Annotated in this window: 50 protein-coding genes and 2 pseudogenes (1 of these 52 only partly in view); 19 read left to right on the top strand and 33 right to left on the bottom strand. The window is 59.2% G+C overall.

Annotated features, from left to right (window positions below; translation table 11 throughout):
- From IPM54_04655 to IPM54_04635, 5 genes are all read right to left on the bottom strand, one after another.
- On the bottom strand, positions 1-2146 hold the 5' portion of the coding sequence (locus IPM54_04655) for a cadherin-like beta sandwich domain-containing protein (GenBank protein MBK9259105.1). 119 nt of this gene lie to the left of the window's left edge; 2146 of the gene's 2265 nt are visible here — the first part of the coding sequence; its start codon is at positions 2144-2146; its stop codon lies off the left edge, out of view.
- On the bottom strand, positions 2143-2799 hold the full coding sequence (locus tag IPM54_04650) for a sulfoxide reductase heme-binding subunit YedZ (GenBank protein ID MBK9259104.1): 657 nt from the start codon (positions 2797-2799) through the stop codon (positions 2143-2145). The genes IPM54_04655 and IPM54_04650 overlap by 4 nt, the downstream gene beginning before the upstream one ends.
- A 5-nt stretch (positions 2800-2804) precedes the next feature.
- Positions 2805-3833 (bottom strand): protein-methionine-sulfoxide reductase catalytic subunit MsrP, encoded by a 1029-nt coding sequence (msrP, locus tag IPM54_04645; GenBank protein MBK9259103.1) that lies wholly within the window; start codon positions 3831-3833, stop codon positions 2805-2807.
- Between the two features lie 185 nt (positions 3834-4018).
- Positions 4019-5194, bottom strand: coding sequence for a hypothetical protein (locus tag IPM54_04640; GenBank protein MBK9259102.1), 1176 nt, complete (start codon positions 5192-5194; stop codon positions 4019-4021).
- Positions 5195-5198: 4 nt separating this feature from the next.
- Positions 5199-5951, bottom strand: a complete 753-nt coding sequence (locus tag IPM54_04635) for a hypothetical protein (protein ID MBK9259101.1) — start codon at positions 5949-5951, stop codon at positions 5199-5201.
- Between the two features lie 196 nt (positions 5952-6147).
- Here IPM54_04635 and IPM54_04630 point away from each other — a divergent pair, with 196 nt between their 5' ends.
- The gene (locus tag IPM54_04630; GenBank protein ID MBK9259100.1) at positions 6148-6384 is read left to right on the top strand and encodes a hypothetical protein; all 237 of its coding nucleotides are present in this window, start codon (positions 6148-6150) and stop codon (positions 6382-6384) included.
- Positions 6385-6471: 87 nt separating this feature from the next.
- Here the strand turns inward: IPM54_04630 and IPM54_04625 are convergent.
- Positions 6472-6570 (bottom strand): annotated as a pseudogene (locus tag IPM54_04625) (short-chain dehydrogenase).
- 191 nt (positions 6571-6761) lie between these two features.
- On the opposite strand from IPM54_04625, the gene IPM54_04620 reads away from it, so the two are divergent.
- Both IPM54_04620 and IPM54_04615 read left to right on the top strand, forming a co-directional pair.
- Positions 6762-8069: an aminotransferase class V-fold PLP-dependent enzyme gene (locus IPM54_04620; protein ID MBK9259099.1), complete on the top strand. Its 1308-nt coding sequence runs from the start codon at positions 6762-6764 to the stop codon at positions 8067-8069.
- Between the two features lie 70 nt (positions 8070-8139).
- On the top strand, positions 8140-8358 hold the full coding sequence (locus IPM54_04615) for an EF-hand domain-containing protein (protein ID MBK9259098.1): 219 nt from the start codon (positions 8140-8142) through the stop codon (positions 8356-8358).
- Between the two features lie 61 nt (positions 8359-8419).
- On the opposite strand, the gene IPM54_04610 is transcribed toward IPM54_04615, so the two are convergent.
- Positions 8420-10090: an AAA family ATPase gene (locus tag IPM54_04610; protein MBK9259097.1), complete on the bottom strand. Its 1671-nt coding sequence runs from the start codon at positions 10088-10090 to the stop codon at positions 8420-8422.
- A gap of 248 nt (positions 10091-10338) precedes the next feature.
- On the opposite strand from IPM54_04610, the gene IPM54_04605 reads away from it, so the two are divergent.
- The 6 genes from IPM54_04605 to IPM54_04580 all read left to right on the top strand — a co-directional run bounded on the left by IPM54_04605 (position 10339) and on the right by IPM54_04580 (position 15523).
- Entirely contained in the window at positions 10339-10905 is a 567-nt protein-coding gene (locus IPM54_04605; GenBank protein MBK9259096.1) for a hypothetical protein, read from the top strand.
- Positions 10902-12599, top strand: coding sequence for an OmpA family protein (locus IPM54_04600; GenBank protein ID MBK9259095.1), 1698 nt, complete (start codon positions 10902-10904; stop codon positions 12597-12599). Before IPM54_04605 ends, IPM54_04600 begins: the two co-directional genes overlap by 4 nt.
- A 5-nt stretch (positions 12600-12604) precedes the next feature.
- Positions 12605-13111 carry a GTP-binding protein gene (locus IPM54_04595; GenBank protein ID MBK9259094.1) on the top strand — a complete coding sequence of 169 codons (507 nt, stop codon included), beginning with the start codon at positions 12605-12607 and terminating at the stop codon, positions 13109-13111.
- A 3-nt stretch (positions 13112-13114) separates the two neighbouring features.
- Positions 13115-14227, top strand: a complete 1113-nt coding sequence (locus IPM54_04590; GenBank protein MBK9259093.1) for a HAMP domain-containing histidine kinase — start codon at positions 13115-13117, stop codon at positions 14225-14227.
- Positions 14224-14982: a response regulator gene (locus tag IPM54_04585; GenBank protein MBK9259092.1), complete on the top strand. Its 759-nt coding sequence runs from the start codon at positions 14224-14226 to the stop codon at positions 14980-14982. The genes IPM54_04590 and IPM54_04585 overlap by 4 nt, the downstream gene beginning before the upstream one ends.
- 94 nt (positions 14983-15076) lie before the next feature.
- Positions 15077-15523 carry a hypothetical protein gene (locus tag IPM54_04580; protein MBK9259091.1) on the top strand — a complete coding sequence of 149 codons (447 nt, stop codon included), beginning with the start codon at positions 15077-15079 and terminating at the stop codon, positions 15521-15523.
- A gap of 93 nt (positions 15524-15616) precedes the next feature.
- Here IPM54_04580 and IPM54_04575 read toward each other — a convergent pair whose 3' ends face one another.
- The 4 genes from IPM54_04575 to IPM54_04560 form a co-directional block, all read right to left on the bottom strand.
- On the bottom strand, positions 15617-15922 hold the full coding sequence (locus tag IPM54_04575) for a hypothetical protein (GenBank protein MBK9259090.1): 306 nt from the start codon (positions 15920-15922) through the stop codon (positions 15617-15619).
- 169 nt (positions 15923-16091) lie between these two features.
- A complete protein-coding gene (locus IPM54_04570; protein MBK9259089.1) occupies positions 16092-19604 on the bottom strand; it encodes a caspase family protein in 3513 nt (1170 codons plus the stop codon).
- A 41-nt stretch (positions 19605-19645) separates the two neighbouring features.
- A complete protein-coding gene (locus tag IPM54_04565) occupies positions 19646-19786 on the bottom strand; it encodes a heavy-metal-associated domain-containing protein (GenBank protein MBK9259088.1) in 141 nt (46 codons plus the stop codon).
- Positions 19787-19903: 117 nt separating this feature from the next.
- Complete coding sequence (locus tag IPM54_04560; protein MBK9259087.1) at positions 19904-20347, bottom strand: hypothetical protein; 444 nt, start codon at positions 20345-20347, stop codon at positions 19904-19906.
- A 20-nt stretch (positions 20348-20367) separates the two neighbouring features.
- Between IPM54_04560 and IPM54_04555 the strand changes: the two are divergent.
- Positions 20368-20676: pseudogene (locus IPM54_04555) on the top strand (RNA polymerase subunit sigma-70).
- A 56-nt stretch (positions 20677-20732) separates the two neighbouring features.
- On the opposite strand, the gene IPM54_04550 reads toward IPM54_04555, so the two are convergent.
- Both IPM54_04550 and IPM54_04545 read right to left on the bottom strand, forming a co-directional pair.
- Positions 20733-21650, bottom strand: coding sequence for an STAS domain-containing protein (locus IPM54_04550; protein MBK9259086.1), 918 nt, complete (start codon positions 21648-21650; stop codon positions 20733-20735).
- Positions 21651-21674: 24 nt separating this feature from the next.
- A complete protein-coding gene (locus IPM54_04545; GenBank protein ID MBK9259085.1) occupies positions 21675-22187 on the bottom strand; it encodes a hypothetical protein in 513 nt (170 codons plus the stop codon).
- A 203-nt stretch (positions 22188-22390) separates the two neighbouring features.
- On the opposite strand from IPM54_04545, the gene IPM54_04540 reads away from it, so the two are divergent.
- Complete coding sequence (locus IPM54_04540) at positions 22391-23539, top strand: DUF3089 domain-containing protein (GenBank protein MBK9259084.1); 1149 nt, start codon at positions 22391-22393, stop codon at positions 23537-23539.
- A 21-nt stretch (positions 23540-23560) separates the two neighbouring features.
- On the opposite strand, the gene IPM54_04535 is transcribed toward IPM54_04540, so the two are convergent.
- From IPM54_04535 to htpG, 10 genes are all read right to left on the bottom strand, one after another.
- Positions 23561-24655, bottom strand: coding sequence for a response regulator (locus tag IPM54_04535; protein MBK9259083.1), 1095 nt, complete (start codon positions 24653-24655; stop codon positions 23561-23563).
- Complete coding sequence (locus IPM54_04530) at positions 24652-26724, bottom strand: response regulator (GenBank protein MBK9259082.1); 2073 nt, start codon at positions 26722-26724, stop codon at positions 24652-24654. Before IPM54_04530 ends, IPM54_04535 begins: the two co-directional genes overlap by 4 nt.
- Before the next feature lie 34 nt (positions 26725-26758).
- Positions 26759-27325: a chemotaxis protein CheW gene (locus IPM54_04525; GenBank protein MBK9259081.1), complete on the bottom strand. Its 567-nt coding sequence runs from the start codon at positions 27323-27325 to the stop codon at positions 26759-26761.
- Positions 27326-27343: 18 nt separating this feature from the next.
- The gene (locus IPM54_04520) at positions 27344-28813 is read right to left on the bottom strand and encodes a methyl-accepting chemotaxis protein (GenBank protein MBK9259080.1); all 1470 of its coding nucleotides are present in this window, start codon (positions 28811-28813) and stop codon (positions 27344-27346) included.
- Positions 28814-28864: 51 nt separating this feature from the next.
- Positions 28865-30346 (bottom strand): methyltransferase domain-containing protein, encoded by a 1482-nt coding sequence (locus IPM54_04515; protein MBK9259079.1) that lies wholly within the window; start codon positions 30344-30346, stop codon positions 28865-28867.
- Positions 30343-30822 carry a chemotaxis protein CheW gene (locus IPM54_04510; protein ID MBK9259078.1) on the bottom strand — a complete coding sequence of 160 codons (480 nt, stop codon included), beginning with the start codon at positions 30820-30822 and terminating at the stop codon, positions 30343-30345. The genes IPM54_04515 and IPM54_04510 overlap by 4 nt, the downstream gene beginning before the upstream one ends.
- A gap of 181 nt (positions 30823-31003) precedes the next feature.
- Complete coding sequence (locus tag IPM54_04505; protein ID MBK9259077.1) at positions 31004-32185, bottom strand: response regulator; 1182 nt, start codon at positions 32183-32185, stop codon at positions 31004-31006.
- Between the two features lie 470 nt (positions 32186-32655).
- Positions 32656-34350, bottom strand: coding sequence for an NAD(P)H-hydrate dehydratase (locus IPM54_04500; protein ID MBK9259076.1), 1695 nt, complete (start codon positions 34348-34350; stop codon positions 32656-32658).
- Positions 34351-34365: 15 nt separating this feature from the next.
- Positions 34366-35103 (bottom strand): pyridoxine 5'-phosphate synthase, encoded by a 738-nt coding sequence (locus tag IPM54_04495; protein MBK9259075.1) that lies wholly within the window; start codon positions 35101-35103, stop codon positions 34366-34368.
- A 74-nt stretch (positions 35104-35177) separates the two neighbouring features.
- Complete coding sequence (htpG, locus tag IPM54_04490) at positions 35178-37124, bottom strand: molecular chaperone HtpG (protein MBK9259074.1); 1947 nt, start codon at positions 37122-37124, stop codon at positions 35178-35180.
- 165 nt (positions 37125-37289) lie between these two features.
- Between htpG and hemB the strand changes: the two genes are divergently transcribed.
- Positions 37290-38285, top strand: coding sequence for a porphobilinogen synthase (gene hemB, locus IPM54_04485; protein ID MBK9259073.1), 996 nt, complete (start codon positions 37290-37292; stop codon positions 38283-38285).
- On the top strand, positions 38273-38761 hold the full coding sequence (locus tag IPM54_04480) for a hypothetical protein (protein ID MBK9259072.1): 489 nt from the start codon (positions 38273-38275) through the stop codon (positions 38759-38761). Before hemB ends, IPM54_04480 begins: the two co-directional genes overlap by 13 nt.
- 61 nt (positions 38762-38822) lie before the next feature.
- Here IPM54_04480 and IPM54_04475 read toward each other — a convergent pair whose 3' ends face one another.
- Positions 38823-39128: a hypothetical protein gene (locus IPM54_04475; protein MBK9259071.1), complete on the bottom strand. Its 306-nt coding sequence runs from the start codon at positions 39126-39128 to the stop codon at positions 38823-38825.
- Positions 39129-39258: 130 nt separating this feature from the next.
- Between IPM54_04475 and IPM54_04470 the strand changes: the two genes are divergently transcribed.
- Both IPM54_04470 and IPM54_04465 read left to right on the top strand, forming a co-directional pair.
- A complete protein-coding gene (locus IPM54_04470) occupies positions 39259-41058 on the top strand; it encodes a DUF4215 domain-containing protein (GenBank protein MBK9259070.1) in 1800 nt (599 codons plus the stop codon).
- A 125-nt stretch (positions 41059-41183) separates the two neighbouring features.
- The gene (locus IPM54_04465) at positions 41184-41567 is read left to right on the top strand and encodes a hypothetical protein (protein MBK9259069.1); all 384 of its coding nucleotides are present in this window, start codon (positions 41184-41186) and stop codon (positions 41565-41567) included.
- Between the two features lie 6 nt (positions 41568-41573).
- On the opposite strand, the gene IPM54_04460 is transcribed toward IPM54_04465, so the two are convergent.
- From IPM54_04460 to IPM54_04450, 3 genes are all read right to left on the bottom strand, one after another.
- Positions 41574-42500: a serine/threonine protein kinase gene (locus tag IPM54_04460; GenBank protein MBK9259068.1), complete on the bottom strand. Its 927-nt coding sequence runs from the start codon at positions 42498-42500 to the stop codon at positions 41574-41576.
- 91 nt (positions 42501-42591) lie between these two features.
- Positions 42592-43002, bottom strand: a complete 411-nt coding sequence (locus IPM54_04455; GenBank protein MBK9259067.1) for a hypothetical protein — start codon at positions 43000-43002, stop codon at positions 42592-42594.
- Entirely contained in the window at positions 42999-43817 is an 819-nt protein-coding gene (locus IPM54_04450; protein MBK9259066.1) for a hypothetical protein, read from the bottom strand. The genes IPM54_04455 and IPM54_04450 overlap by 4 nt, the downstream gene beginning before the upstream one ends.
- A gap of 115 nt (positions 43818-43932) precedes the next feature.
- On the opposite strand from IPM54_04450, the gene IPM54_04445 reads away from it, so the two are divergent.
- From IPM54_04445 to IPM54_04435, 3 genes are all read left to right on the top strand, one after another.
- The gene (locus IPM54_04445; GenBank protein ID MBK9259065.1) at positions 43933-44322 is read left to right on the top strand and encodes a BlaI/MecI/CopY family transcriptional regulator; all 390 of its coding nucleotides are present in this window, start codon (positions 43933-43935) and stop codon (positions 44320-44322) included.
- Positions 44319-46280 carry a peptidoglycan DD-metalloendopeptidase family protein gene (locus IPM54_04440; GenBank protein MBK9259064.1) on the top strand — a complete coding sequence of 654 codons (1962 nt, stop codon included), beginning with the start codon at positions 44319-44321 and terminating at the stop codon, positions 46278-46280. The genes IPM54_04445 and IPM54_04440 overlap by 4 nt, the downstream gene beginning before the upstream one ends.
- Before the next feature lie 134 nt (positions 46281-46414).
- On the top strand, positions 46415-47083 hold the full coding sequence (locus IPM54_04435; GenBank protein ID MBK9259063.1) for a hypothetical protein: 669 nt from the start codon (positions 46415-46417) through the stop codon (positions 47081-47083).
- Between the two features lie 4 nt (positions 47084-47087).
- On the opposite strand, the gene IPM54_04430 is transcribed toward IPM54_04435, so the two are convergent.
- Genes IPM54_04430 through IPM54_04420 form a run of 3 tightly spaced genes read right to left on the bottom strand, consistent with a single transcriptional unit; the run spans position 47088 to position 52146 of the window.
- Positions 47088-48947, bottom strand: coding sequence for an ABC transporter ATP-binding protein (locus IPM54_04430; protein MBK9259062.1), 1860 nt, complete (start codon positions 48945-48947; stop codon positions 47088-47090).
- Complete coding sequence (locus tag IPM54_04425; protein ID MBK9259061.1) at positions 48944-50749, bottom strand: ABC transporter ATP-binding protein; 1806 nt, start codon at positions 50747-50749, stop codon at positions 48944-48946. The genes IPM54_04430 and IPM54_04425 overlap by 4 nt, the downstream gene beginning before the upstream one ends.
- Positions 50749-52146 carry a KOW motif-containing protein gene (locus tag IPM54_04420; protein ID MBK9259060.1) on the bottom strand — a complete coding sequence of 466 codons (1398 nt, stop codon included), beginning with the start codon at positions 52144-52146 and terminating at the stop codon, positions 50749-50751. The genes IPM54_04425 and IPM54_04420 overlap by 1 nt, the downstream gene beginning before the upstream one ends.
- A gap of 326 nt (positions 52147-52472) precedes the next feature.
- Here IPM54_04420 and IPM54_04415 point away from each other — a divergent pair, with 326 nt between their 5' ends.
- A complete protein-coding gene (locus tag IPM54_04415) occupies positions 52473-53168 on the top strand; it encodes a zinc-ribbon domain containing protein (GenBank protein MBK9259059.1) in 696 nt (231 codons plus the stop codon).
- A gap of 61 nt (positions 53169-53229) precedes the next feature.
- On the opposite strand, the gene IPM54_04410 is transcribed toward IPM54_04415, so the two are convergent.
- The 3 genes from IPM54_04410 to IPM54_04400 all read right to left on the bottom strand — a co-directional run bounded on the left by IPM54_04410 (position 53230) and on the right by IPM54_04400 (position 57457).
- On the bottom strand, positions 53230-55137 hold the full coding sequence (locus IPM54_04410) for a serine/threonine protein kinase (protein MBK9259058.1): 1908 nt from the start codon (positions 55135-55137) through the stop codon (positions 53230-53232).
- 224 nt (positions 55138-55361) lie between these two features.
- Positions 55362-56189, bottom strand: a complete 828-nt coding sequence (locus tag IPM54_04405; protein MBK9259057.1) for an HAD-IIB family hydrolase — start codon at positions 56187-56189, stop codon at positions 55362-55364.
- Complete coding sequence (locus tag IPM54_04400; protein ID MBK9259056.1) at positions 56186-57457, bottom strand: class I SAM-dependent rRNA methyltransferase; 1272 nt, start codon at positions 57455-57457, stop codon at positions 56186-56188. Before IPM54_04400 ends, IPM54_04405 begins: the two co-directional genes overlap by 4 nt.
- Positions 57458-57671: the final 214 nt, after the last annotated feature.

Here is a 57671-nt window from a genome sequence, read left to right as displayed (position 1 = left end):
AGGCAATGGTTTTGCCGAATTCATCGTAAGCATCCGTGTTCAGCGCTTTGAGGTACGTCAATTGCGACCACGTTGCGTTCTCGCGGGCAAACAGGTACACCGCGCCCGAGTCGGCATCGGTGTTGCTTTGTTGCGAGCCGTTCATGCCCACGGCATTGCTATCTTCTGCGAATGCACCCACGGCGAGCACATCGCCCGAAATGGCCACGCTCGAGCCAAACGCATCGGCATTGCCGGGATTCGACGCTTTGATGTAGGATTGTTGCATCCACATGCCGCCGGTCCGGCCGAAAACGTAGACGGCGCCGGAATCGTTGGCATTATTGTCACTTTGGTTGCCGTCGACACCCGCGGCGCTGCTATCCTCGCCTCGTGCGCCCACGACGAGCATATCGTCTCCGAGCGCGACGCTCGAGCCGAATCGGTCGCCGCCTGCGGTATTCGATGCTTTCATGAACGCTTGTTGCGCCCACGTGCCGACTACCGAACGAACGAACACGTAAACCGCCCCGGCCTCGAAAGCGCTTTCATTCGATGCTGGGTTGATTCCCGTGGTATTGCTGTCTTCGTCCGTCGCGCCCACGGCGAGTGTGTCGCCCAAAAGCGCAATGCTCGCGCCGAATTGATCCAAGTTATCGGTGTTCGACGCCTTGATGTACGCCTGCTGCTCCCACATGGTGCCGGTTCGCAAAAAGACGTAGACGGCGCCACTTTCGTTTGCCGAATTGCTCGTTTGATCATTGCCGACACCCGTCGCGCTGCTGTCTTCATCCGGAGCGCCTACGGCAATGGTATCGCCGGAAATGGCTACCGCTGCACCGAATCGATCGTAAGCACCGGTATTCGACGCCTTGATGTACGCCTGTTGCGACCACATCCCTGCCGCATCGCGAACGAATACGTACACGGCGCCGCTGTTCGTCGCCCCCTCGTCATTTTGAGTGCCGTCAATGCCGGTGCTCTTGCTGTCTTCGCCTGGGGCTCCCACGACGAGCGTATTTCCCTCGAGCGCAATGCTCGTGCCAAATGCATCGTTGGTGTCCGTATTGGAAGGTTTGATATAGGCTTCTTGCTTCCACGTGCCGCCTTCGCGCACGTAAACATAGACGGCGCCGCTGGCACTTCGATCGTTGTTTGCACCGTCGCCATTGACTCCGGTTGCGCTGGAATCTTCGCCCGTTGCTCCCACGGCCATGAGATTGCCCGAAATGGCCACGGGATACCCAAAATAGTCCAAGGCGCTCGGATTCGATGCCTTGACGTACGTCGTATCGAGCTTCTCTTCGCGCGACACGATGACCGCGTATTCGCGATCCGCGCCGCTCGGAGCCTGCACGCTGACGTTGATGATGTTGCTTCCAAATTCGAGACGAATGGGAGACGACTCCATTCCGGATACGACGACTTCCCCATTCACCATGATGATGGCGTCCAAATTCGAGGCCGTGGGAATGACCGTAATCGAAGGAACGAGCAGACCGACGCTGGCAAGGTAAATCGACGTATCCGTTGCGAATACGGGACTGAGCGTGCCTTCGGACAGGGCGAGGTCGATGAGGCCCGTATCATCGGCGACGCACGTGACGTCGACGTTCGTCACGTCCGCCCCCATGACGACGCCTACGTCATTGAGAATCGTACACGCTTGATTCAAAGGAGCTTGTTCCACATCGACAGCGTACGGCTTGCCATCCTGGAGCATGACGGAAAATGAATATTCACCATCCGCGGACACCGTGACGGTATCGGTACCATTTCGCAAAATGAGCGGCCCCGACGAACCTTTGACCGTGCCACCGATACGGTACAACTTTTGCTCGGAGCAGGTCACTTCAATGTCGATGATATCGACCGGACCCACGACACCTTTGCCATTTTCGACGATGCAATCTTGATCTGCGGGTTCTTCGACCACCACCACGTCATAAAGCGTGCCCACGGCAAACGGCGAGGGAAAAAAGAATGGCCCGGGTTCCGTCAATGTGATGACCGAACCACTGGCAAAGAGCGTAAGTCTGCCCGAGAGTCCGATCACGGTACCGCCAATTTGTTGCGGCTCGGGCGCCGTGCCCGAAGTATCGAGACATCCGACCAAAAACATCGAGAGAAACGCGAAGAACCAAATGAAGCGGTTCGAACGATTCATGGGCGATTCACCTGTCCTATTGCCTTCTTCTGCGCTCGTTCAATGAAAAAATCTACGATTCGTACGACAAAGAGCCCACCGAGCACGCTTGCATAAATCAAAGGTTCGGCGGTGACTTTCTTGACGCGCATGATATAATGAACAATGCCCAAAACCCCGACGACATACGCCAACCGATGGAGCCGTTTCCAACGAACGAATCCCATCGTCTTCAGCGCTTTTGCGGTCGATGTCATCGCCATCGGAATAAGCAATACGAATCCAAGAAACCCAACCAAAATAAATGGGCGTTTGGCAATGTCTTCTACAATCGGCCCGAGCGCGAGAGATTGATCGACGACGGCATAGAGCAGAAAATGCAAGCAGACATAGAAGAAGCCGAGCAATCCGAGTGATTTGCGAATGCGGATCGGCCACTTCCAATGCGTCACGACCTGAAGCGGCGTCGCGGCAAGCGACAAGAGCAAGAGAAGCAGCCCGAGCAGGCCGAGCTGATTGAGTGCCTCGGCAATGGGATTGGCCCCCAAATCCCGCCGGAGGTAACGCGCGACGAGAACGACGAGAGGCAATAGCCCGCCTGTCGTAATGGCAGGCACGAGCCAACCGAGTTTCCCCTTGGCCCCACGTTTTGCGGGCGTTTCAACGATTGCCATGGCCATCAGTAATACATCCGAAGATCCATGCCCTCGTACAAAGAAGCGACCTCTTGCTCGTAACCATTGAACATGAGGGTGGGCCTTTTTTCCGTGTCCCCAATTCGCAGCTCCATGGCTTGACTCCACCGCGGATGGTCGACGTTTGGATTGACGTTCGCGTAAAACCCATATTCTCGCGGCGCCGCCTTGTTCCACGACGTGGGCGGTTCCTTTTCCACGAGCGCGATGCGCACGATCGATTTAATCGACTTGAATCCGTATTTCCACGGCACGACGAGCCGAATTGGCGCTCCATTCTGGCCAGGAAGCGCCTTGCCATAAAGCCCCACCGCCAAAAACGAAAGCGGATGCATGGCTTCGTCGATACGAAGACCTTCGACGTAAGGCCATTCGAGCACGTCCGTGAGCTGAAAAGGGAGCTGCTCGGCATCGAGAAGCGTCGTGAATGCGACGTACTTGGCGCGTGAGGTGGGCTCGAGCTTTTCGATGAGTTTTTTGAGCGGAAAACCGAGCCACGGAATGACCATCGACCAGCGCTCGACACACCGCAATCGATACACTCGTTCTTCGATGTCGAACCATTTCAGGATCGTATCGATGTCGACCTTTTGCGGCTTTTTTTTGATTTCTCCTTCGAAGCTCACGCTCCACGGTCGATGTTTCAATGACTTTGCATTTTTCGCTGGGGCTTCCTTTTCGAGTCCCAGCTCATAAAAATTGTTGTATGTGGTCACGTCCTCGTAGGGCGTTTTTGCTTCGTCCGTCTTGAATGATTTTTCCATGGCGACGGGCGATGCGGATGCAGCCGCCGAGGGCGCGGCGGTAGGAACGGGCACAGGCAAGTCGGGTGCCTGGGCAGGCGTCGTCACGGGGGCGCGTTTGCCCGTGCCCGTGAGGCCCACGAGGCTCGCGCCGAAAAGGGCGGAAGTTCCTACGTAGAGGCCCGCGCTCTGCAGCCACTCGCGGCGGCGTAGATAAAGCGTTTCCGGCGTGATTTCCGACGAAGGAATTTTCTTCGACGACCGGGCCATGAGGCCATGATACCAGAACGGATCGCCTCGAAGTCAATGAGATCCTAGCACTGAACAGAAACCCCGGTAGGAGCCTGATTTTTCCGGCACTTGCGGTTCCCCCGAACTCGCCCGCTGCGCGGGCTCAAACAGCGGGACCCACCACGAGCGCCGTCAAAAATCGAACCTCTACCTCATAAACCATATCAAAAAATACCAAAACTCAAGCCACCTTGAGCGGCAAAACCCACGCCCTCGACCGCTCGCAGAAAGACGGGGCCCGCGTGTGCAAATAACCCCACTTTCGCGCTGTTTCGAGGCCACCCGAAACGCACGGCATGACCGGCAGAAAATTGCAGCTCGACGCCCCAGCGCGCTCCATGCCCCGCATTGAATCCCAAGTATCCCACGAGCGGATAATATCCGTAGCCAAAAAATGGAACAATCGACAAAAATCGCGCCGGTTCGAAGCGATAACGCATTTCTGCACCCCACGCGCCCGCGCCGAACGTTCCGAATCCCCCGAAAGCAAACCGTCCGATTTGCCGCCCCATGAAGATCTCGAGTCCTCCGAGCCCGGCCGTCAAAGGCGCCCGCCGAATGGCACCTCCACCCACGCGCCCTACGAAAATCCAGTCTGCATCACCAGGAGCTCGATAACCCAAATGCGGCATTCCCGGACGAACGAGCGGCAATGGATCCATGGTCCCGCGCGGCAAACCGAGTGCTTCGTCGAGCACCAAAGCATATTGTTTGCCATCATCGATGGGGACCGCGGGCAAATGAATACGATACGTGCCGCTTTCGCCCGGATCGAGGTTCTTTTCGCCTTCCAAAATGGCCGCATCGATGACGGCAAATACGGCGAGCGGGAGCATCACGAGCGCCGCACCAGCAATGCCGACGCCCGCACCAACTACCCCGCCACCCATTCCTCCGGAGCCCGCGACCTTGCCGATCGAGCTGCCCATTCGAGCACCTGCAATGGCGCCATCGACAGGACTTCCAAGATTGATATCGTCACGCGTCTTCGCCGCTCCCAGCAACCTTGCCGACGAATCGAACCGCGCCAGCTCGATTCGCTCGGGCTCGATGTGCACCGGCTGCCCGGTTTCATTGTCGATTCGCACATCGACACGATTGGCGGGCGATTTCGATGCGTACGACGCATGCACGCGCTCGATATGCGCGGAAAAACCATTGCCACGCGCTTGAAGACGCGCGGCCTGGGTGGGTTCGAGCGGGTGATAACCAATGCCACTGCAACCCATCGCAACGAATGACATGGCGGCAATCGTGCCGATGTCGATCCACGACGCACGACGTCGCCGCGCGAGATTCGCGTGATATTCCGGGAGGCGTATCAAATCAATCGTATCCACGACACTATCGCACGGGCATGCCGCACATTTCACGAACCGCATTGAACTTGGCTTTTAGCGTGTCGGCTTCGAGATCGAGTTTCTTTGGCTCTTTCCGCAATTCGGCCAGCCGACGCATGGGCAGAATGGCCTCCGCGAGAACGGAAACGAGTGACTTGAAACTCGCATCGAGCGGTGCATCCTTCACGGTTACATTGGCAGTGCTCGCTTGATAGGTCTCGATGTCCTTGGCGAATTCAGCGTATTGATCTCCTTCGAGATGCGGCATTTTGGTCAGATGGGGCCCGAGCTTGTCGCATTCTCCCGGGGGCGCTTTGCTGCAAGCAGCATCGAAATCGTCCGCCGCTTTGCCGAGCTTTTCCTGCCACTTCATCAGACCGTCATTGATTTTTTCAATTTCGTCGAAGATCGGCGTCAATTGCTTCATTCTCGACGTAAATATGTCCGCCTGCGCCACCAACTCGACCGTCGCTTTGTCGAGCCCCGGAGTTTTCATGGGTGCCGCTTGAAAATCCCTTGACAACTTCTCGAGCGCGGGAACGAGCAAACGGCCGCCAGCCACTCCCTTGGAACCTTTGACCGCATCGTCGATTTCTTTGAACTTCACCGCAATGGCGTCGCACTCGGCTTGCTTGCCGTCCGCCGTGCCGCTCGCGGTCGCCCCGCCGTCCGTCGACTTGGCCGGCGGAGTGCTACCGGTACAGCCGGAAGCGGCGACGAACAGCAGCGCAGCGACGAGGCTCTTGCGAATATGCATCAACCGCAAATATCCCAACGAAGGGGCGCGGTCAACGACGGAAACGGCCTCGCGCATCCATGAACTTCTGCTCAACAACGTGAAAGGTAACTGCCATTGCAGCGCTCCGCCGCTCGTAAGGAACGCGGGCACATTCCCTGGCACGACGACTGCATCGGTCGATCTTTACACGTGCACACGTGTAAAGGGGGATGCCATGGCTACGTGCGAGGTGTGCGGCAACGATTATGACAAGACGTTCGACATCACCATGGGCGGAACGAAACACACGTTCGACAGCTTCGAATGCGCGGTTCACTCGCTCGCTCCAGTCTGCAGTCATTGCCAATGCAGAATTCTCGGTCACGGCATGGAAGCGCACGGGAAGTTTTATTGCTGTGCGCACTGCGCCAAGCAAGGGGGCGAGCGCGGTCTGCAAGATCGAGCGGCATGATGCTGGCGGTCCGTCCCGAAGTCATTACGACGGCAATGGTTTGGGCTGCACGTCGCGTTGGCCCAGGATGCCGTAATCGATCATCGTTGCAAGCACGAATCGCGCTTTTCGCTCGGCAAACGCAAGCGCCGTAGCGAGCCCAATGCCGCTCGATGCGCCTGTGCTGACCACGACTTTCCCCTCGAGCGCTCGGTCCATCGTCCTCGCCTCCCCGGCCAACGTCGGTTCAAAGCGTGCCGAAAGCGACCCGTGCGCCACGCTCGAACGTGCTGGACGGTGACGTTGTCATTCCGAAAAACCAACATCTTGCAAAATTGGGCGATCTTCGCCATTTACATCGCTATGCTTCAGGGCTATCGCTCTCTGGGAGGTTTTCAATGTTGCCCAATCGACGCCGAATGCTGGGCGCCATCGCGCTGCCTTTCGTTTCAGCCGCATGTGCCCCTGCCGCGCCTCTTGGCGCGAACAAGCCCCCGAATCTGCCGAAGACCCGAGGGGCGGAATCGGACATGGTTCGTGATGAAGATTATTGGGCGGAAGTAGGCCGCCATTTCACGATGGATCGGTCGATCGTGAACTTGAACAATGGCGGCGTGAGCCCCGCACCGGAATCCGTTCAGGCTGCCATGAATCGTCATGTTGGTTTCGCCAATTCGGCGCCGCCTCCGTATGCGCTATGGGAAATCGCTCCGCCCTTGCGCGAAGCGGTGCGGCGACAACTGGCGTCGCAATGGGGCGTGGACGCCGAAGAGATTGCCATCACGCGCAACGCTTCGGAAGGACTTCAGATTTGCCAATTCGGCATCGACCTCGGGCCCGGCAACGAAGTGCTGGCGACGACGCAGGACTATCCGCGCATGATCAATACGTTCCGGCAGCGCGAACGGCGCGAAAAGATCGTGCTCAAACAATTCGACATTCCCGTTCCCGCCGAAGACACCAATCAACTCGTGTCGCTCTACGAAGCGAACATCACGCCCAAAACGAAGCTCGTTTTGGTGAGCCACATGATCAACCTCACGGGTCAGATCATGCCCGTGCGCGAAATCGCCGCAATGGCTCGGCGTCGTGGCATACCGACGATCGTCGATGGAGCTCACGCGCTTGCCCACTTCGACTTCAAGCTATCGGATCTCGATTGCGATTATTACGCGACGAGTCTCCATAAGTGGTTGTTCGCACCGCACGGCACCGGTCTGCTGTACGTGCGCAAGAGTAAGATTCGCTCGCTTTGGCCGCTCATGGCGGCACATTCGGACAAGGACGACGACATTCGCAAGTTCGAGGAGATCGGCACGCATCCCGAGGCCAATACGCTGGCCATTGCAGAGGCGCTTGCGTTTCATCAGGCCATTGGAGGAGCGCGAAAAGAAGCGCGGCTCATTCATTTGCGCGACCTATGGTGCAAGCGCTTGCTCGCATCGGGACGCGTGCGTCTGCATACGAGCCTGAAGGCACATCCCGCGAAGCTTGCTTGCGGCATTGCAACGTTTCAAGTCGAAGGGATCGATCCGGTCAAACTCCAGGCGTATTTGTGGAGCGAACATCGAATTCTCACCGTTGCCATCGTGCACCAACAGTTTCAAGGTGTACGCGTCACGCCGAGCGTCTACACGACCCCGGATGAAATCGACAGGTTTTGCTCGGCGGTCGAACGGGTCATCGCCAAAGGGCTCCCGGCGTGACGTCGAGAAAGTGGATGCGATGGTCACGAAGCAGTTGAAGTCGTCATGTCTTTGGTGATAAATGGCCGCCATGACCATGAATGAAGACACGATCCGCGCGCAGTTTCGAAACCTCGACAAAGATGGCAACGGCCAGATTTCCGCGGCCGAAATCCGCGAAGTCTTGACGGCGCTCGGCGACAAGTTGACGGACGACGAGGTTGACGAGATGATCCGCGACGTCGACAAGGACGGCGACGGTCAAGTCAACTACGAGGAATTCCTTGCGCACATGACGTCGGGCGAGTGACCGGGACCCGGCGTACCACCTTACAAACGAAGCACAAGCCGCATTGACGACATTTCCGTCGTCACGTAATCAATTCATCGACGCGTCTTACCCAAACTTTTTTCCCGTCGAACGCCATAGCGTATTCGTGCACGGGCGATGCTCCGGCCGCAAGGAGCTCGGCGGCATACTGCCGCTCACGAATCTGTCGTGCAGCCTCGACGAGGACGTCTTCGGGGTTTTCGTCTTCGCTCCGCACTTTCAGTTCCATGACGACGCCTGGACGTCCTGCAGTTTTCGGCCGCATGAGGACGTCGGCGCGACCGTAACCGGATTCGCGATTCGATCGGACCTCGTATTGTGATTCGATGTGTACGAGCATGCCCAAAACGAAGCCGTGATAAAGCTTTTCAGGCTGTTTTCCGGCCGGATCCTGAAAGGACATGGCCGTTAGCAGAATCTTTTCGAGCAACTTCTGAATCGCGCCCGTTTCGCCAGTCAAAAGGGCTTTGACTAGATCATTGGTCAAATATTGTTCAGGGTCGATTTTGTCGAGCCAATTGCGGAACATATCCTCGTAAACGAGCCGGATTTCATTGTTGGGAATGCAAAGCCACCCGGTCAATCGACCTTCATTGAGTTCCGACTTCGCCACCTTGAGGTATCCAGAAAATGCCAGAAAATTCCAAAGCGCATTCGACCGTTTTTCGATATCGCGCAAAACGACGTTGTCATCGAGTGGAACTTCGATGTTCTCCCCATGAAGCAGCGCGGACGACTTCTCCGACAAACCCAGTCCTTGTTTGGTGGCGAGTTGCTCGATGAGATCGCTCGATCCAGTATTCACCCAATACGGCTTGAGCACGCCTTCTTCAATGTAGCACAGAATGGACCACGGATTGTAAATGACGTGGCCGCCGAAGAGATAACCGTTGTACCATGCACGCACTTCGTCGAGGCGCCCGGCATCGATGATGTTCGCCACTTCCTCGTCGGTAAACCCAAAATGCGTAGCATACCGAGGGCTCAAGATGGAGTGCACGCGAACGTTGTTGAGCCCCGAAAACATGTTTTCTTTCGATACGCGCAGAATGCCCGTCAGCACGCCCTTGAAAAGAGCCACGTTGTCCTTGAGGGCGGCTGAAAAAAAGTTGCGAAAGAACAAAACGATGTCGTCGAAATAGCCGTGCATGTACCCCGATTGAATCGGCGTATCGTATTCGTCGACGAGAATGACGACCGGCGTCTTGTAATGCTCGTGAAGTGCATGCGACAACCACTTGAACGAATATTGAAGTTCGTCCGTTGTGACCGTACCATCGAGCACGCTGCGGAATCTGCGAGCCATGGTGGGACTGAAACTCGGATCGTCGAGCAGATGACGATACAGGTCGAATGCTGCGACGATCTGATCACGTATTCCCGCAATCGCCCCCTCGAACATATTCGCCTTCACATCTTTGAACGTCACCGATATCGTCGGATACTTTTGGAAGTGCTTCATCGCTTGGGGATTGCGCGTCACGGCAAGCCCCTCGAACAAGTGCGATAGATCCTCGTCCGTCTTGCGCAGGAAGTAGCCGAGCATCGAGATGTTGATGGTCTTGCCAAACCGCCTCGGGCGCGGAAACAGCAGGGCCGAGCTCATGTCGTAGAGCACGTCGCTGATGAAACTCGACTTGTCGACGTAGCCGGCCCCGTTTTCGCGCACTTTGCGAAAGTCGGACTCACCGATGGCAGGACGAAACTTCACGAGGACACCTCCACAACAGGCGTAGCGGACTGTTGACTAGATGGCTTGGGAAGTCAAGCGGGCAAACCCAATTTTGCGTGCCGGTTCGGTCGCGTGCACGGGACTTGCTATGCCACCTCGAGGCTCCATGAACTCATCGCAATCGAAGGAGCAGTTACATGGATTCCAACACCTCTCGACGACAGCGTAGCGCTCCGCGTGCGAGCAGCAGTCTTCACGAGAGGTCGCCCAACACCATGAGGGGAACCATGAGCGCGAGCCCACGAGCGGACGTCGAAGCTGCGGCGCAATCCGCACAATCGTCGAAACAACAGTCGAACAACCTGGATCAGGTGCGGGAAATTCTATTCGGCGCGTATTATCGCGATTTCGAGCGCCGACTCGGACGGCTCGAAGCGCTCGTTTTGTCGCAAGCCGACGAGCTGCGCGCCGATACGAAGCGGCTCGTGCAGGTGCTCGAAGCGCACGTCAAGCGAGAAACGGAAGCCATGAGCGCCGAGCGGGAATCGGATCGCAATGCGCACGTGGAAGCGGCGAACAACGCTGCACGCGAATCGCGCGAAGCGATCGCGCAGATTGACCAGCGCATCAAAAAGCTCGAGGATGGGCTTGCCAAGGCTCAGCGTGACTTTCGCCAGCAATTGCTCGACGAAGGCAAGGCGCTCGTGGAAGAGACGCGGCGAATGCGGGAAGAGGTCGTCACGATGCTGCATCGAGAGCTCGCGATGTACAGCGGAGAAGCACCGGAACCAGCGCCATCGAGCGGCGTGGTCGAGACGCCACGCCCGCCGGAAACTCGGACCGCGGAGCCATGAAAGCCCGCGGGCACGCTCGGTCGGATGGGTATACCATTGACGACTTGCGCCCGCTGCTCGTAGGGCCCGAACAGCATCGGCTCGAATCGCTCGAGCAAAAGCTCGAAACCCCCGAAGGTCTGGCCGAAACCGTGGGCAAGGTATTGCCGCGAGCAACCGTCATCAGCCAAGGGCACGGCGAAGAGCTTTCGGCGTCATTGCGGCCGATCATCGTGTCCACGATACACGAAACGGTCCGCAAAGACCCGAAAGCGTTTGCGGACGCGATTTACCCATCGATTGGACCGGCCATTCGAAAAGCCGTCAGCGCAGCATTACATGAATTCGTGGAACGGATGGACGCATTGATTCAGCGCACCATGACGCTCGAAAGCGTCAAATGGCGCATCGAAGCTGCGCGCACAGGTCGGCCGTTTGCCGAAGTCGTCTTGCGCCACAGCTTCGCATACCGAGTGGAGCATGTGTTTTTGATGCACCGCGAGAGCGCCCTGGTCCTCGAGCACGTGACGACCAAGGCCAACGATCACGAGGATCCGGATCAAATATCCGCCATGCTCGCTGCAATCGATGATTTTTCCCGCGATGCCTTTCACCAAGAGGAAGGCGGCTTGTCCTATTTTCGTGTCGGAGAATTGACGGGGATCGTCGAGCAAGGTCCGCACGCTGTTTTGGTCGCCATCGTGCGCGGCGTCGCAAACAAAAGCGTAGAAAAACACCTCGTCGAAACGCTCGAACAAATTCATGAACGGTATGCGGACCTGCTCGCACGATTCAAAGGAGATGTTGCAGCGTTTGCGCCAGCTCGCGAGGCATTGATTGGGTGTCTCCAAGAGGAAGTCATTCAGAAACCGAAGCAATATCGAGTTTTTTTGATGCTCGGCGGAGCTGCCATCGTTCTTTTGTTGCTCCTCGGGCTTCCGCCGTATCTACGGCACAAACGCTTCGACACCTATGTCGACGCCCTCAGGCAGGAGCCGGGGATTTCAATCATCGACGCAGGCGGCAAATGGGGATGGGGATTTGCCGTCGAGGGGCTGCGGGATCCGCTCGCGACCGATCCCGCGTCGTTATTGGCAAGCCATGGGCTGCGCCCCGAACGGGTGGCGCTGCATTTCGAGCCCATCTATTCGCTGGATCCACGCCTCACCGAGCGTCGGGCATTGCACATCCTCGATCCACCGGCTGGCGTGTCGCTCGAAATGGAAAGTGGAACGCTCATAGCCGCGGGGGTAGCGCCGCGCGCGTGGATCGAGCGCACGCGCATTGTCACGAGCGCGCTGCCGGGCGTGCAGGCATTCGACGATACGCGTCTTTACGAGGCAGAAGCCATCACGGACGCGCAAGCAGCCGCGGCAACGATTGAAGGTGTCAGCATTTCCTTCGACCGCGGGTCGACACGCGTCGCGGGTCGTTATAACGAATCGCTCGATACCGTGGCGCTCGCGGCGCGGCAGCTTTTCGAATCGGCCCCTCGTGGAGGGTTCAGTGCACACATTGAAATTTTGGGCCAGGCGGACCAAACGGGTCTTCCAGAGGTCAATCGGCGCATCACCGAAGAGCGCGCCGAGAATGTCGCGGCGGAGCTGCGAGCACGTGGCATAGCGCCAGACAAACTCGTCCTACGAGGCCTCGGGCAATCCGATCCGCCTGCTCGTCGCGTGAACTTCACCGTACGGCTCGTACCAAGGACGTAGTGGACATGGCGGACGAAAAACGAAAAATCTGCCTGCTCGGCCCCACCGGCGTGGGAAAAACGAGCCTGGTCATGCGCTTCGTACGCAGCATTTTTTCCGATGCGTACCATACGACGATTGGGACCAAAATCGAAACCAAGCAGGTGCAATGCGGTGAGCGCTCGGTCGATTTGGTCATTTGGGATCTGAGCGGTGAGGACGAGTTTCAAAGAGTCAGGCTTTCGTACCTGCGCGGCTCCGCAGGTTACCTCGTCGTCGCGGATGGGACGCGGCGCCATACACTCGAGACCGCGCTCACGCTCGATTCCGCCGCCGCCGATGTCATAGGTGATGCGCCTCGCGTACTCGTGCTCAACAAATCCGATTTGCGTGTTTTCTGGGAAATCAACGATAACGACGAAAAAGACCTCGTGGCCAAGGGCTGGCCTCTCGTCGAAACCAGTGCAAAGACCGGTGCGGGCGTCGAGGATGCGTTCCTCGTGCTCACCCAAGCCCTTCTGAACGGCTGCTAAACGATGGAAACGCTCCTTTGCAGCACTGTTCTCAGCTCCCTCGGAAAGGTTGTCCTCGAACGCCAAGAGGACGGGACGTTTCTACAGCGCGGCGAAGGGCCCGAATGGTTCCGCAGACTCAACCTCGCTATGCCCCGTCCGAGCGCACCGATCCGGGTCGAGTGCCTTTTCCCGTTCCTCGAGGTCTTTTTGCCCGAAGCAGAGAAAGTTTGGCAGGAAGGTGGATCGCGCCGGGCCGATTCCGACTTGTGGTGCGAAACGACGGCGGACGGCGAAGAGCTACCGCTCGAAGCAACCGCCATTTGCGCAGGCCCCCAGCGCCTGCTCGTCATTACGCGCCGTGACGAGCTCTTCCGAGAACGACGGTTGCTCCTTCAGCGTGCCCGCGAGCTGCGATTCACGTATGACGCGCTTTCACGGGAGATCGAGCAAAAAGATATTTTGATGCATTGTATCGTGCACGATCTCGCAAGCCCGCTTCAAACGATCCTTGGCGTGTTGTCTTCGCTTGCCGAGAAACAGCTTCCCGAAGAGGACGGCTCGATGGTCAGCCTCGCGCTCGACGCGGCGCTGAGGCAACGCTCGATGATTCGAGAAATCCTCAGTGTTTTCGCTGCCGAGCACGGCAACCTGGACGCCACGAGCGAAGAGACGGCGGTGACCGATTTGCAGGCGACGATCGTGCGCGTCACGAACGCGCTGGAGGTCATGGCGCGCGGGCGCAAGATACGAATCGAGCGTGATACGAGCGCCGCGCCATGCCGTGTCATTGCCGACGAGCCACGGCTCGTTCGGGTCCTATCGAATTTACTCGACAATGCAATCCGCCATAGTCCCGCCGGAGGACATGTTCGCATCACGACGCACGAAGAGAATGGGACGGTGGACGTGAGCATTCGTGATGACGGAAAAGGCGTATCTCCCGCGGTTGCGCCTCGGTTGTTTCAGCGTTTTGGTCGAGGGGCGGGAGCGGAGGCGGGAACGGGGCTCGGCCTCTATTTTTGCCGGATCACCGTCGAGCGCTGGGGAGGCTCGATTGGATACGAAGGACCTTCCGAGGGAGGTCCGAGATTTTGGTTTCGATTGCGCAAGGCGCCTGGGAGTGCCGAACCATGACGAGGTTTGACATGGCAAAACTTTTGATCGTAGACGACGACGAGGAAACCAGGACATGGATGGCAGCAGCGCTCGCAAGTGCCGGGCACGACGTGAGAACGGCGTCGAGCGGTCGCGATGCACTCGCGGTTCTTGGCGGATTCGTACCGGATCTCGTCTTGACCGATGTCCTCATGCCCGAGATGGACGGTTTCGCGCTGAATCGGGCGGCGCTACAGCGGGGCATTCCAACCATTTTCGTGACGGTCGTCAAGCGACAAGCGGAGGCGATTCTCCACGGTGTTTCAGGCTATATCGAAAAACCCGTGACCGCCGCGGAGCTGCGAGCGACGGTGAATCAGGTGCTCGGGGGCGCCACGGGCGGCGCAATTCTGATTGTGGAGGACGATCCGAGCCTCCGAGAAATGTACAATGCCGTGCTCACGCCGCGGTTCAAGGTCCTCGAGGCAGCCAATGGGCGCGAGGCGCTCGATATCCTCGACAAGGAGGTCGTGGCGCTGGTCATCACGGACATCCACATGCCTGTGATGACGGGCGTCGAGCTCGTACGGGCCATCCGGACCGATCCACGCCTGCGCGACGTCCCCATCGTGGTGCAGAGCTGCGACGCGGCGGCAGTTCGATCCCACGTTTGGTCGGGGCTACGCGTATCGCGCGTGATGCGGAAAGAGGACTTTCTCGGATGGCTCTTCGGACAGATTGAAGATCGATTGGAAGCAGAGGAGACACGACGAACTGGGTCGAAGGCTGCGTGATCATTGCTCTTTTGGGTTCCCGCGCGCTCGTGGATTCCGTCCTGTGCATCAGGGCTATCCGTCCACACCGCAGATGTGCTACAACCGTTCATCGATGCACGAGCCGCCGAGCGAAGGATGGAAACCCTTTGGGAGCCACACGCACCGATTCGAGCCGCCGGACGTGTATTTTACTCGTGTGAATGGGAACGTCACAGGGGACGACATGCGGACGCAAGTCGAGGCGATTCGAGCGCTGTCTCAGCGTGCGGGCCGCCCCATGTTCTGGCTGGTCGACGTCAGCAAGATGGGCACGGTGTCGGCTGAGGCGCGTCAACTGGCGGCAGCAGCGAGCAAGGGAGAGGAGCAACCCATCTTGGGCGGTTCGTTCATTTTCGGCGCATCGTTTACCACGCGCGTGGTGGTAGGCATGTTGCTCCGCGCCGTTCGTCTCATCAAGCCCGCCAAACAGAGGCCCACCGTCTTCGTCGAGACGGAAGCGCAAGCGCGAGCTTTTTTGGACGAACACCGTAAACGTGGCATGGACAAGTCCCCGCCCTGATCTTCGGACAAACCTTCAATCGCCCCAATGTCGCCGTAGCAAAGCGAGAAAACCGATCGCGTCCGCAATGACGCGATCGGCCCTCATCGAACATCACTGCGGCAAGTCGATGATGTTCACGCTGCCATCGGAATCGACGCAAGAAAGATTCGCGGCACGAGCTGCCTCCCAACAACTCGGAAGGTTCACGGTGGCCGGAATACCGAGATACACGCGAATGCAGGTCTCCGGATCTCGCGCGGAAACCACGAGTTTCACGATTTGCCGTCCTCCAACGCCCGACGCCGAACAAAGCACCGATTGGGCATTGGCTTTGCCACTCGCAAATGCGGCGGCAGACAGAATGGCTGCGCTGATTCCAAACCGAATCACCTTTGCGAATTTGATTTGCTTCGTCATGACGATTGCCTCCATGGTGTCGATTCTGCTCGATGCACCGCACGGAGCTCGGGTGCAAAACGAGCAGATTTCTCGATCCACCCATCACGGTGAATACATATTGGCAGCGAACTGAACCGCAAGGGCCGTTCAGAACGGCCGGCGGAGCAACTTTTCCAGTTTCAATTTCCTACTTCTTCGCCGGCACCACGAAAAATTCTCCAAACATTTCGCGTCGCGCCACCCACGGCGTTTGTTTGCCATTCGATGCCGTACGTACGCGCTCGGTCACGTAATCGACGAGCTCGCCGACCTCCGTCGCCCCGCTTCGGTCGCGATCTGGCGCATCGCCTGCGAGCGCCTCGAGCAGCGCGCTCGTGAAGAGGCCATGACCACCGGGCAATTCACGTGACAATTGCGGTTTTTGCCCGCTCCAGGCCAATTCGAGGCCCCGACTTGCACTGGAAAGCCCCGCGGGAGGCACCTCGAAGCTGAATTGCGATCCCCGCGCCGCGGAAAATACGAATACACCAGCGCGATCTCCAGCAGCGAGCTCTCTTGCAAGCTCCTCGTTTGGCGCGACAACCTCGGTCGTGAGATACCCCGAATGACACGCATCGAGCATCATGAAGACGCGCCCGCGAACGGACGACAGACCCGCGTGAATCTTGTCCCAACCAATGCCGTATTTTTCGGCGGACGCGCGCGTGAATGCAGCTTCACTCGTCATGAACACCATCTTGCCTTCGGCAAGTTTCGCTCCGTGCCCCGCGAAAAACACGACCCCAAGGTCGTCGGGACGCATGGCGCGAAGATTCGATATGGCTTTCTCGACAGAATCGACCGTGACCTCATCGTCGAGCAGCGTCGTCGCGAATACCTTGGCAAATGGTTTGCCCGGTCCTGCTTGGCGTCCGAATGACTCCGTCACGGAACGCGCATCGTCATCGGCATAATCGAGCTGCTGGTCGGGGGTCATGTTCGGGTAGCGGCTCACGCCAATGGCAACGACGTAAAGATCGGGACGATCTGCAATCGGTGACGTCGATACGACATCGATATTTTGCGTATTGCTCGCTTGCCCCGCAGCATCGTACGCGACGAGGCCCACGCGATTTTGCCCCGCGTGCAGCGGAATCGAGAGGGACACGTTTCCTTCTTTTGCACACACGAGTTTTTCCGCGACCGGTCGCCCATCGACGAATGCTCGCACGCGATCCACCCGTGAAGCGCTCGTCGCAATCGTCGTGACCGATAACGCGCGTTCAGCCGTGCGCACGACGCCGCTTCGATGCGTATCGAGTCGCAATCGTGGAGGGCGCGCCAGCGATACGGATTCCGGCGACGCTTCGCCCATGAGCCGCCGAGCCACGACGTCGGGCTTATTGAAACGCGCCGCAAATCGCTCGAAGGAAAACCCCTCGAGCGGCGAAGCAAAGCTCCAAGCAATGCTGCGTGCGCCATCGATGCTGGATCGGTATGCCCCGTCGGGAGCTGCCGCGATCCATTCGCCATTGGGCGTGGAAACCAGCGTCGCCGTAATGGCTCCACGTTCGTCCACGAACGAAGTGGCTCCTCCATCGCCGCCCATGATGAACAAGTCACGCGTCGGATGCAGTGTCACCGCGGTGATCGTGTTGTCCGGTGCCGAAATACGCGTACGCACGGTCATGCCAGGTGCGTCGAGCAAAACCGGGCGAGGCCCGCCAACGAATACCGTATTCTTGCGCCAAGCAACGGGTCCGTACGTATCCAGCGAAAACGTGCCTTTGATTTTGCCATTCGACGTGTCGAGCACCATCAGGACGGGCATGAAGGTTCGCCAGCCTTGCTTGTTCTTTTCCATGCGCCGAGTGGACACGAGCAATGCTTTGCCGTCCGGCGAATAGGTCATCCAGCGATTCGTGTCGAGCGTTCCGTCGGGCTGGTCTACAAGGCCGGCAATGATCCCAGGCAGCGGCGTCACCCAACGAATGACGTTCGTATCGAGGCGCAACGATGCAATCTCGGTTTTGCCGCCAATCGCCAGCGCATCGCCCTGCGGGGACAACGCGAGATACCCAGCCTCGTGAGGCATTTGTGCAATGGTTTTTCCGGACGGACGCGCTATTTCGCCATGAGGTGTTTCAGGCAAAGGCGGCTTGGGGCCATCGAAGTTCCACCGATCCACGACGACGTTCTGCGTTTCGTCCAGCTCATCCGCCCCGCTAGCGGTCTTTTTTCCCGTTGGTTTCCGCGTCGTGCGCATGGAGACCGTGATCAAGTCGTTCGCCTTCGGAACGAATTGGGCAAACCGCAAATGATATCCATCCTTTGGCTTCCACGCGCGGAGCGTGCGCCCCGTTTTCGCATCGCGCACACGCACGAAGCTTGCTCCCGTCGTCGATACGAAAAATTCGCCGCTCGGCGCATGAGACAAGCCCACCATGCGCCCCAAATCGCGCTCTTCGAATGGCAGCGGCACGGCAAGCGATCCATCGCGAAGGTTCCACTGCATGATTTCACCAAAGTAGGAGCCAGTCACGAGCTGGTCTGCAGCAGGATTCAGCGCAATGGCGTCGAGACCCGTCTCGCGCCCCTCGATGCTGCGCAAAGGACGCATCGTATCGACGTCGCGTGCATCGATGACCGTTCCCGATCCAGGAATGTTCTTCGCCAACAAGACCGTGGATTCATCGGCGCTCGCAGCAATGACATCGGCATTCGCCGCATGAACACTGGGCAGCTCGATGGAGCTCAGGTTTGGAAGGGCAAACGCCGAGACCTTTCCAGTCATCCTTTCGGTCACCCACAATCGATTGGCCGTCGTGGCGATATCCTTGAAATCGCCTGGCAATCTGCGCGATGCCGAAGGATTCGCCAGCGGATACATCGTCACGATGCCGCTCGAGGTACGGACGATGGCGTGCTCTTTCCTGAGCGCAATCGCCATCGGAGTTTCGGCAGCGGATGGGCCGCTCATCGGAAAGTGATGCAAAACCGATGGTTTGATCGCGTCCACGACGAAGACTTCGCCCGGAACCGCAAGAGCGACACGAGCATCGTCGAAATCAACGGCGACCGCGACGGACGATGATTTCAAACCAAGCACGACATTGTGCACGAGCGCGCCCGTGTCGACGTCGTAAATCATGAGCGTGTTCGAGGCGATCGCGATTTTCTTTCCATCCGACGATAGTTGAAACGCACCGAAAACGGGCGTCACGGATCGTGGCGGCGTGCCGCGATCGAGATCGACGATGCGAATCGCGAGCGATTCCAGTGAACCATCGGGCGCGTAATACGCGAGGCGTTTACCGTCCGCGCTGAGGGACATGCCATTGACGAAGAAGCCCGCAGTTCCGAGCTTGCGGAGCAAAATGCCGCTCTGCACATCCCACACGCGAACCGTTCCATCGATGCCGGCGGACGCGAGCGTGCGCCCGTCGGCGCTCACCACCATGCGGATGATCGGCCTTTCGTGACCGTTCTGAAGGACAAACTTGGCCGTGTTATCGAGCACCGGGGGCGGTGGTTCGTCCGGGCACGAAGGCGGTGGTGCGTCCGGAAGAACCGGCACGAGCGAACTGACGGACGAGTCGGCTTTCGCCTTGGTTTGGGCCGTGCCGCGAGGTCCAGTTGGCTGGGCGGTGCCGCTGCATCCAGTGATGACGAGCGCGGCTAGAAGCGCGTGGGCGATGGAGCGAATCGAGAAACGAAGCACGCGCCATCATAGCTGGCAGCGGTCCAAATCCAATTCTCTTCTCATATCTGTCGACGCGGCGCGCACGAGCGTCGAATGCTTGGACATGTGTCGACGCCGTCGAGCTCGCAGAGCGCGCTTTCGATGAGGCGGATGCAGGATGGGCAGGTCATCCCGTCGACTTGGAGCAGGCTTTCCTTCATGATGACTTTTCCTTTGTGGTGTGCGGTCTATTTACCGCTTGCACCGTAGACGCTGCCGCTGACGTTCATTACACCAAGTTCGTCCCACCAAACGCGCGCGCAATGCACATAGGTGACCTACCCGCAAGCGCCTTCACCGCATTTCATCTCCGCTCCACGCTTGTGCGTAGCGGTCGCGGTTGCCGCAGGCGCCGGCTTTGCTGGTTCGACCGGGATTGCAGTCGCCACCGGTAACGGTTTTGGCGCGGCAGCTTGCGTCGTCGTGGGCGTCGTCGTCGCTCGAGGCGCCGCCGCAGGTCGCGCTGGAGCTGCGGTCGCACTCGCTGTCGCCGAAGGCACCGCCGCCGCGCTCGAAATGCCCGCAGCGCTCTCACCCGTGGTCGCAGATGATGGTGCGGCTGCGACAGGAGGACCTTTTGCCGCGGGCTGGCTCGAGGCCGGTACCTCGGCCACCGGCGTGACTTCCGATTCGCTCGAAGGTGCGGGTGACGTCGTACAGCCAGCAATCATGGCGCCAGCGCCCAGAGCGGCGAGGATCTCGTAAATATCTTTCACGTTCATAAAATTCCCTTCTCGGCAACTTGTCCACTCTAACCGAACTTCGCGTCCGGATCGATTCCATCCGCCTTCACGTCGAGCCCGAGGAGGATTTGCGGGAGGCGATTTGCCAGTGCGTAACGCGTTTGTCGAATACGCTCAAGCCTGAATACCGCGTCGCGCTCGAACGAATCGAAGTGAAGGGCATTTCGGTCAAGGACTTTGCTGCCGAGCAAGGCATTTCGGCATCGAATGCGGCCATGCACGTGTTCCGAGCGCGGGACGCATTGCGAAAACAAGTCGTTGCATCGTGCGGCACGTGTGCGGAGCATGGATGCATCCAATGCACGTGTCATGGTCAAAGTTCACGTGGATGTGGATCAAATTGTGAAATCACATCGATGATGGTTCAGGCGGGCTTCGGCATCGAAAACGACTTCCGACGCACGCCGCTCGCTTGCACGATCCGCAGCCCGCATAGCGAGAATGCCTTCGCCAAACCCGCTTGCAACGTCGCGCGCGTCTCGAGCCCCTCGAGATCCAAGCCTAACTCCACGACCGTACGTGCAACCTGCGGCGACAAACCCACCAGAATCAGCTCGGTGCCCAAAAGCCTGGCCGCCTTGGTCGTTCCAAGAACGTTTTGCGCCGTTTCCGCATCGAAAACCGGTACGCCCGAAACGTCCAGAATGACCACTTGGGCTTGCTTCGCAATGATGGCCTCGAGCAGCTTTTCGGTGAGGACCTGGGCGCGAAATGCATCGAGGATACCCACGATCGGCACGACCAGGATTCCCTCGTAAATGGGCGCAATGGGCGTGGATGCCTGCCGAATTTGCTCGAGCAGCCGCGTCTTTTCGTCATAAGCCGCTTGAAGCTCGACGAGCCGCTCCTCGACATGTCCTACTTGAAGATGGGCCGCCTGCTCCTGAAATGCCCATTCCCGCGTGGCGACGAAACGCGCCGCCGTGGCGAGCACGACATGAAACAGCCATTGCTCGACGCCTTGCCGCACAGTCGGAGACGATTCCTCCGCATTCGACAACACCGCGAAAAGAATTTGCCGCAGGGAAACCACCAAATGGCGCAGGTCCGCGTATCCAAGCCCCTGCGGCGAAAGTTCTTCGATGAGCTTCGCAAGCTCTCCTCGCGCCGCTTTTTCGCCTCCCGATGACAGATCCTTTTCCAATGCTGCCACGACGCCGTCGGCAATATCGCGCGTCTTCCGCTCGCCAAGCGCATCGAACACGCTGCCCGACCGAGCCACGAGGCGACCGCACAATTCTTCCGCAATGCTCCCAGCATGAAGAGCAATAAACGAATTCATGTTGCTCCGTTCTCGAGCAGATGTTCAGAAGGTCACTCGGTAAATGCACGCGGACGCGCCACGCTCCGCGCACCCAGTTGCGCCGTGCTCCACCAGCGCACGAGCCCCGAACTTGGCACAGCACCCCTCGATGATGCCGATATTCATCGCACATATCCCCGGAGTCGCCCAATGGAGCGTGGCCGTATCATCATCGTCGAATGTGCACGTGATGGCACCCGTCCTCGGCCCACGAACACTCAGCCGATATGCCGCGTCCAAGCTTTGTAGCACGTCGCGAACGTCATTGATCCCGGGCGGAAATGGCGCAGCGTCAATCATCCGCCGGCCCACCGCCACAATGACCGGACGCCCAAGCTCATCACTGATCGCCTTGTAAACCGAAGCCGCCCAGTTCATTTCGTACCAGCGGTCCGCATCGATACGGTCCACACCCGCATTGCGCAAGACTCGGTCGATCAGCGGCTTCGAATCGCCCAGCGCAAGGAGAAATGATTGCAGCGCCGCGCCATTGTATTCGCCTTCGTATCGGTCCATAAATTTCCTCACCAACAAGCCTTGTCGTATCGCCACATCGTAGACTCGACAGCAAGCCGAGTCGACGACTAACTTCCGTCCGAAACATTATTTTTCGACAAAAAGTCGACGCAATGCATCCGTGCTACGTAATGCGGTACACGGTGCATTGTCGCCTTGCAAAGAATGCTTCATCCTGATGCAAATACGTGTAGACTTGCCTCATGCGTAAAGGACTGGTCGCTCTCTTCGGACTTGCGCTCACGTCGAATGGCTGCCTGCGTGGACCACTGCGCCCTCCGGATCCCGCAACGGCTCCAGACTATGCATCCCACGCTGCGTGGGCGTGTCGCCCCGACATGAAGGGCGATGCGTGCGACATCGACTTGACGGCGGTCGAAATGCTCCCGGATGGCACGACGAAGATCGTTCCCTTCACGCCCGAAGCCGACCCCAAGATTGACTGTTTTTATGTGTATCCGACGGTCGACATGGGACTGCGCGCCGGATTACACGAAGACCTGACGGACAACGAAAAACCTTTCCAAACGGCTGGCATTCAAGCCGCTCGATTTGCCGAAGTCTGCCGGCTCTTTGCGCCTCTGTATCGACAAGTCAGAATTGGAACGTACGCAGCCGACGCGAAAACTCGCGATTTCTACCTCGACGCTGCCTACAGGGACGTCGAATCTGCCTTCGATCATTACATTTCGCACGACAACGGCGGACGTCCGTTTGTCTTGGTGTCACATTCTCAAGGCTCGCACATGGTGAGCCGCTTGATTCGCAGGCGAATTGAAACGGATCCCGCGCTCTTGTCGCGCCTCGTCGTTGCGCTGCCCATCGGCGGACACCTCGGAACGGATGCCAATGGCCGCACAGGAGGCAGCTTTCAAAAGGTCCCGGTATGCACGTCGAAAGAAGAACAAGGGTGCGTCGTGGCCTATCGATCCTATCCACCGAGCGCCACGAATTTTGGCCGCGACGAATCGCTGAAAGAGGGCAAAGTCAGCGTATGCGTTCATCCCGCGAGCATTGGCAAAGATGAAAATGCTGGTTTGTCACGTGCGTACTTTCCGACGAGAGCACGTCGCCTGGGAACGCTGCCCGAAGGCATTGCCGAAAAAGCCCCGTTCGTGCTGTATCGAGATTTTTTCGAAGCGCGTTGCGTGGCGCATGGCGACGTTCGGGTGCTCGAAGTACGCCCCCGTCAGGCCCCTGGAGATACTCGACAAAACCCCATCGACTTCGATTCGATGTTCGTTCGCAGCGCAATGGGGCTGCATATCTACGACGTGCAATTCGGCATGGGAGATCTCATCGATCTCGTGCGCATCAAAGCCGAAGCGCGACAGCGATTGCAGACGCAATGAACGCAGAATTGCAACCGGCGCTCAACCCGCACTTCGCTCTGCCAAGCTCGTGAGTATCGAAGGGAATTCTCCAAGCGGTAGGATCCGCATGGCTGCTCCGAGCCGAATGGCTTCCCGAGGCATACCAAAAACGACCGAGGTGCTTTCATCCTGCACGAGCGTCATACCTCCCGCTCGTTTCATTGCCAAGAGTCCCGCAGCGCCGTCTCGACCCATTCCCGTGAGCAAACAACCGATGCTGCGCGGCCCCAATTCGCGCGCTACCGATTCGAATAATACATCGATGGAAGGGCGACACGAATGCCGCTCCGGTTCGCGATCCAGCAGCATGCGACCTCCGGAAATGGTCAAATGCTGGTCGGGCGGAGCAAGAATGAGCCGCGGAGCTCCGGGAGCAGGAAGCAAGTCACCATGTTTGGCTTCGGAAACGGGCAATGGCAAAATCGTGCCAAGCCATTCGCATAGGGCCGCACCAAACGGTTGACCAATGTGCATGACCAGAAGGATGGGCAATGGAATTGGCGGACGTAACGCCGACAAGATTTGTGCAACCGCCGCCGGCCCCCCAGTCGATGCTCCCATGGCCACGAGAGAATATCGCCCTCCAGCGGTTGAAATGGGACCCGCTTGCAGCACAGGCTCCGAAGGAACATCGACATTCGGCTTATCCAAGAGGGCCGAAGCCTTGCGCAATCGTGCGCGAGGATGCGTAATGACCTTGACCCGCGAGGCGACCTTCACGGTTGATTTGAAATGGTTGACCCAGCCCTCCGGCAAGTTGTTGCCGCTCGGTTTCTCCACGATTTCAAGCGCTCCGGCGGCGAGCGCATCATACGTATGCAATAGTTCGCCACGATTGACCGACGCAGAAACGATCACGATCGGCGTGGGCCGATATGCCATGATGTATTCGGTGACCTCCACTCCATTGCCATTGGGAATCATCATGTCGAGCGTCACGACGTCCGGACGCAGACGCTCGCACAAACGAATGGCACTTTGACCATCGGACGCTTCCCCGACGACCACGAAATCCGGATCCGCTCGCAACGTGGTCACCAAGTGACGGCGCACCGTAGGCGAATCATCCACGACGAGCACGCGGATATTGCTCATGGTGCGCCCAGAAGCTCGGCGACTTTGTCGACGAAATATTTTTGGTCGAAATCGCCTTTGACGATATATGCCGATGCCCCGGCGTCGAGACCACGTTGCCGATCGTCAGCGGTCGCGAGCGACGTCACCATGATGACCGGAATGCTCGCAAAGTGGGGATCGGCGCGTGTGATGCGCGTGAATTCATAACCATTCATCCCGGGCATCTCGACGTCGACGATGAACAAGCCATATTTTTTCGCTAGCGCACGGCGTAATGCATCTTCAGCCGACGCACTCAAATCCACGACGTAACCTGCGGCTTCCAGGATGCTTTGTTCCAGCATCCGTGTCGTCAATGAATCATCGATGACCAAGATGGGCAAGCGCGCATGCGAAGCGGCCGCTGGTCGGGCTTCGGTGCGGATGACTTCGGGTTGAATGGCATGAAGTCCCATCGGCTCGAGAACCAAGACGGGGTCACCTTTGCTATCGAATGCCGCGCCGGCAATCGAGGGCGGAGCATCAATTCCGGCTGGCAATGGTTTTACCACGATATCCAGCGTTTCCAAAAGCGCATCGGCACCCAGTGCAAAAACCTTCGATCCTGCTTGCACCACGATGACGATCCACGTCACGCGACGTTCGGGTGTGGGCGACGAACCGATCACCGACCGAAGCTCGACAAATGGAATCGCCCCGTCCTCGTACAGTATGGATTCTCCTTCGGAGTTGCGCACGAGCTCGGCGTGTTGCAATCGCAGCGTATGGCGCACGGCATCGAGTGGAATGAGCACCGTATCTCGTCCCACGCTGACGGAAAGCACCTTCATGGCCGAAAGCGACATGGGCACGTCGATCGTGATGGTCGTGCCGCGACCCAATTCCGATTCAATGCTGGCCTGGCCACGAAGTCGATTGGCGACGGCCCGGACGACATCGAGACCGACGCCACGCCCAGATATCTCAGTCACCCGATCTGCCGTGCTCACGCCCGTTTCGAAAAGAAATGCAAACAATTCGTCGGAGGTCAATGTGGCAACCTTTTCACGAGCAACGCGCCCGCTTGCGAAAATCGTAGCGCGCACCTTTTCGGGGTCGATTCCGCGACCATCGTCGCGACAACGAAATTCGACACGTCGGCCGTGACGCACGACGTTCAAGGAAATGGTCCCGACCGCGGGTTTCTTGACGAATTCGCGTTCCCCAGGTGACTCGAGACCGTGATCGACGGCATTACGAATGATGTGCAAAAGAGCATCGCGGACCGAAAGTAGGATATGACCTTCGAGGCTGACGTCCCCTCCCGACACTTCGAACTGCACAGCTTTGCCCAAAAGCCCAGCTGCATCACGCATGGTCAGCTCGAGCGTGCCGAAAATGGATCGGACCGGCAAAAGACGCAGCGTGCTCGCTCGCTCCCGCACCGTCTCGAGCTCCTGCTCGAGTCGCGACAGACTCGGCGCCATCGTTTGTCCCGCTTGAACGACAGCGGTGGTCAATGCGTCGACCATCGAGCGAAATCGACCCCATAGAAGGGCATGATCGCCCACTTTGCCGGAATGAAGCGATGCCTGCAATGAAGTGAGCGTCTGCGCGGCGTCATGCAATGAATCCTCGACCGCGCGCAAGGGCCCCAATTGAATGGCGGCTTCCGACAATCCTTCGAGCAGTCGATCCATTTCGGCAATATTGACGCGAACGGTATCGAATAGCTCTCCGTCGGTCGTGACCTGCTGTGTCTTCGCCCGCCCCTCGGCCGCGCGTCCTGCCTGCAATTCTTCATCGAGACGATCGAGAGCTTCGCGCATACGTGCAACGATTCGCAACAAATCGCTGAAATATTCACTCTCGGCTTGCTCTTGGCCATTGCGCAAAGGCAAGAGCGCCTCTTCGAGCGTGTGCGCCATGTCGCCAATGCCAAATTGCTGGACGACACGAGCCGTGCCCTTCAAATTGTGGGCGAGGCGCAGGCATGTCGCCAGCGCATGCGGGTCCCCCGGCGCCTTTTCGAGGGCCAGCAATTCTCGCGTCAACGACGCAATGGTCTCTCGCCCCTCGACGCGGAATGCGCTTAGAAGATCCGCCATGAACACCACCCAATTCGTGAATCGTTTCCGCTCGTCACGACGATTCCTCGCTGAGCGACAACTGCGCGCCACCCGTCGCCAATGCCACCAGCGCGGGCATTTCGAGTAGCTCGCGCACCGTCCCATCGCGTACGAACACGGCGCGCATGTGAGCTTTCACGTCGCCTGGTCGCTCGACGGCCCGAAGTTCTTCCGGTTTTATCGTCAAGCACGCGTCTATCGTATCGAACACGAACGCTAGCGCATCCCGCCCAGGCGTGAGAACCAGCCACCGACATGCCGTCGATGCGCCCATTGCATCGCCGAGCAACATGCCAAGATGATATGCTGCGTGCAGTTGTCCACGAATGCCGATGATACCGAGACAACCTGGTTTCAATCGAGGCAATGGCACGATTTTCGGACAACGAAGAATGCCAGCGACCTCGGACAACCGCACCCCGCATTGAATCGCGCCAACACGAACGGCCAGAACCAGTTCTCCCGATTCTTCAATGACGGTTGCTGGATCGGCAAACGATTGATCGAAGGCTCGTCGAAGCACTTCAGCCTGGGCCCTAAAACCTCCGTGCTCATCGAATAACTCGGTCACATTGGCCATGATCGTTCCCCGTATTCGTCAAGCCGCCTGGCGTTCGATGAGCTGCACGAGCTCGGTCGACAAACCCGACAAGTCGCTGGCCGTTTTTTGCACCTGCGAGGAGCTCGCTTCGGTTTCCCGCGCGGTTTGCGTCACGTCGACCATCGCGCCGCTGACCTGCTCCATGGCGCTCGATTGCTGTTTCGTCGACAATTCGATTTCGCGTGCGGCTTGCATCGTCATGGAGACATGATCCACGATACGCTGAAAACTTTCCGTCACGTCGACGAAACGTCGCGCCCCACTTTCGACGGCTTTGGCCCCGTCTTCCGTCGCCATGACCGTCGTATTGGCGGAGCTGCGGATTTCTTCGATGAGGCGCCGAATGTCTTTCGTCGCGGTGGCTACGCGGTCCGCGAGTTTACGAATTTCCCCCGCGACGACGCCGAATCGTTTGCCATTGTCCCCCGCACCAATGGCCTCGATCGTCGCATTGAGCGCCAAGATATTCGTCTGTTCGGCCAGTTCGGTGATGATTTCCAAAATCCCACCGATGTCTTGCGATTTCTTCCCGAGCGACAACATATGGCCCACGATTTGATCGACCTGTCGGCGTACCAGATCAATCGCTTCTTGTGCACTTTGGACCGTTTGATCGCCGACTTTGGCCGCATCGTTCATTTCACTGGCCACCTGCGTCACCCGCTGCGCATTTTCCGCAATCTGCCGCGAAGTCGATACCAGTTCCCGCACCGTCGTGGATACTTCGGTGGTCGCCGCTGCTTGCTCCTTCGCCCCTTTCAATTGTTGATTCGACGCCGCTTCGAGCTCGGCCGATGCACTGCGCAAGCTTTGCACGGCGGCTCCAATGCTCCGTCCAATTCCCCGCACGATGAAAAACGCCACGGCAGCCACCAAAACGATGGCCATGATCGTACCGCCAATCAGAATTCGAATGAGCTGCGCAGATGCCGTTTCATTGTCCACCGCGCGCTGATGCAAAATTTCTTTTTCCTCCTCGACCATCTCTGCAACGATTTTGTTGATCTCATCCGTTAATTTTTTCCCCTTGCCGGTAAGAAGGAGCTGCGCCGATGCCTCGAGCCCGTCGCTTCTCCGCACTTTTACATTCTCCTCGGCAAACGCTACACGGTCGTTCGCGGCCGGTTGCAATGCGTCGAGTCTACGCTGTTGACGTGCGTTGTCGTTCGTCAAGTCGCGAAGATGATCATATTTTTTCTTCCAGCCCGCGATTCCATTCGTGTAGGGCTCCAAAAATTCATCCTTGCCCGTAATGATGAATCCTCGCTGTCCCCGCTCGATGTCTTGCAGGTCCGAAAGCATCGCCGAAATCGTACTCAACACGTCGTTGGAGCGCGTGACCATGTAGCTCGATTGCATCAGCCGCTGCGTGCTTTCATAAGCAACCCCGCCGAGCGCCATCAAGATGACGACGGGTATCAAGAATCCCAACGCTATTTGCTGCCCAATGGTCCACGACTTCGTCATCGCCTACTCCCTGTTTGTCGCGACACATTCGCATCGCGCGAAACACCAACATCAAACTTTGCGCGCCATCATTCGCCCGCGGCATAACCCGAGCAATGCATTTCGAGAAAAACCACCACCGAACAAGGCAATTCTTTCGGGATCCTCGTGTTCCAAGCGACGCTCGGCCTCCTCGAGCGCGCTTTGCCCGCCATCGGCATCCCCCGTACGGTGCAGCAAAAGGCCCAGCCGCAAATGCGCAATGCCGAAACGCGGGTCGATGCGCGCGGCTTCCCGATAATGCCGCTCCGCCGAATCGAATGCCCGCTGATGCTCACGACACGCACCCAGCAAGCAATGCGCTTCCGGCTGACAATGCCCCGCCGCTAGCAGAGCGTGACAAACACTTTCAATTTCCTCGAATGACCCGCGCGCCATTGCGACCACTGCGCCATACAGCCTGATCCGAGGATCCGCGGGCATTTCGCCGAGCGCCACGAAAGCTTCGTCGAAACGTTCCATTTCGATGAGGGACAAGATGCGATGGCGCTCCATGACGAGGTGTCGCTCGCCCTCCCGCGCATGAAGACGCGGCAGTCCCGTGTCCCGACGCGAAGTCGAAGACGGCCTGCCGTGCGCCGTCGATTCGCTCACCACCGTCCTTTCGTTGATTGCGGTCATGCCCGTAGGCGTGTTGCGTCGCGCCGGTTGATCGTTCCGCTGAAGGGGTAAATCTGGCGGCGGACGACGTTCGACGCTTCGATCGGCGTTTTGGCGGCGATAATAAAAAACATTGCCGGCATGCACGAGGTCGAAATCGTGGGGAATGCCCCGCAACGTTTCGCTGTGCCCCAAAAACAAGTGTCCGCCGGGCGTGAGGACATGCGAAAAACGAGCGATGAGATCGGCCCATGCGCGCGGCGACAAATAAATCCCAACATTTCGACAAAAAATCACATCGAATGCACCCGGTGCCCAAAAGTCGTTATCGACCTCGAATAAATTGCGCTCTTCGAAGTGCACACGGCCTCGAAAACGTTTGTCGAGCTCGTACATATCGCCGCGCCGGTGGAAACAAGCTTCGCGTACATTCGGCGGCGTCGCCCGCAGCGACCACGCCGAATACGTCGCACTTCGTGCTTTGCGAATCGCCGCCGCACTGACGTCCACACCCACGATCGAAACCCGACTCGATATCGCTTCCCCGAGCGCATCGATAGCAATCGCCAGCGAATATGCCTCTTCCCCCGATGCACAACCGGCCGACAAGATGCGAATCGATTCCAAATTGATATTCTTCGACGAACCATCCAGGAGCAAATGACGAACCAGGTATTCGATTTGTGCAGGCTCCCGGAAAAAGTACGTCTCGCCAATCACGAGACTCTCGGCGAGTTGACGCAATCGATTCATTCGCGAATCGACGGCGTTGGGGAGCTGCCCATGCCTATTCCACGACGACGACAATCGCTGCCGCAAGTCGACCGTCGGCGCAAAACCATATTGTGCTTCGAGCAACGCTTCCAACCAGCCGAGGTCGGGCTGCGTCGTCATTGCTCGCCAGCACCGAGCGCCGTCATGGCATGCCACGTGTCCTCGGACAAAAGCCGCCCCGCCTCGAGCATCACCAATACGGAACGATCGAGCACCCCAATACGAGCTACGTCACGCGGAAGAGCCTCGGACAATAGCCCTGGGGTCGCATCCAGACGATGCATATCGATGATATCCGTTCCCAATACCTCTTCGACGGCGAGAACCGCCCGGCGCTCGCCTACCCGCACCAATACGAAACGCTTCGGCGGCAATAACTCGCTCGACCCCAGCAGCATGTCCATCGCCAATACCGGCGTGACTTCCCCACGAACGATCGACATGCCCATAATGAATCGAGGCGCCCCAACGACAGCCTGAATCGGCAATGGACGCATCACCTCGATCACGAATTGCGCCGGCAATGCACATACCCACGTACGAACGCGCACCATCAAGACAGCCAAACTTTTCCGCTCTTCCGGGTCGTTCTTCATGTTCGGTTGTAATTGTAATTTATAAAACGCTCAAACATTTGTTGCATACGCATGGACGAATGGGTTTCCAGGTAACATCACAACTCGTCAGAGTGCACACAAACAAGAGCATGGGCTGTATGCATTGCTACACCGATCGCCGCGCCCGAGCGGCGGTTTGGAAGAACAAACAGGTGCGTCATCATCTCGTCTTGCTGCCCGAGCGCATCGCGATGGACGTGAGCGCCTCGATGCGCGGCATGAGCTCGTCCGGCGAGAAAAACATCCGCAGTGCCTCGCGCAACGCGGGAAGAGTTCGGGCCAAGTCGGCGCAGTCCATCCTTTGCGGATCGATGCTCATGCGACCAAGCGCCTTCGCCAGCGTGTCGCGAGCAAGCTGCGTATTGAGACCCATGGCGGACGCAGCTTCGACGAAGAGCGGATTGAGCTCCTTCGGCTGTGAGCGAGTCGCTCCCGTGGAGTAGGGCATTGGACTTGGCAAAGGAGCGTATGGGCTCGGCGGTGCACGGCGCGTCGAGTCTTGCGGCGATGATCTACGCGCGTTCGACGAACCGATGTTGCTCACTGCATCCGGTGGAGCCGGTGATGTTCGTCCTCCGCGAAGCACCCTGCGAACTCGTGAACGAATGACGTCGCGCGTGTCCGTTTTGTGCACGAACGCATCGGCACCGGCATCGCGCGCCGCACGCTCGACCGTGAGATCGTCGGTTCCTGTGAGCATGATGATCGGCGTCGATTCACACGCAGGAGCTTGTCGAATCCGCCGCAACGTCTCGAGGCCATCGATGTCGGGCATGTGCCGGTCGATCACGACGCAGTCGATCGTTTGAACAGCAAGTATTTCGAGCGCCGCCGTTCCCGAGTGCGCAAGCACGACGTCATGACCGTCTTCGCGAAGCAATTTTGCGAGGTACTGAAGGAAGGTGGGACTGTCATCGACGACGAGAATCCTGCGGCAAGCGATGACGGGCATCTCGAGCTGTTCATGGCCGCGACGCGCTCGGCAAAGATCACGAACACGACCGATGAAGTACGCGATGTTGTAGGGTTTGCCCACGTATTCATCGGCGCCCATGCTCAAGCCGCGCACGCGATCTCGAATCTCCGCTTCCGCCGACAGCATGATGACCGGCGTGTCGGCATGTGGCGTAGCGTCACGCACTCGTCGCAGGAGCTCCACGCCATCGCCGTCGGGGAGCATCACGTCCAGGACGATCGCGGAATAGGACTGCTTGTCGAGCAACTCTTCTGCGGCTCGCTTGGTTTCGCAGACGGTCACGTCAAACCCCGCTGCAGTGAGCGATCCACGAAGGTCCATTCGGACAATCATACTATCGTCGACCACGAGGATATGCGGCTTCATTGGCTAATCTCACCTGTCAAACGCGTCGAAAAATATCGTTCCGTAACGCGATGTGACCGCGGCATTTTCGCAGCAATCGCCGAAATCTCGGTGGTTTTCCACCTACCTGCGCACGGCAACTCGTCATCGAATTGCATGCACCAGCAAGATTGCTGCATGCCCCTCCACTACCACAGATTGATCTGCCTTGTCGCCTTCCGGATGGTGATTGAAAAAAAACTCATCAGTCAATGAACTGACGACGTTTGTCTTCGTACACTCGTCCTTGGGAATGAGCGTCAACGCCTTGACGAATGGGGCGTCGCTTATGGCCTGGCCCCTACGACTGGTGGATTTTCCGCATCGAGGCCGCGCTCTGGATGAAAGAACTGTCTCGAATCTCGCAATGTCGTCGCCTACGGTTCGAGATACGCTCGGCAAAAGGAGCGTACACTGGAAGGCCGTCGCGTCAATTCAATGTTATTCGATGCTCATTCCGATGCGACGAAGCGTTCGACCATGCCAAACCGCTCCAGCGGATCGCTTCCCCGCACGAGATCCGCAATGATTCCGGGTACTTCGTCCGGTATTTCGCCGGCAAAAAGCCCGCGATCACAGCCCGTCCGCGCACGCCAGCGATCGCCCGCGAGCGCATGCACGAGCACGCCTGCGCACGCCGCTTCCTCGGCAGGCAAACCACACGCAAACGCCGCAGTGATGCCCGTGAGCACGTCGCCGGATCCCGCCGTCGCCAATGCAGGATTACCCGCCATGCAAATGAAGAGCCGCCCGTCCGGCGTCGCAATGATCGTCCGTGCACCCTTCAGAACCACGGTCGCTTTCGTCAGCGCCACCGCTTCACGTACCGCGCCAAACCTGTCTTGCTCAATGGCTGCCGCACTTCTTCCAAGCAGTCGCCCAAGCTCGCCCGGATGCGGCGTCAACACCAAATTCCCCCGCGCTTTTGCCAATACCTCCGGGCGCCCCACGAAATGCGTAATCGCATCCGCGTCGACCACTTTGAACCCGTCCCAACCAAGAACGACGTGATCCACCGCGGCGCGTGCATCCGGCCCCAATCCAAAACCCGGACCAATCGCCACGGTACGCCGCCCCGCGAGTGCCGCGTCCAGCGACTTCACGATGTCCTGCGGATCGATCCGCGCCGTCATCACCTCCACGACGCGAGATTCGAGCGATTTCGCGGCATCGGGCCACGTGCAAATGGTGACGAGCCCCGCGCCTGCGCGCATGGCAGCGCGCGCCGTCAGCAGCGACGCTCCAAGTTTCCCCGGAGAGCCCGCAATCACCAAAACATCACCCGCTTTGTGCTTGTGCAAATTCGCTTCGCGCGGCCCAAAGTAGGAACCCACGGTTTCACGCCGCAACACTTCGGCCACATGACCCACGTGTGCCAAAATGGGCGGATCCGGAACGCCCAAATCGACGACGTGGACATTTCCCGCAAGACGCGCGCCTTCGGGCGTGAGCATTCCAATTTTCAAATGCGCAAATGTAACGGTATCGTCAGCTCGAACGACCACACCAAGCGGCGCTCCGCTGTCCGCGTCGAGCCCCGATGGAATGTCGAGCGCCACGCGTCGCGCCGGGGATTCGTTGAGCACGGCAATGACATCGGCCAAGTGACCCGTAATGGGCCGGTCGAGTCCCGTGCCAAAAATCGCATCGATGACGAAATCAGCACGGCTCAGCGCCGCGTGTAATGGATCCAAGCTCGAATCCGGAGGTAATTCGAAAAAGCGCCCGCCAAGGTCGATGTATGCATCGTGATTGATGCGCGCATCACCCATTACTTTTTCACTTTTTCCCGCAAGATACACTTCGACTTCGGCACCTCGCGCAAGCAAATGGCGCGCTACGACAAACCCGTCCCCACCATTATTTCCCGTACCACACACCACGACGACGCGCGCTTCGAGCGGATACGTAGCCGGTTGCCCCGGGCTGCGTACGTGACGAACCGGGAACGACCGAGCTCGCGCCGAAACGGCTTCCGGTGTCCCTCGCTTCGCGGGACGACACGAGTGCTCCTGAATCATCGCAGAAAGCACGTCCGCCGCGCCGCGTCCCGCATTCTCCATCAGCACGACGCCAGGAACGTGACAAGCCTCGATCGCATATTTATCGAACGCGCGCATTTGCGCACGCGTAAGGACGGGAATCATAATGAATTCTCCGGGTCAGGAAGCCCTTCGGCTGCGAAGGATGGCGTCACGCAAGTCCCGAACGGCACGGTCGAGACCCAAAAAGACGGCATCGGCAATCACCGAATGCCCAATGTTCACTTCGACGATTTCAGGGATCGCCACGACCGGTCCGACGTTATGCCGCGTCAAACCATGCCCCGCGGCAACCTCGAGTCCCAATGCATGCCCGCGAGCCGCCGCGCGCTGTAGACGCCCGAGCTCTTCAATGGACCGCGCACCCGACGCATGACAATATTCGCCCGTGTGCAGCTCGATTTGCGCAACCCCCAATGCCTTCGACGCTTCGACCACGGCTTCGTCGGCATTGATGAACAAACTCAGCTTGATGCCTTTTTCTCGAGCCATGGCCGCCACGGCTTCAATGGCGCCACGTTGCCCCAGGACATCGAGTCCCCCTTCGGTCGTCCGTTCTTGCCGACGTTCGGGCACGAGCGTAATGACGTCGGGACAAACCCGTTCGGCAATGCGCAACATTTCGTCCGTCGCGCCCATTTCCAAATTCAGTAGTGTCTGAATGGACGCACGCAAGCGCACGACGTCGTCGTCATTGATGTGCCGACGATCTTCGCGCAAATGAGCCGTAATGCCATCGGCTCCGGCAGCTTCGCAAAGCGATGCTGCAAAAACGGGATCGGGATACCGCGTGCCGCGTGCATTGCGCACCGTCGCCACGTGGTCGATGTTGATGTGGAGCCGAACGGACATGGTCATCGATTTTTCTACGGCAAGCTCAGCCTCGTCCATCCCGAAGCGCCGGAACGGACGAGGCCGAGTCGTGGACTTCGTCAGCTCTGCGTTCCCACGGCAGCGGAGCTTGCCTGCGTGAGAAGATCCTGAATGTTGCGAACGAGTTTGGCGGGGTCGAGCACCACACCTTCGGCCAAAAGCGCCTGTTCGTAGAGCATTTCGGCCATGAGTCCAACCCTCGCCGATTCGGCTTCGCGTTCGGCGAGCGTATTGATGTTCTTGACGATGGGGCTATCCGGATTCAATTCGAGAATGCGTTTCGCATTCGGCGCATCCTCGCCCATGATGCGCATGATGCGCTCCATGTTCACGCCCATGTCTCCTTCGGCCGCGACGAGACAACTTGCGCTGTTCGTCAGACGCCTCGAAGCACGCACGTCTTTGACCCGATCACCGAGCGTCTTTTTGACGGCAGAGACCGCAGCCTTGATTTCTTCCGCCGCTTTTTCGGTGTCTTTCTTTTCTTCGTCACCGAGGTCGATGTCGCCGTGGGCAATGCTGCGCAGCTTGCGCTTTTCGTATTCGTGAGTGGACTGGACGAACCATTCGTCGACCGGATCGGTCAAGAAGATCACGTCGAATCCGCGCTTCTTGAAGGCTTCGACGTGCGGGCTTTGCTCGAGCGATTTCCGCGAAGGACCGGTGATGTAATAAATTTCTTTTTGCGCCTCGGGCATCGCTGCGACGTATTGCGCAAGGGAAATCAATTCACCGTCGGGGGTATTCATGGAATCGAACCGGCAAAGCTCGGCGATCGCGTCGCGATTTTTCCAATCGATCGAGACGCCTTCTTTGATGACTTTGCCGTATTCGCGCCAAATCGTCTTGTACTTGTCCGCGTCGGATTCGGCGATCTCTTTGAGCGCCTTCAGCACTTGCTTGGTCACCTGCTGTTCGATTTGCTTGACGGCTTTGTCTTCCTGAAGCATTTCGCGCGAAACGTTCAGCGACAAATCTTCGGAATCCACGACACCTCGGAGGAATCGCAGATAAATCGGGACGACCTTGTCGCAATCTTCGACGATGAGCACGCGCTTGGCATAGAGCCGAACGCCATGACGATTGCGCTGGAAAAGGTCCGGCGGCGCTTTTTCCGGCATGTAAAGCAATGCTTGGAACTGCACCGGCGCGTCGATCGACAAGTGCAAATGCCAGAGGGGTTTTTCCCCTTCGTAGCCGCCCGTCACGTGCCGGTAAAACTCGGCGTGTTGTTCTTCGGTGACTTGCGACTTCGGCAGCGTCCAAAGAGCGGCCTTGCGGTTGGCGAGCTCCTCGTTGACGAGAATCGGAAAGTGGACGAAATCCGAGTACTTGCGGATGATTTCTTTCACGCGCCACGCCTTCGTGTAGTCGCGTGCGTCGTCCTTCAGGTGCAGCGTGATCTTCGTCCCCGGGTGCGGTTTGTCGCCGGGGAGCACGGTAAACGTGCCGCTGCCCGTCGAACGCCACAGAACCGGTTCGGCTCCGTGCTGCATCGAGCGAGTTTCGACGTCGACGCGCGAGGCCACCATGAACGCGGCGTAAAAACCAACGCCGAACTGCCCAATCAGCTCGACGCGATCGCCCTTGTCACGCGAAGCCTTGAGCGCATCAGCGTGAGCCTTCAAAAATTCGAGCGATCCGCTCTTGGCGATGGTGCCGAGGTTCTGAACGACCTCGTCGCGCGTCATGCCGATGCCGTTGTCTTCGATGGTGAGCGTGCGCGCCTCGTCGTCGAGCTTGATGACGATCGTTGGTTCTCCAACTTGTTCCGACGCGTCCTTGTGCGTGAGCTGAAAGAACCGCGCCTTGTCGAGCGCATCGGACGCGTTCGAGATGAGCTCGCGAAGGAAGACTTCTTGGTTCGCGTAGAGCGAGTTGATGACGAGGGACAGAACCTGCTGGACTTCCGCCTGAAACGGCAGCTCTACCGCAGGGGAAGAGGCAGTCGGTTGAGCAGCAGACGGCTCGACCGGGTCGGTTGTCGGTGTGGGTTCTTGGGTCATGGTGATGGTCCTTTGAAGGTAGGGCGCTCGTCGGGCCCGTACCTGGTTCAGTCGAGGCGCCGACGAAATGGATCCGGAACGGCAAATTCGCAATACCCCCCTGTACACATTTTGCAGAGTGTGAAGAAACCCTGACGATACGAGCCGAAGCGGCCCAAACCAGCTATGCTCGCGGCCGTGTTTCCCAACGAACGCCCTCGAAGGTTGCGCCGGTCGCCGGCGATGCGAGCTTTGGTCCGAGAAACGACGCTTTCGCCGTCGGATCTCATCTTACCGCTGTTCTTCCACGAGCTGCTCGACGCGCCACGGCCCGTAGGAACGATGCCTGGCGTGTACCAGCTCCCGACATCGGCGGCGGCCGAACAGGCGCGCCTTGCCCGGTCCCTGGGCCTTGGCGGGGTGCTTTTGTTCGGGCTTCCGAAGACCAAGGATGCGTCGGGCTCGAGCGCGTACGATCCGAACGGTCCGGTGCCGCGAGCGGTTTCGGCGATGAAGGATGTGGCGCCGGAGCTTTTGGTCATCACGGACGTGTGCGTGGACGAATACACGGAACACGGGCACTGCGGGATCCTTGCGCCGGGCCCTCGAGGTGAGATGGAGGTCGACAACGACGCGACGCTGGATGTGCTGGCGAAAGCGGCGCTCGTGCATGCGCGCGCGGGCGCGGACGTGGTGGCTCCGAGCGACATGATGGACGGACGCGTGGGTGCGATTCGCCGCGCGCTGGATGGTGAAGGTTTGTCCGGAACATCCATCCTGTCGTACGCGGTCAAATACGCGTCGAGCTTTTACGGGCCGTTCCGAGAAGCTGCGGACTGTGCGCCGAAGTTCGGTGATCGAGCGGGTTATCAGATGGATCCGTCGAACAGCCGCGAGGCTTTGCGCGAAGCGCGTCTCGATGAAGAAGAAGGCGCAGACATGTTGATGGTGAAGCCTGCGCTGCCGTACTTGGACGTGGTTGCGCGAGTGCGGGCTGCGTCGACGTTGCCGCTCGGGGCGTACAACGTGAGTGGAGAATACGCGATGATCAAGGCTGCATCGGCGGCGGGGATGATCGACGAAAGGCGGGCGGTGATCGAGCTGCTCACGTCGATCAGGCGCGCGGGCGCGGATTTCGTGTTGACGTACCACGCGGTGGATGCAGCACGATGGCTCGGTTGACGTCACATTGTTTGTGGTCAAACGTGTTTGTCTTGGCGTGTTGCCTGGTTGTTTCGGGTTGCAACGCCATCAACGCCCTTGGGCCGAATTGCGACCGTTCGGCGACGACGAATCCGCCCGTGAAGTACATCGAAGGGACGACGGAAGACGGGGTGTACATGAGCTCGCCGTGGGCGGGCGAGCTGCTTTGGTTTCCGGGCGGGATGCGGTACGAGATCGTGCACGGCCTTGGGGAAGTGCCGCGTTTCGTGGATTTGTGGCTGTCGTTCAATCAGTGCGGGACGAAGGCGGGCACGGTGGCGCTAGCGGCGGGCAATCAGGCGGAGGTGCGCACGATTGACCAGGACAAACTGGTAATCGTGAATGGGAGCTGTGTGGACTATTGGCTGCTCGTGGTGGCGGGCACAGGAGCGAGCGGGGCGGCTCCGCCGGAGATGGGAGCGAGCGTGAGTGATGGAGCGTGCGCCGACGAGTGAGGTGGGATTCAGCTTGGTTCGGTGAAGACGTCGGCGAGTGAGGAACGGATTGCCAAGACAATCACCCCGCGGCGGAATCGCGTCTTGCGCTTGCGGCTTCGAGGCGCGCGGGTTCTTTGCGATCCGATAACAATCCAATCGCGCCGAGCAGCCCCCCGGTCCCGGTCACGATGGCCGGAAGTGGCGTTGGTATTGCGGTCAAAATGCCGACAATCAATCCTTTTCCAATGGCGACGCCCCATTCGTCTTTGTACGCGTAACGCTGCAAAAGAATACACGGGATCGTCAATATGACCGCCACGAGGACGGATACCGTCGCGGCGGTCGCGAGATCCGAGGCGGTCAGCATCAGGTCGACGACAACCATCGCAAACGCGACCAAGGGGTGGAGACCGAGCTGCCGGAGAACGCGCATGCGCGAAATTATTGCTGACCTTGCGAAGAGCGTCAAGGGACGGATCTTGACAGCAGGCTGGAATTTCGCGTAGAGCGCGGACATGATGAAACGCCCTCGATTTCGGTCAGTCCGAAAACTGGTACCCGGAGCTGCCGGCTTGCTGATGTTCGTGTCGCAGATGCCCGATGCTCATGCGGTAAATCTATTTTCCAATGCTGACATGGAGAACTGCCCGGCCATGCCGCACAATACGCCGCCTGCCGGCTGGGGCAATTCGTCCACGTCTCTTGGAGCCGATTGCAATTTCTGGGCAACCGGAACCGATCCTGGTCTGCACCTGGGGATGCGTTCGCCACGTCTGCAATGGACCCATTTCGAGGGCATGACGCAAAGCGTACCTACTACGCCCGGACAAACGTACTGGGTCAGTTTTTACGTGGCGGGCAATGGTGGGTTTGCGGAAATTCGATATGACGCGTACAACGGAGCGATCATTGCATCGGTGCCGATTTTGCCCAACACGGGTTACTCGCTCGTCACGGGAAGTTTCGTTGCATCGGCCGCGACGACCACCATTTACATTGGCGCAAACCTGACGACCAATGCGACGGGAGACGCGCGCATCGACGAGGCTTGCATGTCGACGATCGCCGCGGATTGTGGCGCCATAGGTCCCGCATGTGGAGACGGCAATGTGGATGCGGGCGAAGTTTGCGACGACGGAAATACCGCGAGCGGCGACGGATGCAATGCTACCTGTTCGTCCGACGAAACCTGCGGGAACGCCATCGTCGACACGGGCGAAGTTTGCGACGACGGGAATACCTCGAGCGGCGATGGATGCAATGCTACCTGTTCGTCCGACGAAACTTGCGGCAATGCCATCGTCGACATGGGCGAAGTCTGCGACGACGGAAATACCTCGAGCGGCGATGGATGCAATGCTACCTGTTCGTCCGACGAAACTTGCGGCAATGCTGTCGTCGATATGGGCGAGGTTTGCGACGACGGAAATACCTCGAGCGGCGATGGATGCAACGCCACCTGTTCGTCTGACGAAACCTGCGGCAACGCTATCGTCGATATGGGCGAGGTTTGCGACGACGGAAACATCGTCAATGGGGATGGTTGCAGCTCGACCTGTTCATCGAATGAAACTTGCGGCAATGGTGTGGTCGACGATGGTGAACGATGCGACGACGGCAATAACGTCGGCGGCGATGGATGCAGCGCCGAATGCGCATCCGATGAAACCTGCGGCAATGGAACGCTCGATACCATCACAGGAGAAGCGTGCGACGACGGCAATAACGTCGACGGCGATGGTTGTCAGGGCAACTGCAAGCTTCCGGCTTGCGGAGACAACATCAAAGACTCCGCAGAAATTTGCGATGATGGCAATACGATGAGCGGCGACGGATGCAATGCAACGTGTTCGTCCGACGAAAGCTGTGGCAATGGGATCCTCGATACCGCCGCCGGTGAAGCTTGCGACGACGCCAATACGCAAGATGGTGACGGATGCCAGGCCAATTGTGCACTCCCGTCTTGTGGTGATGGCATCAAAGACACGGCCGAAGTATGCGACGACGGCAATACGGCGAGCGGCGATGGCTGCAATGCAACGTGCATCTCGGACGAATCCTGCGGCAATGGCATTCTCGATTCAGCCGCGGGGGAAACGTGTGACGATGCCAATACGATGGACGGCGATGGTTGCGACTCCAGGTGCACTTTTACCGAAGAACCACCAGGCAATCCAAGCGACCCCATCGAGCAAGGAAGTTGCGCGTGCGTTGCGGCAGGTTCCGGCCTGGATTCATCCAATGGATTCGCTTGGGCCATGACGATGCTCGGTCTCGCTGGCTTGGCGAGGAAACGTCGAGTTGCGCGGCGATAATGCATTGTAACTCGGCTCCGGTGTGTCAATCGTCGCTGACATTCGGCGCCGGAGCCGTGGATTTTGCGAATCTCCCATCGTCGTGCTAGTAGTCGCCCACCGAATTCTGTGGTAGGAGCCTGCGCATGAGCTTTACACGCAAAGTCAAGGCCGGTACATGCACCAGCCGAGTCGCCGTCAGCTACCGTGCAGAGTTTGTCAGTGAAGAGCGGATCCGGCTGAATCTCGATACCACCGCGGATACGGCCCTATGTCAGCTACGCATCTACGACCGTACGGGCAAGGTCATCGCCGAGCGAGTCATTCGGTCCATCCCCGCGTCGCTCGAATTCACGGCGAAGGCAACAGGCCGTTACGAAATGGAACTATCGACCGTGGGCACCGGTACGAACCAGGTGAATCGAGCGTTCACGTGGAGCGATTGGGACCGAGATTTCAGCGGCGGCGCCGATAACGCGCGAATGTTGCCCGATGGGATCATCGCCATCGCATTTCTCACCGTGACCTGAGCCTCTTCACGTTTTGGCCAGCAGCGACGACAAGGCGAGAGCGGCATCGCCAGCAGTCGGCCACCGGGCATCGGCGTCGTGGGCCGTGCATTTGGAGAACCAATCATCGAAGCCTGGGGGCAAATGCCGAGCATATTCGCCGGCGCGCTCGGAGGCCAGCTCGCGGGGCTGCAATGCGGCCTTTTGCAGGTAATCGGCTGGCACGTCACCCCAATAAAGATCAATGTGGCGGCCCGTGAGAAGCTCGAACGCAATCATTCCGAGCCCCCATACATCGCTCGTGGGTCCGACTCCCCTGGCAATGGTGAAGCCCATTTTTGCGGCGAGCGTGCGCAATCTGCCCCCGAATTGTTCGGGCGCACTGTAGCTGGGTGTGCCGATGCTCGTGGCTGTCTGGCTGCGGGCGTCTTCCATGAATCGAGCAATGCCAAAGTCGAGGAGCTTGAGGCGTGAACGCCCCCTGTGATCCTGATAGACCATGACGTTCGCAGGATTGACGTCGCGATGGATGACGCCCGATGCGTGGGCCGCGTCGAGCCCGTCGGCGAGCTGGTTGATCAATGAATCCACTTCGGGCCAAGCCATTGCACCGCGATCATCGATTCGCGCGCGCAGCGATTCGCCAGGGCATAGCTCCAGCGCCAAAAATGGTACGCCGAGGGATTCCACGACCCCCGCTTCGTACACCGTGACGATGTTGGGATGTGCAGGGATTCGTCCCGCCGTACGCGCTTCCATGACGAAATGCCTGACGGCCTCCTCGTCCACCAGCATGCGTGGCCGGATGATTTTCAACGCGACCTGACGCCGGATCCTCGCCTGCGTCGCGCGGTAGACGTAGGCCATGCCTCCACTACCAATGAGCTCGTCGATTCGGTAGGTGTCGGCAACGACCTCGCCAGGCTTCAGCACACCGGTGGACTCGTCTGTCATGGCGGCGAGGTTATCACGACATCGAGGAGGGAAGCTATGCAACCTCGAGCTTGATTGGTTGCTTCATGTCAAATGATGCGAGCCGAACCGATCACGGCAGCGTCACTCGCTCGGTTCGCACCTGCGTGACCACCGTTCCTGCAGACGTCAGCACAGGCCGCCCGACCTCGATGTCGACATGCTCGTGCGACAATCCCGCCCGCTTTAACATCGAAACCAATTCGTCAGGCGAAGCCAAAAGGCCAAGCGTCGATGCCCGTTCACGATATCGACGAAATGCATCCTGCGTTTCGGGCTCTAGCTTTTCCGTATCGACGAATTCACCCGATGGCGCTCGAATTCGGACTTCCACGGGTAAATTCGGCTGTACGTACATCGCAAATCCGCACAGCTCCCACGGATTCACATTCCAATACGTGACCAAAAGCCGCTGCAGCGCCGGCCAGCACGAAAGGAGGACCAGCGTAAAAAACACGATCCGGCGACGCGCAGCGAAACTCAATGGAAGCCTCCCGGTACGAGCGCCAATCGGCCTCCAATCGCCAATAGCTCGATGGGCACGACGAGCCACAACCATCGCGCACGAAATCGAGCGTTCGTCACGGGTAAGAGAAGCGCAACCATGATGATTCCGAAAACGCCTTCACGCGCTACGACTTCAATCCCAGCGATCAGAAATAGCGCCACGATCGCAGCAGCTTTTCGCATTGGCGCGCGCGAAGTCAACAAACCGATGCCAACGGCGATTTCCAAAATCCACACGAAATGACTCATCACCATGAGCGAGGTGCTGCCCAAAAATGGACCGCCGGTCCGATATGCATGTCGCTCGGCGCGGTCCGTCATCCACCCGAATGCTTGCCAAAATCGTGGCGAATGCCCAATTTCATGGGCCAAAAGTTGCCCGTTCGTCCACGTCCCCCCGAGAAGCTTCTGCACTCCGGACCAAAAAAGAACAATCGCTCCGAGATAGCGAAAACCATCCGCCATGGTCACCCGTTCAGTGGGAATCTCGGTATCGAAAATGGCTCCGATGAGCAGTGCGATGCAAAGTACATAGCCGTGGTTTGGAATGGTTGGAAACAAAAGCGCAGACGCAAACGAGCACAGGAGAAACGAAGCGACCCGTGCAGTGCGATGAAAAACGGCAACAATACCGCTGATCCAAAGGGCCACCGCAAGTCCGACCTTCAGCGCATCGGGATGCGCAACGGCAGCAACGGTGCCAAAGACGGCCGCATGCATCGGCAAGTATCGAGCTACCAGCACCGAAGCAGGCTGCGGCTCGATCACGTTCTGGCCAAGACCACGGAGCATCCACGCACGAGCCTACCGGAAGACCATGCAGCTTGCACGCATGTTTTGTAGCATCCAAACAAAGTACGAATTTTTTCGTTGACATCTACGAATACCTTCGTAGACTGGCGTGGCCATGGTGAGAAACGCATTGCCGACGGATGCCGAATTACAAATCTTGTCCGTGCTTTGGCGTCGGGGACCTTCGACGGTTCGCGATGTGCACGAGGCGCTCTTTGCGGTGCAAGACACGGGTTATACGACGGTGCTCAAGCTGATGCAGATCATGGCGCAAAAAGGGTTTGTCGAACGTGACGAGACAAACCGAAGCCATGTGTATCGAGCCGCCATTTCGGAAGAGCAAGCGCAGCAGGGGCTTTTGGGGCAGCTCATGAACAAGGCATTTTCCGGCTCCGCAAAGCAGCTCGTCATGCGCGCGCTGTCCATGCAACCTGCAAGCCGAACCGAGCTCGACGAAATCCGCGCAATGCTCGATGAGATGGAAGCTCGGAGGGCGAAGAAATGATTTCCTTGCTCGCCAATTCCGATTTCGTCCGAGCTCTTTTGACGACGCTCTTGCATTTCATTTGGCAAGGTGTCGTCATTGCCGCTGCGCTTTGGATCGTCTTGGCCATTCTTCCGAAGCGGGATTCGAGCGCGCGGCACGCGGCTGCATGCACCGCGCTTTTGCTCATGGCCGCGGCACCCGTCGCGACGTTTTTCGCTATCGATCCAGGCCAACCCGGCGCTTCGATCGACATGGCAACGACAATCGAATTCGACCTCGCCGCGACCGCGCAACCTTCCCTGGCGGAGGTCGTCACGGTTGCCATGCTCGCTACATGGCTCGCTGGCGTCATCGCCATGTCATTGCGTCTTTTTGGCGGCTTATGGCATTTGCGATCGATCATTCGGCATCACGCTTCGATGCTCGACGCCGCGTTGACATCGCGCCTCGAACAGCTCGCGCGCCGAATGGACATCGGACGGCGCGTTCGCTTCATGCAATCGACTTACATCGACGTCCCAATGACCGTGGGATGGCTCCGGCCGATTGTTTTGATTCCATGCTCGGTCTTGTCCAGCATGCCCCCATTGCAACTCGATGCAATCATCGCGCACGAGCTCTCACATATCCGGCGCCACGATTATCTGGTCAATCTTCTACAATCGATCCTGGAGGCCGTACTTTTTTATCATCCGTGCGTATTTTGGGTATCGAACCAAGTGCGTGCGGAGCGTGAATGCTGCTGTGATGATACCGCCGTTGCGCTTGGATACGATCCATTGCTTTACGCTCGAGCATTGACGGAGCTCGAAGCACTTCGGTCACGAAATACGATGCCGGCATTGGCATCGACGGGAGGCTCGCTGATGACACGAATCAAACGAATTGTTCAATCGACCCCGCCGGCCCGAGGATCGGCACGTACGCTGCTTGCGCCGGCGCTGGTCATGGGCACGGTGGTCGCATTGACGATGGCGGGACTTGCAGCGTGCGGGGCCGCGACCGATGAAGTGCAAAAAGCCGAGGAAACGCCCAATGCGAGCGCTGCTCGAGCGATTGGCATTCGGTGGTTGCCACCCGTGCTCGATCCTTGGAAGCCGCTCATTCTTGCGGCCGCATCGCGCCACAATATCGATCCGGATGCGCTGGCCATCATGATGCTGATCGAATCCTCGGGCAATCCAGAAGCGCAAAGCCCGTCGGGAGCCGTGGGGCTCATGCAAATCATGCCGAAAACGGGCGAATCGATCGCAAAAGAACGCAATCTGTCGAACTTTTCGCTTGCACAATTAAAAGAACCCGAAACGAACGTCGATTTCGGCGCATGGTACCTTGCTCGACAAGTCGACGCATTTGGCAAAGACAAGGATCCTGCGGAATCGATCGAGCTTGCGGCAGCCGCATACAATGGCGGAACCGAGCGTGTGCGAGCGTATATTGCGGGCGCGAAGACGCTCTCCGAAGAAACCACGCAATACAAAGCACTCGTCGCGGGCATGTACAGCGAACGCAGCGCAGATCAATCGAATACGTATCGAGCATGGCGAGAGCGAATCAGGCAGCGCGCAGCGCAGCGCGCGACGCCCCCGGTCACGGGCGCACGCGTGACCATGCCATATGGCGAAGCGACGAATCCGTTCAGCGGAAAGCGGGAGAAGCATGCGGGGATCGATTTGGCAAAAGACGCGGGCACGCCGGTCGTAGCGCCGCTCGGTGGCAGGGTGCGAAGCGCCGCTGCCGACGGCGACCGCGGCAACGCCGTGGTGCTCGATCATGGCAATGGACTCGAAACGAGGTTTCACCATTTGGGTGACGTGGCGGTAACGCCAGGACAAACCATTGCGAAGGGCGACAAGATTGGCACGGTGGGATCGACCGGGAAGTCGACGGGACCGCACGTGCACTTCGAGGTGCGGGATCAGGGCGAGCCGATCGATCCGAGCGGATATGTCTCGGCGAGCGAAACGACGCCGTAACGAGCGCGCCGATCCCCTTCCCTATCGCGCTCCCAGCAACATCCTTCCTTCCAAGACACCCAGAACAGTCCTACCATCGCTTCATGCCCGAGCCCCGCGCGAGTTCACGAGGCGCATGGAATAGGCTTCCGATCATGGGTCAAACCGAACGCCAAGATGCCGAAGGCGAACCAAGAAAAACCGCTCGTGCGGTGATTGGCGACGTCGGTGCTGCCGTGCAAAGCAGCGTCGCACCCGTCGCGGATCGCGTGGGCAGCGCCATTCGTTCCGGCGTGGGGAGCGTCGAACGCGCCCTCGATGACCCGGCGACGTCTCAGGCCAATGAATTGGTCGAAAAAGCGAACTTGCCAGAAATCTCGGGTGAAGCCCCCTTGGTTTCGCTCAGCATACGCCTCGATCGAGAAGCCGACTTTTGGCGCGGCATCTCGATGCGGCAATTGTCACGCGCAGCCTGGATGGATCGATTGTCGATCACGAGCAACGTGGTTTTGCTCATTGGCATCGTGGTTTTGTCGGCCATCGCCGCGTTTCGCGCCATGTTCGCGAGCGACGCGGCTCTGCACGTGAGCGCGCTGCTCGGAGTCGCCGCACTGCTCCTGGTCATGGGAAGTCTGACCATTCAGCGCGCGACCGCAAAGGTTCGTCAGGGCCAGCTCGATGTGATGCGCGAAGCCCTTGCGCGAAGCGACTTGGCCGAAGCGCGCATCCATCGCCTTGCGGCGCTCATCGAAATGCGAGTGACCGATCCCGAACAGTATCGAACGGCTCTGCGCGAGCTCGAAGGCGACATGCGCGGCGCTTGATGCGTCACTCCGCCGCGACGTTCGCTTGTTCATCCCTGCCAAACTGCAACTGATAGAGCTTCGCGTAAGCGCCGCCCTGCGCCAAGAGCGCCTCGTGACTGCCTTGCTCGACGACGCGCCCCTTGTGAAACACCACAATGCGATCGACGGCTCGAATCGTGGACAACCGATGCGCAATGATGAGCGCGGAGCGGCCCTGCATTGCCGCCCAAACAGCCGCCTGCAAACGAGCTTCGGTGTCGCTGTCGATGTTCGCCGTCGCTTCGTCGAGCACCAAAATGGGCGGATCTCGATAAAGCGCCCGTGCAAACGCTATCAATTGACGCTCGCCCGCCGAAAAGTTCGACCCGCGTTCTTCCACCTTCGCGTCGATTCCACCCTCACGCCGCTCGAAAAGGTCGAGTGCTCCGATGCGCTCGAGCGCACGCGTCACCCGCCCGCGATCGATCTCGATGTCCCCTGCTGCGATATTCGACGCAATCGTTCCCGGGAAAAGAAACACTTCTTGCGGCACGACGGCGAAGTTGCGACGCAGCTCGTCTCTCGGCGTCGCCTGAACCTCGCGGCCGAAAACCTTGACCACGCCTTCCTTCACCTCGTAAAGGCGCAATAGGATCGACGCGACAGTGGTTTTGCCCGCACCCGTAGCTCCAACGAGCGCGATTTTTTCGCCACGTCGAGCACGAATCGAGACGTCCTTCAAAATGGGAACATTCGGTTTGTACTCAAAGGAAACTCGTTCGAGCTCAAAGGCAATGTCGGAAGTGCCATTAGGCGCGGCTGGGGTCGTGACCGGCGCATCTTCCTCGGTGTTCTCGAAGAGCTGGAAAATTCGTTCAGCTCCCGCCATCGCCGACTGAAGCTGCGTAAAACGAGCCGACAAGTCGCGGATCGGAACGAAGAATTTGTCGATGTACTGGACAAACGCGAAGAGCGTTCCGAACGACACCTGAGATTGAATCGATCGACCACCGAAGTACCAAAGCATCGTGGCAATGCAGAGCGTGTTGACGAGCTCGATGGCCGCGTCGAGCGTCGCGTCGAAGATGATCGACTGGTTGTTCGCTTGCCGATACGCGTCGTTGATCTGATCGAACTCCGCCGCCGCTTTTTCCTCGCGTGCGTACGCTTGCACGACGGCCATGCCCGAAATCTGTTCGTTGAGGTACGCGTTCATGCGCGCCGTCGTCGAACGGATCCGACGAAACGCGTCACGCAATCGTTTGCGCGTCCAGTTGACGAGCAGCGCAACGGGCGGAAGCGCGATGAACGCGATGAGAGCCAAACGCCAATCGAGCAAGAGCATCGCGGCAACGATGCCCACGAGCTTGACGAGATCGCCGATCGCGTTGAACGCGCCCGAGGCAAACACTTCGTTGATCGCATCGACGTCGTTCGTCACGCGCGTGACGAGGCGCCCTACGGGTGTGCGATCGAAAAACGCTAGCTTTCGCGTGTGCAGGAACTTGAAAACATGCGCGCGCAGATCTCCCATCGCACGCGCACCCGCGAGCTGCATGAGGTAGATCTGCGGAAAGCCGAGCGATTGCTCGAGGATGCTGAGCCCGAGCAAGAGCGCCCCGTAGCTGGCAAACGTGGTGAATCCACCGGGCAAGTCGAGCGCGTCGAAAGCTTGACGAGTCACCAGCGGCGAGAGAATCGACACCGCCGAGTTGATGATGAGCAGTCCGAGCGACAACGCGATAGGCCCCGCATGCGGGCGCATGAACGGCCACAGCGAGCGCAACATGCGCAGGTCGTAACCTTCGCGAAGTCCGTCCTCTTCGTGGAATCGGGCCAGCGCTTTCTCGGCACGCGTCTTACCAGCAGGCGCGGCCCCACCGTTTCGAACGTTCGCCGTCATGCGACCTGCGCCTCCATGATCGACGACGGAATGTCTTCGGCTCCGAACTCCGCGAGTTTCGCTTCGATTTCTTGTTCCTCGGCAAACGATGCGTACACGCCACCTGCAACCACGAGCTCGTCGTGCGTCCCCTCTTCGACGACTCGACCACGCTCGAGCACGACGATGCGGTCACATCTTTTCGCCGCAGCCACGCGATGCGTGATGAGCACCATGGTGCACTTCGCCGCCTGCCTTTCGATCGCACCGAGGATCGCCGCTTCCGTCTTCGCATCCACGGCGGAGAGAGGATCGTCGAGCACGAGCACGCGTGGCTCACGAAGCAGCGCTCGCGCGAGCGCAATGCGCTGACGTTGCCCGCCCGATAATTGCACGCCGCGCTCACCGACGACCGTGTCGAACCCATCGGGCAAACCCTCGATTTCGTCGAGCACTCCAGCCTCGGATGCAGCAGCGCGAATCTTCGCCATGGCCTCAGGCGAGTCTGCATCGTCGAGCACGTAGCCGATGTTTTGCGCAACCGTCGTGGAGAAAAGAAACGCATCCTGTTGCGCGTATCCAATGCTCCGACGAACCGTCTCCACGGGTAGATCGCACACATCTGCGTCGTCGAGAAAAATGGAACGTTTTGGCGTCGGAAGAAGTCGCGGAAGCAGCGTTGCCACGGTGCTCTTGCCCGAACCCGTGCGACCTACGATGGCAAGCGATTTACCCGCAGGAACCTCGAAAGATACGCCATCGAGCACCTTGCGATCGCCGTACGCGAACGACAATCCCTCGACGCGAAGCGAACCTTTCACGGAAGAGGGCGCAGGAAGGGGTCCGTCGACGACCTCGGGCACCGCTTCGAAGATTTGATGAAGCCGTGCGTAGCTCGCGCGCCCGCGTTGAACGATCGACGTGACGAACCCAATCGCGAGCATGGGCCAGACGAGCCGACCAAGAGCGAGGTGGAACGAAAGGAACTCTCCCTTCGACATCTCTTTGTGAAACACGAGATGCCCGCCGTAGAAAAACACGACGAGCATACCTACGGTGAGCACCGCGCCCATGATGGGCTGCATCGATCCGCGCAGTCGGGCAAGCGACAAGCTCTTCGCGATGTAGTCGTCGTTTGCCGCGCGAAACGTCGTCTTCTCTGCTTCTTCGAGCGCAAACGAACGCACGACGCGCACACCCGCGAGGCTCGCAAGAACGCGATCGCTCATCTTGCCAAGCGCTTCCTGGTTCTGGCGCATGCGCTGAAACATGCGCGTCGAGAACGAGCGCGTGACGAGCATCAAGAGCGGTAGCGTGATGAGCGACGCGAGTGTGAGGCGTACGCTGTTGCTGAGCATCACGAAGATGGCGCTGCCGAACGCAAGCACCGCATTGACGACATTGAGGATGCCGAACCCCAAGAGCAGGCGCACTTGCTGCAGATCACTCGTCGCGCGACTCATGATGTCGCCAGTCGGCATCTTACGGAAAAAGGCGGGGCCGAGCTTGTGCAGGTGATCGAGCAGCGCAGCTCGCAGCTCGTACTCGACGTTGCGTCCGCCGGTGAACATCGTGATTCGCGATGCGACTCGAACGACGAACGCCGCGATGCTGACGACGAGGATGAAGATCGCATCGCGAACGGCGGCATCTGCGAGCGCAGCTTCAGCAGCGTTGACGGCATCGCGAACGAGGAAGTCGCGACGTGCCATGAGAAACTGCTGCGCCGCGAGGAACGCAGCTCCGGCCGCGTAGAGGCCCAAGTTGCGGCGAAACTGCGCGCCGAGGCCGACGACGTACTTCGGGCGATGTTCGGACGGCATTAGCGCGCCTTTGGCGTAGCGGGCTTGCGATGCGAGCTTTGAAGTGCCGGTCGTTCGCGCGCATCCGGCACGAGGACGAGATCCGTGGTGTCGATACGCGTCGAGAGCAGGCCGAGCATGACGCGCGCTCCACCGCGCCCGTCCAGCTCGTTCACAACGCCGATTTTCTCGGCGAATGCGCCACGCAAAACGCGCACACGTGCACCTTTTTCGATGGTCGTGGGCGAAGGAGCCGAAGAGGTTTGGATTGAAATACGCGACGGTTGCTCGGGTCCGTGCTCGACGGGGGCCACGGGGCGCGGACGCGGCGTCGTTTCGCCTTGCTCACGCCCTCGCCCCGCCGGCGTTGCAGCGGCTTTCTTTGGTTCGGCATCCCGAACCTCACGCCGTTCGCGATCCCCCGCAGCCGCAGAGCCGGGTTTGAAGAGCGAGTCGAGCTGTGGACGCCGCGGACCTCCGGGTCCACGACCAAAGCCCGGTCCGTGATGCCGCGGATGTTCATTTTCGCCGCGCGCTCGCGCTTCGGAAAGCGATCGCTCACGAGCTGCCGCTTGCTCGGCACGCCACTTCTCCGTTTGCGCTTCGACTTCGGCATGTGTCCGAGCACGTTCACGCTCGATGCCTTCCAAGCGTCGATCGAGCGCGATGTGATCGTTTTGTCGCGACCAACTCACGAGCACGTAGATCGGAGCGAGCGCGATGAGCGCGTCTTCGAGTTGTTCGCCAATCGTATCGACGTGTTCGAGCGCAACGTCGCGAGGCACCGACCAGCCGATCCAAAGAGGAACCTGTCCTTCCGCGGCACGTTCGAGCATCGTCTCGATCACCGCTGGCGTGGCTGCATGCGCGGCAATGCGTTCGTCCCCGACTCCAATGGCAAACTCGTCGGGTAGCGCATGTAGTGCTGTCGTGAGCTCGGCCGAAAGTGCTTGGACGCCTTCACGCGCTTCGGCCTTCGCCGAAAGACGCGCGCGCAAGTTGTCGATGTCGACCTGCGCCTCGGGATGCACGGCGAAACACACCTCGACGCGCAGCGAGTCCAGCCGGAGGGCGAGAAATGCATGACGAGCAAACGGGCTCGGATCATCGATGGCGGCCGAGATCGTTCGACCAGCATCGAGGAGCCGATCAAGCTCGTCTCTGGCGACGCGGTCACGCGAAAAAAACACCCACTGACAGTCGACGCGACTCTTGTTGCGCAGTGTCGGGTGCTCGTCCGATCCATGCACGTCGACGCTGATTCCGAGCGCAGCGAGACGAGCGACAACGGCACGCGCCCACGAAAGAAAGCGCTGTTTGACTTCGAGACGCGGACGCGAATATGCCTTCGACGTCGCCTTTTCGGGCGCGTAGGCGTCGAAGTCCGTGACCGACAGATGCAGAGGAACGTGGCTCATCGCGTGGTTTCAATGATCTCGCTGTCGTTGCGCGCGAAATTGGCCTGCGATCGCGATTGACGAAGCAGGCCGCCCCGCCCCTTGTAGCACTCTCGAAACTACACGCGACACATCGTCATGGGCGCGTACCGATTGGAGCGCAGGCAACACGCTGCGACCCTTGGGAATCCGAGGTGCAATTCGCCAAGCACGATTTTCCTCGGGACGGAGAAAATCAGGCCTCTTGACCCGAGAAGGGCACATGCCACCCTGACTTCCACGCGATCGCGCTCGTACTACGGCACGATTCGACCCGGAAAGGTCAACACCGTGCCCGCGAGAGCACCGTGAGGCATGCCCTGTGCTGGGTATACCTCGGTGGCAAAAGCCATGTATCACGGGTCGTGACGGAAACGCCGGCCAAGGAACAGCCGAAATCCATGGAGCAGCCCAAAGACGAGGACATAGTTTGTGCGAGTTGCGGTGTGACGTTCGTTTTTTCGGCCGCAGCCGCAGCAGCCCGCGCCGAGCGCGGGATCACGACGCCACCCACGATGTGCAAACCGTGCTGGCGTGCGAACGCATCGAACAACGAGCGACGAGGTTCCGATGCCTCGTCTCGCACGCCGGCCCGCCATGGGCGCGCGCCACGCCAACCCAATCAAAACGGCGGCGGGTGGGTGGGTCGAAGCACCGGCGACGTAAATGAATACCGAAGCCCCATGCCCGATCCTCACTTCGCTGGGCACACGTCACGCGGCTGGTCGCTGAAGCCGACGTTTTCGCGCCGTGGACCTGCGAGCGATGGCAACTACCGCGCGCCTTCGTTTCACAACGACAAACACAACGGTGCGCTGCGCCCGAATCGTGAACGACTGGGTGCTGGTCGAACTTCGGCTGCTGCCCCCGGGCACCAACGAAATCGCATGTCGACCGACATCACGTGCGCAGCATGCGGCGCCGCAGCAACGGTCCCGTTCAAACCCGCCGAAGGCCAGAAGGTGTATTGCCGGACCTGTTTCCAGGCCGAAAAGCCCACCTGACCCATCGTCTCGAATCGTTTGAGCTACAAATGATGTGCCCGAACAAACTCGGGCACATCGCTCATGAAAGCTCGCAAGCCAGCTCCGGCGAAAACGCCGCTTCACCAGCAGCGATATTCACTCGCACATCGTAACTCGCAGCCCGACGAGCCGTTTCTTCGACGACTCCTACGACCCACAAGCGGAGCGCGAGTGACGCAGGATCGAACTCGCCAACCTGGAGCAGCACGCGGCCCGGCGCCGACGAGCCGATCTTCCATGTGCCAAAGCTGAACAGGCGCGACCAAATGGAGATGCCTCGGCGAATGGCGATCTGCAGATCCGGTGCTGGCCTGAGCACGCTGCGCACGGTGTTATGCAACTCCCCCCCGATCGCCGATCGCCCCAGTGCACGCCACCGATTCGGCTCGTGAAGCGAGAGCGACGTCGCCAAGTCCATGTATGCGTCGAGCGCTTCGAGATCGTACGCAACGAGCGCGTTGATGGAGTCGTTGAGGAAATCGTCCGCATACCGCTGCGGAAGCTGACCAATGATCTGCTCGCGCACCTTCGGTCCCGCATCCTCGATGAGCGCTTTGTCGACAGCTCGCAGCACAGCACCGCGCACTTGGTACATGCCCGGAAAGCGCGCAGACATGGCACGCACAGGCTTTGCAGCGGGCGGACTGCCCGCCATCGAGCCGAGGAGGTTCGGCGCGCTCGTCAGCGTAGAAATGCGCTGGTTGACCGGTATGCGCGGGGCCGGCGGCGAAGCCACGGGTTCGGCACTGACGCGTGTTGCATGGCTGTGATCTCCACGCGACGACTGCCCAGAATCAACGCTGCGCACCGACGCTGCCATCGGCACCACACGCGTGGATGCATGCGGAACCGACGGAGCAGGCATGTCGTACGTCGAGCGAGGCCCCGATCGCATCGCGCCTACCGACATCGGCTCGCGCGCCGAGGGCAACGGTCGCTCGAAGTCTCCAAGCGACATCGGAGGTGGAGGCGGCGGCGGAGAAGCGACACCAGGCGAAGCACCCATGCCGGTTGGATGAGGCGGCGTCAGCGCGATGCGACGATTGATGTTGATGATCCTGCCGAGCGCCAAAACGCGTCGCGCCGGATCGGGACAAAACTTCTCGAGCTCACGCGCAACTTCGCCCGCAGTCGCGTAACGCTTCATCGGATCCTTTTGCAGAAGCCGAGCAACGACTGCTTCGAGACGCGAGTCGACATTCACACCCGCAGCAGCGAGCGTCGGAGCTTCGGCGTGAACGACGCGGAACGCCGTAGCTACAGCCGTTGGTGCTCGAAAAGGTCGCGTGCCCGTGAGCAGCTCGTAGAGAAGTACGCCAACGGCGAAAAGATCACTGCGACCATCGATCGGAGCATCTCCCGTCGCTTGCTCCGGTGACAAATAGTCGGGCGTGCCAAACACCACGCCCGTGCGCGTGCGCGGCGAAGGGCCGTTCGAATCGATCACCTTTGCGATGCCGAAATCCAAGAGCCGCACGACGGCTTGACCACGCCCAGGGTCATACGCGATGAACACGTTCTCCGGCTTGAGATCGCGGTGGATGATGCCCACGCGATGCGCCGCATCGAGCGCCTCGAGAATGGGAATGACCGTCGCGACTGCCCCATCGAGCTCGAATCTTCCAAGCCGCTGCAGCGATGAACCAACCGCCTCGCCCTCGAGATGCTCCATCACGATGTAGGGGCCCATTTCCCCTACGCCCGCGTCGATGACGTCGACGATGTTCGGATGGCGAATGCGGTTGACGGCTTGCGCCTCTTGGAAAAATCGCTGCGCAAGCTCGGAGTTTTCCGCAAGCTCGGGGTGCAAGAACTTGATCGCCACCGATCGCCCGGCGAGCACGTTCTCGGCCTTGAAGACGTGACCCATCCCGCCACCACCAATGCGTTCAGCAAGGCGGTACTTGTTGTCGACGATTGCGCCAGGAGCGGGGGTGCGAGATGCCATTCAACCGATGAACATGCGCCGATCCACGTGGAACCGCCTCGGTGAACAACCCGCGGCCACACCTCGTGGCAGAGCCGCTAGTCTATCCATGTTGCCGGGTGGTGAGCCACTTCGGGCCTGCGAACATATCGAACCACAGAAAAATTTGTTGCACCTTCCTAAACTGCACCATCGTCAGCGATCGTTGGCATAGCAATTTGGGCCACAATTGCTAACGCGCAACGTCAGCTCGAAGCACTTCCCCGCAGGGCGACCAGGTGCTTCGCCAGTTCCGCAAAGCCCGCTCCCATCGCGTTTTTCATGACGAATTTGGGGGGATCGGGCAGAGAAGATAGGTACTTCGTTACATTTGACACGCCGAATGTAGTTTGAAAAACGGAAAAGGCGCTTGCGTCGTTGCCGCTGTCGCCAACGAATGCATTCGCGCTGCAAGCCGTTTCACTTGACTCGCCAAACCGGGCTTGCAGCAACCGAAGCGTGCCCGAGGCCTTGTCTCCTGCGGTGAACGATAGGTGCAAGTGGACGCTCGAGACAAACGTGACGACACCTCGCGAGCGCGCGTCGGATCGCATCGCCGCAATGACTTCAGCTCCAACGCTTCGATGCTCGCCAATATCGATCGTGACATCCGTCCAGCGAGCGGCGTTGTCGTCTGCGAGCGCAGCTTCGGGAAAACGAACCACGAGCTCGTGGGCAAGCCGCAGAAGCTCCTCTCGTTCGGCACGCATCGCATCGGGGTTTGTCGGGAACATCGTTTCGATGCGTGACGCACCAGCGTGCTGCGTCCGCTTGACGAGCCCTACGGCACCGTTTTCAGCGACGGCCGCATCGATCGGCCATTGACGCAAGAGCACTTCGGCCCAGCCCGCCGGACGCCCGGTGCACGCGACGAGACGCAATCCCGCTTCACGCATGCGAAAAAGTGCCGAGTACGCTTCCTCGGTCAACGCGCCATGGTCGAGCACGGTGTCATCGAGATCGAAGACGAGCCCGGTGAGGCGCTTGGCCTCGGCGTTCGAAAGCGCGGACAGCGGACGCGGCGACTTCGTCACAAAGCCTCGAGGCGCGCGATGAGGCTCTTCAAGTAGAGCCCCTCGGGAAATGCTGCGCTCACCGGATGATCGGCCCCCTGGAAGTGTCTGTCGAACACGACCGCGTGCATGCGCGCGTCACGCGCTCCGAGCGCCAATGCACGCGTGAGATCGTCGAGCGATATCGCACTCGAACACGAGCACATCACGAAGATCCCTCCTGCACGCGTTGCTTTGCAACCTGCAGCAGCGAGAGCTCGATAGGCGCCGAGAGCTCCCTCTTTCGATCCACGCGTCGGCGAGAGCTTCGGCGGATCGCAGATGACGAGATCGAATCCACCTTCTTGCGATGCCCGCGCGAGCGCTTTGCGCGCATCGGATCGTTCGAACTTGATGCGACCCACGAGGCCGTTTTGCCGCGCGCACTCGGCACCAACTTCGACAGCCAGCGCGCTTTCGTCGACCGCAACGACTTCGCTGGCGCCTCCGCGAGCAGCCGCCATGGCAAACGTGCCGACGAAACAGAACGCGTCGAGCACTCGTTTGCCGTGCGAGAGCTGCTCGATGCGAGCTCGAAGCGTGCGTTGGTCCAGGTAAAACCCTGTCTTTTGACCGAGCGTCAGCGGAATGTCGTAACGAAGGCCTCGCTCGATGAAGCTGAACCGATCGAGCGAAGCGTCGCCGCGCACGACGCCCACGCCAGGCTCGAAGCCTTCCATGCGAGCAAGCTGAGCCGACGTGCGATCGACGATGGCGCGAGGCGAGAGAGCTTCGGACAAGACATCGAACACGATGCCCTCGCGCCGCTTGATGCCAATCGTACCGATTTGAACGACCAAGACGTCGCCGAGAACATCGACGACGAGCCCCGGAAGGCCGTCTCCCTCGGCGTGAACGAGTCGATACGCGGTGGTCTCGTGTCCATGTGCGAGGCTTGGGAGACCGAGGTCACGCCGATGCTGAATGGCTCGTTCGAGACGCCGACGAAGGAGGGCCCCGTCGATGGGGGCATCCTCGTGCGTGAACATGCGTACGGGAATGGCTGAACGCGGGGTATAGAGCCCTCGACCGAGCACGGCGCCATGAGGGTCGACGACGACGACTTCGTCACCGGCTACGGCACCGCCTTCGATTCGCGCGATGGCCTGCGCAAAGACCCACGGGTGTCCAGTCCAGACGGGCCTGACATGTCCTGCCTTGAGTGTGACGCGGGGCGTAGTGCCGCGGCGCGTATTGACGGCCACGGGTTTCGCGGCGGGCAGGTGCAAAGATTTCGTTTGAGCATTCATGATTGCGCGGACCGGGTGGGACAGTGCGGCGTCGGCAACTTCGATGTGCGTTGAGGTTTTGCTGATGCCGGCGATGTTGGAAGTGGGGTATCGTTCAGTAGCGGTGGGCTTTTTGCGAAGTGTGAACCTTCCATCACAGCCCTCCGTGGCGAACGATGCACGACGATTGGAACGAGATCACGCGCATTCCGTCTGTAAAGCCTGCCTGGCCGAT

The sequence above is a fragment of the Polyangiaceae bacterium genome, from assembly GCA_016715885.1.
Classification (GTDB): Bacteria; Myxococcota_A; Polyangia; order Polyangiales; family Polyangiaceae; genus Polyangium.
Note: the sequence above shows the minus strand (reverse complement) of the source record. Positions and strands in the feature narration are given on the sequence as shown.

What these genes read in the sequence shown, in the direction of transcription:
- IPM54_04650 (MBK9259104.1), bottom strand. Translation starts at nt 2,799, where the DNA reads ATGGCAATCGTTGAAACGCCCGCAAAACGTGGGGCCAAGGGGAAACTC.
- msrP (MBK9259103.1), bottom strand. Translation starts at nt 3,833, where the DNA reads ATGGCCCGGTCGTCGAAGAAAATTCCTTCGTCGGAAATCACGCCGGAA.
- IPM54_04635 (MBK9259101.1), bottom strand. Translation starts at nt 5,951, where the DNA reads ATGCATATTCGCAAGAGCCTCGTCGCTGCGCTGCTGTTCGTCGCCGCT.
- IPM54_04630 (MBK9259100.1), top strand. Translation starts at nt 6,148, where the DNA reads ATGGCTACGTGCGAGGTGTGCGGCAACGATTATGACAAGACGTTCGAC.
- IPM54_04620 (MBK9259099.1), top strand. Translation starts at nt 6,762, where the DNA reads ATGTTGCCCAATCGACGCCGAATGCTGGGCGCCATCGCGCTGCCTTTC.
- IPM54_04615 (MBK9259098.1), top strand. Translation starts at nt 8,140, where the DNA reads ATGACCATGAATGAAGACACGATCCGCGCGCAGTTTCGAAACCTCGAC.
- IPM54_04605 (MBK9259096.1), top strand. Translation starts at nt 10,339, where the DNA reads ATGAGCGCGAGCCCACGAGCGGACGTCGAAGCTGCGGCGCAATCCGCA.
- IPM54_04600 (MBK9259095.1), top strand. Translation starts at nt 10,902, where the DNA reads ATGAAAGCCCGCGGGCACGCTCGGTCGGATGGGTATACCATTGACGAC.
- IPM54_04595 (MBK9259094.1), top strand. Translation starts at nt 12,605, where the DNA reads ATGGCGGACGAAAAACGAAAAATCTGCCTGCTCGGCCCCACCGGCGTG.
- IPM54_04590 (MBK9259093.1), top strand. Translation starts at nt 13,115, where the DNA reads ATGGAAACGCTCCTTTGCAGCACTGTTCTCAGCTCCCTCGGAAAGGTT.
- IPM54_04585 (MBK9259092.1), top strand. Translation starts at nt 14,224, where the DNA reads ATGACGAGGTTTGACATGGCAAAACTTTTGATCGTAGACGACGACGAG.
- IPM54_04580 (MBK9259091.1), top strand. Translation starts at nt 15,077, where the DNA reads ATGCACGAGCCGCCGAGCGAAGGATGGAAACCCTTTGGGAGCCACACG.
- IPM54_04575 (MBK9259090.1), bottom strand. Translation starts at nt 15,922, where the DNA reads ATGACGAAGCAAATCAAATTCGCAAAGGTGATTCGGTTTGGAATCAGC.
- IPM54_04565 (MBK9259088.1), bottom strand. Translation starts at nt 19,786, where the DNA reads ATGAAGGAAAGCCTGCTCCAAGTCGACGGGATGACCTGCCCATCCTGC.
- IPM54_04560 (MBK9259087.1), bottom strand. Translation starts at nt 20,347, where the DNA reads ATGAACGTGAAAGATATTTACGAGATCCTCGCCGCTCTGGGCGCTGGC.
- IPM54_04550 (MBK9259086.1), bottom strand. Translation starts at nt 21,650, where the DNA reads ATGAATTCGTTTATTGCTCTTCATGCTGGGAGCATTGCGGAAGAATTG.
- IPM54_04545 (MBK9259085.1), bottom strand. Translation starts at nt 22,187, where the DNA reads ATGGACCGATACGAAGGCGAATACAATGGCGCGGCGCTGCAATCATTT.
- IPM54_04540 (MBK9259084.1), top strand. Translation starts at nt 22,391, where the DNA reads ATGCGTAAAGGACTGGTCGCTCTCTTCGGACTTGCGCTCACGTCGAAT.
- IPM54_04535 (MBK9259083.1), bottom strand. Translation starts at nt 24,655, where the DNA reads ATGAGCAATATCCGCGTGCTCGTCGTGGATGATTCGCCTACGGTGCGC.
- IPM54_04530 (MBK9259082.1), bottom strand. Translation starts at nt 26,724, where the DNA reads ATGGCGGATCTTCTAAGCGCATTCCGCGTCGAGGGGCGAGAGACCATT.
- IPM54_04525 (MBK9259081.1), bottom strand. Translation starts at nt 27,325, where the DNA reads ATGGCCAATGTGACCGAGTTATTCGATGAGCACGGAGGTTTTAGGGCC.
- IPM54_04520 (MBK9259080.1), bottom strand. Translation starts at nt 28,813, where the DNA reads ATGACGAAGTCGTGGACCATTGGGCAGCAAATAGCGTTGGGATTCTTG.
- IPM54_04515 (MBK9259079.1), bottom strand. Translation starts at nt 30,346, where the DNA reads ATGACGACGCAGCCCGACCTCGGCTGGTTGGAAGCGTTGCTCGAAGCA.
- IPM54_04510 (MBK9259078.1), bottom strand. Translation starts at nt 30,822, where the DNA reads ATGAAGAACGACCCGGAAGAGCGGAAAAGTTTGGCTGTCTTGATGGTG.
- IPM54_04505 (MBK9259077.1), bottom strand. Translation starts at nt 32,185, where the DNA reads ATGAAGCCGCATATCCTCGTGGTCGACGATAGTATGATTGTCCGAATG.
- IPM54_04500 (MBK9259076.1), bottom strand. Translation starts at nt 34,350, where the DNA reads ATGATTCCCGTCCTTACGCGTGCGCAAATGCGCGCGTTCGATAAATAT.
- IPM54_04495 (MBK9259075.1), bottom strand. Translation starts at nt 35,103, where the DNA reads ATGACCATGTCCGTTCGGCTCCACATCAACATCGACCACGTGGCGACG.
- htpG (MBK9259074.1), bottom strand. Translation starts at nt 37,124, where the DNA reads ATGACCCAAGAACCCACACCGACAACCGACCCGGTCGAGCCGTCTGCT.
- hemB (MBK9259073.1), top strand. Translation starts at nt 37,290, where the DNA reads ATGCTCGCGGCCGTGTTTCCCAACGAACGCCCTCGAAGGTTGCGCCGG.
- IPM54_04480 (MBK9259072.1), top strand. Translation starts at nt 38,273, where the DNA reads ATGGCTCGGTTGACGTCACATTGTTTGTGGTCAAACGTGTTTGTCTTG.
- IPM54_04475 (MBK9259071.1), bottom strand. Translation starts at nt 39,128, where the DNA reads ATGGTTGTCGTCGACCTGATGCTGACCGCCTCGGATCTCGCGACCGCC.
- IPM54_04470 (MBK9259070.1), top strand. Translation starts at nt 39,259, where the DNA reads ATGATGAAACGCCCTCGATTTCGGTCAGTCCGAAAACTGGTACCCGGA.
- IPM54_04465 (MBK9259069.1), top strand. Translation starts at nt 41,184, where the DNA reads ATGAGCTTTACACGCAAAGTCAAGGCCGGTACATGCACCAGCCGAGTC.
- IPM54_04460 (MBK9259068.1), bottom strand. Translation starts at nt 42,500, where the DNA reads ATGACAGACGAGTCCACCGGTGTGCTGAAGCCTGGCGAGGTCGTTGCC.
- IPM54_04450 (MBK9259066.1), bottom strand. Translation starts at nt 43,817, where the DNA reads ATGCTCCGTGGTCTTGGCCAGAACGTGATCGAGCCGCAGCCTGCTTCG.
- IPM54_04445 (MBK9259065.1), top strand. Translation starts at nt 43,933, where the DNA reads ATGGTGAGAAACGCATTGCCGACGGATGCCGAATTACAAATCTTGTCC.
- IPM54_04440 (MBK9259064.1), top strand. Translation starts at nt 44,319, where the DNA reads ATGATTTCCTTGCTCGCCAATTCCGATTTCGTCCGAGCTCTTTTGACG.
- IPM54_04435 (MBK9259063.1), top strand. Translation starts at nt 46,415, where the DNA reads ATGGGTCAAACCGAACGCCAAGATGCCGAAGGCGAACCAAGAAAAACC.
- IPM54_04430 (MBK9259062.1), bottom strand. Translation starts at nt 48,947, where the DNA reads ATGACGGCGAACGTTCGAAACGGTGGGGCCGCGCCTGCTGGTAAGACG.
- IPM54_04425 (MBK9259061.1), bottom strand. Translation starts at nt 50,749, where the DNA reads ATGCCGTCCGAACATCGCCCGAAGTACGTCGTCGGCCTCGGCGCGCAG.
- IPM54_04420 (MBK9259060.1), bottom strand. Translation starts at nt 52,146, where the DNA reads ATGAGCCACGTTCCTCTGCATCTGTCGGTCACGGACTTCGACGCCTAC.
- IPM54_04410 (MBK9259058.1), bottom strand. Translation starts at nt 55,137, where the DNA reads ATGGCATCTCGCACCCCCGCTCCTGGCGCAATCGTCGACAACAAGTAC.
- IPM54_04400 (MBK9259056.1), bottom strand. Translation starts at nt 57,457, where the DNA reads ATGAATGCTCAAACGAAATCTTTGCACCTGCCCGCCGCGAAACCCGTG.